The sequence below is a fragment of the Streptomyces griseicoloratus genome (assembly GCF_014534645.1).
Taxonomy (GTDB): domain Bacteria; phylum Actinomycetota; class Actinomycetes; order Streptomycetales; family Streptomycetaceae; genus Streptomyces; species Streptomyces griseicoloratus.
This window is the reverse complement of record NZ_JACVQF010000238.1, coordinates 1-55,354: the sequence shown is the minus strand read 5'-3', so window position 1 is coordinate 55,354 and position 55,354 is coordinate 1. Positions and strand designations below refer to the sequence as shown.

Annotated in this window: 55 protein-coding genes (1 of these 55 cut by a window edge); 31 read left to right on the top strand and 24 right to left on the bottom strand. The window is 72.3% G+C overall.

The genetic code is table 11. The features are described from left to right. Positions 1–1,112, bottom strand: partial view of an ABC transporter substrate-binding protein gene (locus tag H0H10_RS37755; protein WP_188185738.1) — the 5' portion only. 205 nt of this gene lie to the left of the window's left edge; the window shows 1,112 of its 1,317 coding nt (coding positions 1–1,112); the start codon lies at positions 1,110–1,112; its stop codon lies off the left edge, out of view. Between the two features lie 117 nt (positions 1,113–1,229). On the opposite strand from H0H10_RS37755, the gene H0H10_RS37750 reads away from it, so the two are divergent. Beyond that, positions 1,230–1,730 (top strand): SCO4402 family protein, encoded by a 501-nt coding sequence (locus H0H10_RS37750; protein ID WP_188185737.1) that lies wholly within the window; start codon positions 1,230–1,232, stop codon positions 1,728–1,730. 46 nt (positions 1,731–1,776) lie between these two features. After that, a complete protein-coding gene (purU, locus tag H0H10_RS37745; RefSeq protein WP_188185736.1) occupies positions 1,777–2,658 on the top strand; it encodes a formyltetrahydrofolate deformylase in 882 nt (293 codons plus the stop codon). 97 nt (positions 2,659–2,755) lie between these two features. Here the strand turns inward: purU and H0H10_RS37740 are convergent, their stop codons facing one another. Both H0H10_RS37740 and H0H10_RS37735 read right to left on the bottom strand, forming a co-directional pair. Continuing rightward, positions 2,756–4,162: a zf-HC2 domain-containing protein gene (locus H0H10_RS37740; protein WP_223181035.1), complete on the bottom strand. Its 1,407-nt coding sequence runs from the start codon at positions 4,160–4,162 to the stop codon at positions 2,756–2,758. Further along, a complete protein-coding gene (locus H0H10_RS37735; RefSeq protein WP_188185735.1) occupies positions 4,159–4,740 on the bottom strand; it encodes a sigma-70 family RNA polymerase sigma factor in 582 nt (193 codons plus the stop codon). The genes H0H10_RS37740 and H0H10_RS37735 overlap by 4 nt, the downstream gene beginning before the upstream one ends. Positions 4,741–5,109: 369 nt before the next feature. Between H0H10_RS37735 and H0H10_RS37730 the strand changes: the two genes are divergently transcribed. The 3 genes from H0H10_RS37730 to H0H10_RS37720 all read left to right on the top strand — a co-directional run bounded on the left by H0H10_RS37730 (position 5,110) and on the right by H0H10_RS37720 (position 7,315). Further along, a complete protein-coding gene (locus H0H10_RS37730; protein ID WP_188185911.1) occupies positions 5,110–5,490 on the top strand; it encodes an STAS domain-containing protein in 381 nt (126 codons plus the stop codon). Positions 5,491–5,671: 181 nt separating this feature from the next. Continuing rightward, a complete protein-coding gene (locus H0H10_RS37725; protein WP_188185734.1) occupies positions 5,672–6,184 on the top strand; it encodes an EF-hand domain-containing protein in 513 nt (170 codons plus the stop codon). 666 nt (positions 6,185–6,850) lie between these two features. Beyond that, positions 6,851–7,315 carry an ATP-binding protein gene (locus tag H0H10_RS37720; RefSeq protein WP_188185910.1) on the top strand — a complete coding sequence of 155 codons (465 nt, stop codon included), beginning with the start codon at positions 6,851–6,853 and terminating at the stop codon, positions 7,313–7,315. A gap of 405 nt (positions 7,316–7,720) precedes the next feature. Here H0H10_RS37720 and H0H10_RS37715 read toward each other — a convergent pair whose 3' ends face one another. Continuing rightward, the gene (locus tag H0H10_RS37715; protein ID WP_188185909.1) at positions 7,721–8,782 is read right to left on the bottom strand and encodes a GlxA family transcriptional regulator; all 1,062 of its coding nucleotides are present in this window, start codon (positions 8,780–8,782) and stop codon (positions 7,721–7,723) included. A 101-nt stretch (positions 8,783–8,883) separates the two neighbouring features. Here H0H10_RS37715 and H0H10_RS37710 point away from each other — a divergent pair, with 101 nt between their 5' ends. Next, positions 8,884–10,197 carry an MFS transporter gene (locus tag H0H10_RS37710; protein WP_188185733.1) on the top strand — a complete coding sequence of 438 codons (1,314 nt, stop codon included), beginning with the start codon at positions 8,884–8,886 and terminating at the stop codon, positions 10,195–10,197. 29 nt (positions 10,198–10,226) lie between these two features. On the opposite strand, the gene H0H10_RS37705 is transcribed toward H0H10_RS37710, so the two are convergent. Then, entirely contained in the window at positions 10,227–11,420 is a 1,194-nt protein-coding gene (locus H0H10_RS37705) for a flavin-containing monooxygenase (RefSeq protein ID WP_188185732.1), read from the bottom strand. Positions 11,421–11,559: 139 nt separating this feature from the next. On the opposite strand from H0H10_RS37705, the gene H0H10_RS37700 reads away from it, so the two are divergent. Further along, the gene (locus H0H10_RS37700) at positions 11,560–12,171 is read left to right on the top strand and encodes a GNAT family N-acetyltransferase (RefSeq protein ID WP_188185731.1); all 612 of its coding nucleotides are present in this window, start codon (positions 11,560–11,562) and stop codon (positions 12,169–12,171) included. Between the two features lie 7 nt (positions 12,172–12,178). On the opposite strand, the gene H0H10_RS37695 is transcribed toward H0H10_RS37700, so the two are convergent. The 3 genes from H0H10_RS37695 to H0H10_RS37685 all read right to left on the bottom strand — a co-directional run bounded on the left by H0H10_RS37695 (position 12,179) and on the right by H0H10_RS37685 (position 14,090). Further along, positions 12,179–12,844, bottom strand: a complete 666-nt coding sequence (locus H0H10_RS37695) for a pyridoxine/pyridoxamine 5'-phosphate oxidase (protein WP_188185730.1) — start codon at positions 12,842–12,844, stop codon at positions 12,179–12,181. A 58-nt stretch (positions 12,845–12,902) separates the two neighbouring features. Beyond that, on the bottom strand, positions 12,903–13,328 hold the full coding sequence (locus tag H0H10_RS37690) for a pyridoxamine 5'-phosphate oxidase family protein (protein WP_188185729.1): 426 nt from the start codon (positions 13,326–13,328) through the stop codon (positions 12,903–12,905). Between the two features lie 120 nt (positions 13,329–13,448). Next, the gene (locus H0H10_RS37685; RefSeq protein ID WP_188185728.1) at positions 13,449–14,090 is read right to left on the bottom strand and encodes a LysE family translocator; all 642 of its coding nucleotides are present in this window, start codon (positions 14,088–14,090) and stop codon (positions 13,449–13,451) included. An 82-nt stretch (positions 14,091–14,172) separates the two neighbouring features. Between H0H10_RS37685 and H0H10_RS37680 the strand changes: the two genes are divergently transcribed. Further along, positions 14,173–14,625 carry an Lrp/AsnC family transcriptional regulator gene (locus H0H10_RS37680; RefSeq protein WP_188185727.1) on the top strand — a complete coding sequence of 151 codons (453 nt, stop codon included), beginning with the start codon at positions 14,173–14,175 and terminating at the stop codon, positions 14,623–14,625. A gap of 90 nt (positions 14,626–14,715) precedes the next feature. On the opposite strand, the gene H0H10_RS37675 is transcribed toward H0H10_RS37680, so the two are convergent. After that, a complete protein-coding gene (locus tag H0H10_RS37675) occupies positions 14,716–15,351 on the bottom strand; it encodes a TetR family transcriptional regulator (protein ID WP_188185908.1) in 636 nt (211 codons plus the stop codon). Between the two features lie 134 nt (positions 15,352–15,485). Between H0H10_RS37675 and kbpA the strand changes: the two genes are divergently transcribed. From kbpA to H0H10_RS37660, 3 genes are all read left to right on the top strand, one after another. Then, complete coding sequence (kbpA, locus tag H0H10_RS37670) at positions 15,486–16,274, top strand: AfsK-binding protein KbpA (protein ID WP_188185726.1); 789 nt, start codon at positions 15,486–15,488, stop codon at positions 16,272–16,274. A 197-nt stretch (positions 16,275–16,471) separates the two neighbouring features. Continuing rightward, complete coding sequence (afsK, locus tag H0H10_RS37665; protein ID WP_188185725.1) at positions 16,472–18,859, top strand: protein serine/threonine kinase AfsK; 2,388 nt, start codon at positions 16,472–16,474, stop codon at positions 18,857–18,859. 66 nt (positions 18,860–18,925) lie between these two features. Beyond that, on the top strand, positions 18,926–19,462 hold the full coding sequence (locus H0H10_RS37660; protein ID WP_188185724.1) for a hypothetical protein: 537 nt from the start codon (positions 18,926–18,928) through the stop codon (positions 19,460–19,462). 231 nt (positions 19,463–19,693) lie between these two features. On the opposite strand, the gene afsS is transcribed toward H0H10_RS37660, so the two are convergent. From afsS to H0H10_RS37645, 3 genes are all read right to left on the bottom strand, one after another. Continuing rightward, positions 19,694–19,879: a regulatory protein AfsS gene (gene afsS / locus H0H10_RS37655; protein ID WP_188185723.1), complete on the bottom strand. Its 186-nt coding sequence runs from the start codon at positions 19,877–19,879 to the stop codon at positions 19,694–19,696. A 221-nt stretch (positions 19,880–20,100) separates the two neighbouring features. Further along, complete coding sequence (afsR, locus tag H0H10_RS37650) at positions 20,101–23,058, bottom strand: SARP-family global regulator AfsR (protein WP_188185722.1); 2,958 nt, start codon at positions 23,056–23,058, stop codon at positions 20,101–20,103. 102 nt (positions 23,059–23,160) lie between these two features. Then, complete coding sequence (locus H0H10_RS37645) at positions 23,161–23,562, bottom strand: nitroreductase family deazaflavin-dependent oxidoreductase (protein ID WP_188185721.1); 402 nt, start codon at positions 23,560–23,562, stop codon at positions 23,161–23,163. A 102-nt stretch (positions 23,563–23,664) separates the two neighbouring features. Between H0H10_RS37645 and H0H10_RS37640 the strand changes: the two genes are divergently transcribed. After that, a complete protein-coding gene (locus tag H0H10_RS37640; protein WP_188185720.1) occupies positions 23,665–24,498 on the top strand; it encodes an endonuclease/exonuclease/phosphatase family protein in 834 nt (277 codons plus the stop codon). Here H0H10_RS37640 and H0H10_RS37635 read toward each other — a convergent pair. Continuing rightward, on the bottom strand, positions 24,467–25,975 hold the full coding sequence (locus H0H10_RS37635; RefSeq protein WP_188185719.1) for a CehA/McbA family metallohydrolase: 1,509 nt from the start codon (positions 25,973–25,975) through the stop codon (positions 24,467–24,469). The genes H0H10_RS37640 and H0H10_RS37635 overlap by 32 nt on opposite strands. Positions 25,976–26,213: 238 nt before the next feature. Between H0H10_RS37635 and H0H10_RS37630 the strand changes: the two genes are divergently transcribed. Then, complete coding sequence (locus H0H10_RS37630; RefSeq protein ID WP_188185718.1) at positions 26,214–28,799, top strand: bifunctional FO biosynthesis protein CofGH; 2,586 nt, start codon at positions 26,214–26,216, stop codon at positions 28,797–28,799. 100 nt (positions 28,800–28,899) lie between these two features. After that, positions 28,900–29,460, top strand: coding sequence for a hypothetical protein (locus H0H10_RS37625; protein ID WP_188185717.1), 561 nt, complete (start codon positions 28,900–28,902; stop codon positions 29,458–29,460). On the opposite strand, the gene H0H10_RS37620 is transcribed toward H0H10_RS37625, so the two are convergent. From H0H10_RS37620 to H0H10_RS37605, 4 genes are read right to left on the bottom strand one after another with little or no spacing between them, the layout of a single operon-like run. Then, positions 29,453–29,953: a DUF2165 domain-containing protein gene (locus H0H10_RS37620; protein ID WP_188185716.1), complete on the bottom strand. Its 501-nt coding sequence runs from the start codon at positions 29,951–29,953 to the stop codon at positions 29,453–29,455. The genes H0H10_RS37625 and H0H10_RS37620 overlap by 8 nt on opposite strands. A gap of 29 nt (positions 29,954–29,982) precedes the next feature. Continuing rightward, a complete protein-coding gene (locus tag H0H10_RS37615) occupies positions 29,983–31,056 on the bottom strand; it encodes a tyrosine-protein phosphatase (protein WP_188185715.1) in 1,074 nt (357 codons plus the stop codon). A 59-nt stretch (positions 31,057–31,115) separates the two neighbouring features. Beyond that, positions 31,116–31,313: a DUF397 domain-containing protein gene (locus H0H10_RS37610; RefSeq protein WP_188185714.1), complete on the bottom strand. Its 198-nt coding sequence runs from the start codon at positions 31,311–31,313 to the stop codon at positions 31,116–31,118. Next, positions 31,310–32,122: a helix-turn-helix domain-containing protein gene (locus H0H10_RS37605; protein WP_188185713.1), complete on the bottom strand. Its 813-nt coding sequence runs from the start codon at positions 32,120–32,122 to the stop codon at positions 31,310–31,312. Before H0H10_RS37605 ends, H0H10_RS37610 begins: the two co-directional genes overlap by 4 nt. Positions 32,123–32,235: 113 nt before the next feature. On the opposite strand from H0H10_RS37605, the gene H0H10_RS37600 reads away from it, so the two are divergent. From H0H10_RS37600 to H0H10_RS37580, 5 genes are all read left to right on the top strand, one after another. Then, on the top strand, positions 32,236–32,670 hold the full coding sequence (locus H0H10_RS37600; RefSeq protein WP_188185712.1) for an ATP-binding protein: 435 nt from the start codon (positions 32,236–32,238) through the stop codon (positions 32,668–32,670). 226 nt (positions 32,671–32,896) lie between these two features. Then, positions 32,897–33,694, top strand: coding sequence for a helix-turn-helix domain-containing protein (locus tag H0H10_RS37595; protein ID WP_188185711.1), 798 nt, complete (start codon positions 32,897–32,899; stop codon positions 33,692–33,694). Positions 33,695–33,795: 101 nt separating this feature from the next. Further along, the gene (locus H0H10_RS37590) at positions 33,796–34,143 is read left to right on the top strand and encodes a DUF6247 family protein (RefSeq protein WP_188185710.1); all 348 of its coding nucleotides are present in this window, start codon (positions 33,796–33,798) and stop codon (positions 34,141–34,143) included. Then, positions 34,140–34,400 (top strand): hypothetical protein, encoded by a 261-nt coding sequence (locus H0H10_RS37585; protein WP_188185709.1) that lies wholly within the window; start codon positions 34,140–34,142, stop codon positions 34,398–34,400. The genes H0H10_RS37590 and H0H10_RS37585 overlap by 4 nt, the downstream gene beginning before the upstream one ends. 122 nt (positions 34,401–34,522) lie before the next feature. Further along, positions 34,523–35,638, top strand: coding sequence for an ADP-ribosylglycohydrolase family protein (locus tag H0H10_RS37580; RefSeq protein ID WP_188185708.1), 1,116 nt, complete (start codon positions 34,523–34,525; stop codon positions 35,636–35,638). Here the strand turns inward: H0H10_RS37580 and H0H10_RS37575 are convergent, their stop codons facing one another. The 3 genes from H0H10_RS37575 to H0H10_RS37565 form a co-directional block, all read right to left on the bottom strand. After that, complete coding sequence (locus H0H10_RS37575) at positions 35,639–37,216, bottom strand: sodium:solute symporter family protein (protein WP_188185707.1); 1,578 nt, start codon at positions 37,214–37,216, stop codon at positions 35,639–35,641. It lies immediately after the preceding gene. 237 nt (positions 37,217–37,453) lie between these two features. Then, the gene (locus H0H10_RS37570) at positions 37,454–39,334 is read right to left on the bottom strand and encodes a DUF8823 domain-containing protein (protein ID WP_188185706.1); all 1,881 of its coding nucleotides are present in this window, start codon (positions 39,332–39,334) and stop codon (positions 37,454–37,456) included. Positions 39,335–39,520: 186 nt separating this feature from the next. Then, a complete protein-coding gene (locus H0H10_RS37565) occupies positions 39,521–41,989 on the bottom strand; it encodes a D-alanyl-D-alanine carboxypeptidase family protein (RefSeq protein WP_188185705.1) in 2,469 nt (822 codons plus the stop codon). A gap of 189 nt (positions 41,990–42,178) precedes the next feature. Between H0H10_RS37565 and H0H10_RS37560 the strand changes: the two genes are divergently transcribed. The 3 genes from H0H10_RS37560 (at position 42,179) to H0H10_RS37550 (ending at position 44,517) form a co-directional block, all read left to right on the top strand. Continuing rightward, on the top strand, positions 42,179–42,931 hold the full coding sequence (locus H0H10_RS37560) for a GOLPH3/VPS74 family protein (RefSeq protein ID WP_188185704.1): 753 nt from the start codon (positions 42,179–42,181) through the stop codon (positions 42,929–42,931). Between the two features lie 310 nt (positions 42,932–43,241). Continuing rightward, a complete protein-coding gene (locus H0H10_RS37555; RefSeq protein WP_188185703.1) occupies positions 43,242–44,099 on the top strand; it encodes a helix-turn-helix domain-containing protein in 858 nt (285 codons plus the stop codon). A gap of 226 nt (positions 44,100–44,325) precedes the next feature. After that, positions 44,326–44,517, top strand: a complete 192-nt coding sequence (locus H0H10_RS37550; protein WP_188185702.1) for a DUF397 domain-containing protein — start codon at positions 44,326–44,328, stop codon at positions 44,515–44,517. A 139-nt stretch (positions 44,518–44,656) separates the two neighbouring features. On the opposite strand, the gene H0H10_RS37545 is transcribed toward H0H10_RS37550, so the two are convergent. From H0H10_RS37545 to H0H10_RS37535, 3 genes are all read right to left on the bottom strand, one after another. Next, a complete protein-coding gene (locus tag H0H10_RS37545) occupies positions 44,657–45,553 on the bottom strand; it encodes a MerR family transcriptional regulator (protein WP_188185907.1) in 897 nt (298 codons plus the stop codon). Between the two features lie 89 nt (positions 45,554–45,642). After that, complete coding sequence (locus H0H10_RS37540) at positions 45,643–46,164, bottom strand: glutathione peroxidase (RefSeq protein ID WP_223181033.1); 522 nt, start codon at positions 46,162–46,164, stop codon at positions 45,643–45,645. Positions 46,165–46,174: 10 nt separating this feature from the next. Then, positions 46,175–47,173, bottom strand: coding sequence for a helix-turn-helix domain-containing protein (locus H0H10_RS37535; RefSeq protein ID WP_188185701.1), 999 nt, complete (start codon positions 47,171–47,173; stop codon positions 46,175–46,177). Positions 47,174–47,244: 71 nt separating this feature from the next. On the opposite strand from H0H10_RS37535, the gene H0H10_RS37530 reads away from it, so the two are divergent. After that, the gene (locus H0H10_RS37530) at positions 47,245–48,519 is read left to right on the top strand and encodes an MFS transporter (protein WP_223181032.1); all 1,275 of its coding nucleotides are present in this window, start codon (positions 47,245–47,247) and stop codon (positions 48,517–48,519) included. 62 nt (positions 48,520–48,581) lie between these two features. Next, positions 48,582–49,802 carry an FG-GAP-like repeat-containing protein gene (locus H0H10_RS37525; RefSeq protein ID WP_188185700.1) on the top strand — a complete coding sequence of 407 codons (1,221 nt, stop codon included), beginning with the start codon at positions 48,582–48,584 and terminating at the stop codon, positions 49,800–49,802. Positions 49,803–49,893: 91 nt separating this feature from the next. On the opposite strand, the gene sigJ is transcribed toward H0H10_RS37525, so the two are convergent. Beyond that, positions 49,894–50,829: an RNA polymerase sigma factor SigJ gene (gene sigJ, locus H0H10_RS37520; protein ID WP_188185699.1), complete on the bottom strand. Its 936-nt coding sequence runs from the start codon at positions 50,827–50,829 to the stop codon at positions 49,894–49,896. A 170-nt stretch (positions 50,830–50,999) separates the two neighbouring features. On the opposite strand from sigJ, the gene H0H10_RS37515 reads away from it, so the two are divergent. The 7 genes from H0H10_RS37515 to H0H10_RS37485 form a co-directional block, all read left to right on the top strand. Continuing rightward, positions 51,000–51,473 (top strand): carboxymuconolactone decarboxylase family protein, encoded by a 474-nt coding sequence (locus H0H10_RS37515; protein ID WP_188185698.1) that lies wholly within the window; start codon positions 51,000–51,002, stop codon positions 51,471–51,473. After that, positions 51,470–52,009 carry a YceI family protein gene (locus H0H10_RS37510; RefSeq protein ID WP_188185697.1) on the top strand — a complete coding sequence of 180 codons (540 nt, stop codon included), beginning with the start codon at positions 51,470–51,472 and terminating at the stop codon, positions 52,007–52,009. The genes H0H10_RS37515 and H0H10_RS37510 overlap by 4 nt, the downstream gene beginning before the upstream one ends. Before the next feature lie 105 nt (positions 52,010–52,114). Beyond that, complete coding sequence (locus tag H0H10_RS41020) at positions 52,115–52,201, top strand: DUF2089 family protein (protein ID WP_309142007.1); 87 nt, start codon at positions 52,115–52,117, stop codon at positions 52,199–52,201. Positions 52,202–52,222: 21 nt separating this feature from the next. Next, the gene (locus H0H10_RS37500) at positions 52,223–52,588 is read left to right on the top strand and encodes a hypothetical protein (RefSeq protein ID WP_309141995.1); all 366 of its coding nucleotides are present in this window, start codon (positions 52,223–52,225) and stop codon (positions 52,586–52,588) included. 224 nt (positions 52,589–52,812) lie between these two features. Then, a complete protein-coding gene (locus tag H0H10_RS37495; RefSeq protein WP_188185696.1) occupies positions 52,813–53,331 on the top strand; it encodes a toxin-antitoxin system HicB family antitoxin in 519 nt (172 codons plus the stop codon). A gap of 130 nt (positions 53,332–53,461) precedes the next feature. Then, entirely contained in the window at positions 53,462–54,304 is an 843-nt protein-coding gene (locus H0H10_RS37490; RefSeq protein WP_188185695.1) for a DUF4097 family beta strand repeat-containing protein, read from the top strand. Positions 54,305–54,371: 67 nt separating this feature from the next. Beyond that, positions 54,372–55,354 (top strand): ATP-binding cassette domain-containing protein (locus H0H10_RS37485; protein ID WP_188185694.1); only part of this gene is annotated, 983 nt, incomplete at its 3' end.

Below are 55,354 nucleotides of genomic sequence, written 5' to 3'. Positions count from 1 at the left end.
GCGTGGGTGATGGTGTCGGCGGTGATCTCGCCGTCGCCCAGCGACTCGACGATCTCCTTGAACGCGGTGTAGGCGATCCAGGTGGTCTGCACCCCGGCGTCCGCCGGGTCGATGCTGTTGTCGCCGAACGCCTGCTCCTCGATCACCTTCTTCATCCCGTCCCAGCGCCGGTCGCTCGACGCCGGGTACCAGCCGGTGACGTACGCCCCCTCGTACGGGCCGGACGCCCCGCCGGTCGCGTTGATCGTCGTCTGGTCGACGCTGCCGAGCACGGTGCCGGTCCGCACCTCGGGATAGTCCTGGCGGGCCCGCCGGAAGGAGTCCATGAACGTGCCGGTGCGGTCCCCGAGCGCGGGGACCACGCAGCCGGTCTCCGACGGGTCGGTGGTCGCCCGCTGCAGGGCCTGCTCGGACTGGCCGTCGTACTCGGTGGCGTCCTCCTCGGCCCGCTGGTCGTGGGCCGGCGCGTGCCCGCCCGAGGCCAGTCCCGAGTCGAGCAGCGCGGGCAGCTGGTCGCCGGCGATGGTGTCGGGGCGGATGAGCGTGACGGGACCGCAGTTGTCCGCGAGCGCGTCGCCGAGGCCGGCCAGCAGCGCGGGCTGGCCCCCGTTGACGGGGTAGGACAGCGGGCTGGTGAACTCGGTGTTGGTGATGCCGTAGCCGCCGATGTACGGGATTCCCGCGCCCTCCAGCGGGGGGAAGAACGCGTCGGCGTACTGGCTGTAGGAGCCGACGACCGCGACGACGTTCTCCTTGACGGCCTGCCGGGCGCACTTCGCGGCGGCCACGCTGTCGTTGTGGTCGTTGCAGGTCAGGACGTTCAGCTTGCGGCCGTTGATGCCGCCGTGCGCGTTGATCCAGCGTGCGTAGGCGCGGGCGAAGGCGGGCATGCCGGGCTTGTTGGTCGCTGCCGTCTCCTGCGGCGCCCAGGTCATGACGGTGATCGGGTCGTCCCCGGAGCCCCCCGTGGCACCGGGGACGATCCCGCAGCCGACGGCGAGCGACGCACACGCCACCAGCGCACCGGCGCTCAGTGCGCCGGTCCGGGTGGTCCGGGAGCGGCCGGGGAGGCCGCGGAGGGAAGTGCTGCGGTTGCGTCGCCTGCCGGTCATGCATCCGCACGATTCCGTCACACGGATAACCTGGGAGCGATCTCCGGTCAACGCAGGGTGACGCGGAGGTGAATTGCGGGGGCCGGTGAGACACGGGTGGAGGGGAACGTACGATCGATGACCGTGCAAGGTTCGGAGAAAGCTTCCCGTCGCGGCCGTCGCTCCTCCACCATGGGCGGCATGCCACTCAACGACATGCCGTGGTGGCGCTGGCGCAGCCAGGTGCGCTCCGCGCTGCACATGCTCTCCGACCCCGCCTTCCAGCGGGACGTCTGGCTGGCCGGTGTGGACGGCTACGGCGACGTGACCGACGCGGTGTACCGGCTGGTGGAGGACACCTGGCTGGATCACTGGTCCGCCGAGAAGTACGTCGGCACCATCTTCCGCGACTCCCAGGAGGCGGCCCTCGTCGACACCGCCGTCCTGCGCGTGCTGCGGATCATGCACCAGGTGGGACCCGACGCGCCGGTCCACGCCTACCTCGACCATCCGGACTGGCCGCAGGCGGTGCGGGCGGCCCGGGACGCGCACGTGCGGCTGGCCGCCGGTGACGGTGAGGACCCGGAGGCGGAGCCCCGCAGCCTGGAAGTCCTGCGGATCCTGACCCGGTCCGCCTGACGGGACGCACGCCGCCGGGGCGACCGGATATGGGACCCTGTCCTGCATGAACGAGCAGTCCTCCGCGGCCGCCGCCCCGGCCGACCAGTACGTCCTCACCCTGTCCTGCCCCGACAAGCAGGGCATCGTGCACGCCGTGTCCAGCTACCTGTTCATGACCGGCTGCAACATCGAGGACAGCCAGCAGTTCGGTGATCACGACACGGGACTGTTCTTCATGCGCGTCCACTTCTCGGCCGAGGCTCCGGTGACCGTGGACAAGCTGCGGGCCAGCTTCGCCGCGATCGGCGACTCCTTCCACATGGACTGGCAGATCCACCGGGCCGAGGACAAGATGCGCATCGTGCTGATGGTCAGCAAGTTCGGGCACTGCCTGAACGACCTGCTGTTCCGCGCCCGGATCGGTGCGCTGCCGGTGGAGATCGCCGCAGTGGTGTCCAATCACACCGACTTCGCCGAACTGGTGGGGTCCTATGACATCCCCTTCCACCACATCCCCGTGACGAAGGACACCAAGGCGGCGGCCGAGGCGCGGCTGCTGGAGATCGTCCGCGAGGAGAACGTGGAACTGGTCGTGCTGGCCCGCTACATGCAGGTCCTCTCGGACGACCTGTGCAAGCAGCTCAGCGGCCGGATCATCAACATCCACCACTCCTTCCTGCCGAGCTTCAAGGGCGCGAAGCCGTACCACCAGGCGCACGCCCGGGGCGTGAAGCTGATCGGCGCGACCGCGCACTACGTGACGGCCGACCTCGACGAGGGCCCGATCATCGAGCAGGAGGTCGAGCGGGTCGGCCACGACGCCACGCCGGACCAGCTGGTCGCCGTCGGGCGGGACGTGGAGTGCCAGGCGCTGGCGCGGGCCGTGAAGTGGCACGCCGAGCGGCGCATCCTGCTGAACGGGCGGCGGACGGTGGTGTTCGCCTAGGAGCTCGGGGAGTTCTGTTTCGCGGGCGGCTGGGGCAGCAGGTGGCCGAGAGCAACCACAACTCACCCGCAGCCGCCGACGAGCCCGAGACCCACCCCTACATCCGGCTCAAGCTCGCCGCGGCGAACAGCACGTCTCTGATCGCCTCCCGGTCGCCGTCCTGACCCGCTGCCGCTTCCGCAGGAGACACGTGGCCGGCGGCCAGTCGGCAGAACTCGACGCCGTCCAGCGCCACGTGCGCCACCTCGTGCTCGGCGGAGCCCACCGCGGCGGGGGAGTCCAGCGGGATGAACCACTCGCCGCCGCCCGAGCCCTCGATCTCCAGCCGCAGGCTGCGGCCCGGCTCGCCCGCCGCGACCAGGTGCCGGTGCCCGCCGGACGAGGCGAGCCCGGCCTGGCGGCGCGCCGCCAGCACACCGGGCAGCAGCCGGGCCGCGAGGTCGATCATGCCGTTCAGATGCCGCGGCGCCGGCGGCTCGTACGGGTAGTCCACGGCGTCGGCGATGTCCTCGGCGTGGACCCAGCACTCGAAGGCCCGGTCCAGCATCGCGTCGTGCAACGGCAGCTCGAAGTCGCCGTACGGGACGGGCATCCGGCCCGCGCTGCTGCCCGTGAACGACACCGTCCGGACGATGTCGTGGCTCTGCTCGCGCCACGGCCCCCGCACCGCTCGGGTGGGCGGGTAGTGCGAGGCACGCCAGTACGCCTCGGTGCGGCTCGCCGGTGCCGGGGCGGGCGCCACTATGTCGCCCAGGGGGTCGGCGAGGCCCAGCGCGACCGCGACCAGCCCGTCGACCGTCAGCAGGTGCGCGAGGACCCCCGCCACGGTGGTACGGCGGCTCGCGGCGCCGCCGGCCTCGAACCAGCGCAGCCGCACCGGCGCGTGCCACTCGGAGTCCCCGAAGTCCTGGAGCAGGGCGTCCAGCCGGGCCGTCTCGGCGTCGTACGGGGTGGCCCACTCGGGGACCGGGATGCGTGGCGGGCGCCGCTCCAGGCAGCCCTCCAGGACGCGGGTGCGCAGGGCGGGGTCCAGGTCGAGGCTCTCCGGGCGCTGGAGCAGTACGACGGCCTCGCGCAGGCGCAGCGCCTCGTCGGCGCAGGCACCGCACTCGCCGAGGTGCTCCTCGACGGCCGCCGACTCCTCCGGGGAACAGGCGGCCAGCGCCCACGCCCCGAGGAGCGACTTCAGCACCGGGTGCTCCAGCAGGAGCGGCCCGGACCGGCCCGCCGCGGGCAGCGGCAGCCCGCCGTCCTCCACGGACACCCTCGGCAGCGGTATGCGCGGCGGCGGTCCCGGCCCGCCGGCCGGGTCCTCCGCCTCGTCCCGTCCGCCCTTTGGCCCGGGGTTCTCCGCCTCGTCCCGTCCGCCCGCCGCCCCGGCGCTCTCCGTGTCCGGCGGCACGTCACCGTCCCCGGGCTTCCGGTTTCCCCCGGGCCCGGAGGCGTCGTGTCCGGTTGCCTCGGGGCCGTCGTGTCCCTCGTTCTCCTCGTACGCGCCGCTCATGCCGCACCCCCGTAACCGGGCGGGGCCCCGGGGGAGCCGGCGTCGTGGGCCGTGGCGAGCAGCTGAAGGCCCAGGCGGAGGCGGCGGCGGGCCTCGTCCTCGGTGACGCCGAGGTCGGCGGCGGTCTGGCGGTAGTCACGGCGCTGGAAGTAGGCCAGCTCCAGGGCGGCCCGCAGCGGGGCCGGCATGGCCTGGACGATGTAGTCGGCGCGGGCCGCGACCGAGGCGTGGCGCACCTTGCGCTCCAGTTCCTCGGCGCTGCCGGGCCCGCCGCTCGCCAGGGCCGCCGTCTCGGTGTCGCGCAGCCGCCGCACGGCCAGGCGGTGGGTCAGCGTGGCGATCCAGGTGCGCAGCGGGCCCTGCTTGGGGTCGTAGGCGTCGGGATGCTCCCAGACGTGCGCGAAGACGTCGCGCGTGACGCCGTCGGCTGCCTGCTCGTCGTCCAGCACGCGGTGCGCGAGGCCGTGCACGAGCGAGGCGAACCGGTCGTAGAGCTCGCCGAGGGCGGCGGCTTCCCCGCGGGCGAGTCGCTGCTGCATCTTGCGGTCCCAGCGGAGCGGCACGTCCTGCTTCGCCATGCGGTCCCTCACCCCCCTGTCCGTGCCCGCCGGCCGGGCCGGTCCCGTTCCGGCATCCAGCGTGCTGCCACCGTCTCCTCGAATCTAGTCGGCACGTCCGACAACGCACGCCCCTTTGTGTCATTGCGCGCCCGGCACGGGCCGCTGGTGGTAGGGGTCACGCCCGCCTCTCTCCGCCGCGTCTACCCTTCATGCTGCGACCGGATTCGATCGAACAGGATCGAAACCGTCTGAAACAAGCCTTTTCTTGTCGACTCTCGTTTCCGCGGGAGTGTTTGCGGGCACCGCCGGTGGGCAGGCGCGCGCCCAAGAAGCGTAGGCGCGGCTTCCGTTTCAGGTGATTGCAGAACGTACCGGCGAATGAAGGGCATGGTGGTGGCGTTCAACGTGACCGGCGGCGAGCAGGGCCACTGGGCCGTGCTCCACGTGTCGGGCGAACTGGATCTGGTGACGTCACCGGTGCTGCGCCAGCGCGTGCACGACGCGGTGGCCGAGGGACGGCACAGTCTCGTCCTCGATCTGTCCGACGTCCTGTTCTGCGACTCCAGCGGGGTCGGCGTCCTCATAGCCTCCCGGCGGCTGATCCGCTCCTGCCAGGGCCGGCTGCGGCTCATCCTGCCGGCCCGGGGCGCGGCCGACGGATCCCACGTCAACCGGGTGCTCGGCGCGCTGGGGGTGCGCCGGCTCTTCGACGTCCACCCCGACCTCGCCTCGGCGACCGGCGACGAGCCCCGGCCGCTGTCCGCCTAGTCCCGCCCCCTGGTCCCCCCGCCGCCGGGTCGCTCGTGTCCCGTTTCCGCCACACCCTTGTCCCGGAATTCACCCGGTCCTGGCACAGGCGTCGCTTTCCGGCTCCCGGGCCGTCCCCGGCGTCGTACGCTCCGTCCGAGAATCACCCACCGACGTGAGACGTGAGGCGGCCAGAAAAGAGATGGTCAGCAGCGAGAACGAGCGCAGGATCGCAGCCCGGTTCGCCACCTTCGACCAGGACGGCAACGGCTACATCGACCGCGAGGACTTCAGCGGAGCGGCCAAGGCGCTGCTCGCCGAGTTCGGCATCACGGCCCGCTCGGACAGGGGCCAGGCCCTGTACGGGGGCGCCGAGGCCTTCTGGCAGGGCATGGCGGGCATCGCGGACCGGGACGGCGACCAGCGCATCACGCGCGAGGAGTTCGTCACCGGCGCGGTCAAGCGGCTGCGGGACAACCCCGACCGGTTCGCGGAGATCGCCCGCCCGTTCCTGCACGCGGCCCTGGACGTCGCCGACACCGACGGCGACGGGGCCGCCACCGTCGAGGACGCCGCGCGGGTGCTCACCGTCCTCGGCGTGCCCGAGGACGTCGCCCGGTCGGCCGCCGCCGCGCTCGACACCGACGGCGACGGCAGGATCGGGGAGGCGGAGGTCGTCCCGGCCTTCGCCCGCTACTTCACCGTCCCCGAATAGCGTTGGCCCGCGCCACGGCGGAACGGCGCCCCGGCGGCTCGTACTTGAGCGGCCGCCGGGGCGCCGCGCAACACGCCCGGGTGCGTACCCGACGTGCGGACCCCTTCACGAAGAGTGACCAAGCGTCCGCCGCCGGCCGGTTGCCCGGAACGGGCGAACCGCCCCTGGGCTGCGACGTCTTCGGCGACGCCCGCTCGGATGTCGCGGATTGTGGCATGCCGGAATCACGGAGAGTTGATATGGGGTTGTGCCCGGCCGACGACCCGTCACGGCCCGGAGTCGACTCCGGGCTCGGGTACCTTGTGTGAGATGCGAGTGGTCACGAGCGCGAGCCGTGCCGGTGCCGCCCCCGGGGCGGCTCCGGATCCGGCGGTGCGCGCCTGTGTTCGCGGGGCAGAACGGCCTTCGGCCGCTGCCTGTTCGACTCCCCTCGGCGAGCGTCGCACAGTATGCCGCACGGGTACTCCTTCGCGCTGGAATATGCCCGAAGCGCTTGTTGGGGTGACTGTACGTCAACCATGCTGTCTCACAAGGGACTCACGTTCCGTGATCCCCGACTCGGCCGTTGTTCTGGTCATGCAGAAAATGGCTACGATCGTGGCCCTCGTGAGGCGCGAGCCTTTGTGTCCGCCGGTTCGGATGGTGTGAGCGGTGCAGGTGCTTCAAGTGCAGCTGGAGATCCGGCCCGACCCCGCGGAGGTGGGGCGGGCGCGGCGGTGGGCGCGCTCGCGGCTCGCCGGGTCCGGGATACGGGACGACGAGACGCTCGCCGAGACGCTGGTCCTGCTCGTCTCCGAACTCGTCACCAACGCCGTGGTGCACACCGGCTGCCCCGCCGTGCTGCGGCTGTCCCTGCCGGGCGCCGTGACCGAGGAGGCCACGGTGCGCCTGGAGGTGGACGACACCAGCGACCGCGCTCCGGTGCCGCGGTGTGTGGACGGTGACGAGACCGGCGGCCGCGGTCTCGCCCTCGTCGACGGCCTCGCCGACCGCTGGGGCTGGAGCCGCGAGGGCGCCGGCAAGCGGATCTGGTGCGAACTGGACCGCTGTGCCGCCGGCCGCCGGGAACCGGCGCAGGTCTGCGACGGCGGCCAGGTGGCGTACGAGGGACTCGCGTACGAGGCGGTGTAGGGGCACGGGGGCACGGCTGACCGGCCTTCTGGACCCGGGGGCGCCTGAATGCGCCGGTGTGTGCTTCCGTGCGCGTCCGTCCTGAGCAGGATGTATGTGATGAATCCCCTTTCGGGTGTTGACGGCGCGTGACCGTTTGATCACTCTGGTGATCGACGATTCGCCGTGAGGGGACGCCGAGGGCTCGGTGACGGGAGCCCTCGACGAGTGTGAGTCGTGATTCGGCGCCGGTTCCCTCGGGGGGTGCGGGGAACCGGGGCGGGAGCGCCGGAGTCGGTGGCGGCGCGCGGTGCCGTGCTCGGGGCGGACAGCGCCGCGCCGCCGGCCGTCCCGTTCTCCACAGGCTGTGGACAGAGGTTCGGGACCGCGGCCCGCCGCGCCACCGGGGAGGGAACGCCCGGCCGGTCAGCGGACGGCCTCCGCGCCGTGGAAGGTGCCGGAGGCGTCGCGGGCGCGGCCCCCGGCCCGGAAGGTGTTCCGGTACGCGGTGGGGGTGACCCCGAGTGCCGCTTGCAAGTGCTGCCGCATCGACTGGGCCGTGCCGAAGCCCGCGTCGCGCGCCACCCGGTCGACGGACAGATCGGTGGACTCCAGCAGGTGCCGGGCCCGTTCGACGCGCTGCCGGGTCAGCCACTGCCCCGGGCTGATGCCGACCTCCTCGCGGAAGCGTCGCGTGAAGGTGCGCACGGACATGGACTCCTGCTCGGCCATGTCCCGCAGCTGGATCGGCTCCTGGAGCCGGCCCAGCGCCCAGGCGCGGGCGTTGGTCGTGGACGACTGCTGCGGGTCGGGGACCGGCCGCTCGATGTACTGCGCCTGCCCGCCGTCGCGATAGGGCGGTACGACGGTGCGGCGGGCCACCTCGTTGGCGACGGCGGTGCCGTGGTCCCGGCGCACGATGTGCACGCACAGGTCGATCCCGGCCGCCACCCCGGCCGAGGTCAGCACGTCGCCGTCGTCGATGAACAGCACGTCCGCGTCCACCCGGACCTTGGGGAAGAGCCGCTGGAAGTGCTCGGCGGAGGCCCAGTGCGTGGTCGCGGGGCGGCCGTCGAGGTAACCGGCGGCGGCGAGGACGTAGCCACCGGTGCAGATGGCGACGAGCCGGGTGCCGGGGCGGACCAGGGCGAGCGCGGCGGCCAGTTCCGGGGTCAGCACCCCCTCCTCGTGGACCGGGCCGAGCTCGTAGGAGGCCGGGACGACGACGGTGTCGGCGGTGGCCAGGGCCTCGGGGCCGTTCTCGACCAGGATGGCGAAGTCGGCGTCGGTCTCCACCGGCCCCGGCGGGCGGACCGAGCAGGTGACGACCTCGTACAGCCGGCGCTTCCGCCCGTCCCGGGCGCGGCCGAAGATGCGCTGCGGGATGCCCAGTTCGAAGGGGAGCAGCCCGTCGAGGGCGAGGACGACGACGCGGTGCGGCCGGAAGCCCCGGCCGGGACCCGTGTCCCGATCCGTTTCCTTCTCCATGGCCCGGTCCTTCATGGCTCGATCCTCCATGGCCCGATCCTAGCGAACACTGTCTGCCGGGCCACTCGATCGAAAGCGTTCCGCATCGGAAGCTCGATGACGTGACCCAGACAACCGACACCGCAACCGCCGTGGGACAGCCCGAGGACGCCCGACCGCCGCGCCGCATCCGGGTGCACCGCGCCTGGTTCGTCGCCGCCGTCACCTTCGTGACGATCATCGGCGCCGCCGCCTTCCGGTCCGTGCCCGGCCTCCTCATCGATCCGCTGCACCAGGAGTTCGGCTGGTCGCGCGGCACGATCGGCGCCGCCGTCTCCGTCAACCTCGCTCTGTACGGGCTCACGGCCCCCTTCGCCGCGGCGCTGATGGACCGCTTCGGCATCCGGCGCGTGGTCGCGGTCGCCCTCACGGTCATCGCGCTCGGCTCCGGCCTGACCGTGTGGATGAACTCGGCCTGGCAACTGCTGCTGTGCTGGGGCCTGCTGGTCGGCCTCGGCTCCGGCTCGATGGCGCTGGCCTTCGCCGCCACCGTCACCAACCGCTGGTTCACCGAGCGGCGCGGCCTGGTCAGCGGCATCCTCACCGCCGCCTCCGCCTCGGGCCAGCTGATCTTCCTGCCGGTGCTGTCCTGGATGGTCGAGCACCACGACTGGCGCCCGGCGGCCGTCACGGTCGCGCTCGCCGCCCTCGCCGTCGTCCCCTTCGTCTGGCTGCTGCTGCACGACCACCCCGCGGACGTCGGCCAGAAGCCCTACGGCGCCAAGGAGTTCGTACCCAAGCCCGCGCCCGTCCCGGGTGCCGCCCGCCGCGCGCTCACCGTCCTCTTCTCGGCGGTCCGCACGGGCCCGTTCTGGCTGCTGGCCGGCACCTTCGCGATCTGCGGCGCCTCGACCAACGGCCTCATCCAGACCCACTTCGTGCCCGCCGCCCACGACCACGGCATGCCCGTGACGGCCGCCGCCTCGCTGCTCGCGGTCATCGGCGTGTTCGACGTGGTCGGCACGATCGCCTCCGGCTGGTTCACCGACCGCTTCGAACCGCGCCGCCTGCTCGCCGTCTACTACGCCCTGCGCGGCGTCTCCCTCCTCTTCCTCCCCATGCTGCTGGCGCCCAGCGTCCACCCGCCGATGATCTTCTTCATCGTCTTCTACGGCCTCGACTGGGTCGCCACCGTGCCGCCCACCCTCGCGCTGTGCCGCGAGCAGTACGGCGACGACAGCGCGATCGTCTTCGGCTGGGTCCTCGCCTCCCACCAGGTGGGCGCCGCCCTCGTCGCCTTCCTCGGCGGCGTCGCCCGCGACACCTTCGGCTCCTACGACGTCGTCTGGTACGCCTCCGGCGCCCTGTGCGCGGCAGCGGCCCTGATGGCCCTGGTCATCCGCCGCCGCCCGACTCCGACCCCGGCGCTGCCCTGACCGGGCACCGCCGCCGGGGTGGCGGGTGCTCAGCCCGTTAGCCGTGGGACGCGGTCGCCGGCGTTCTTCGTGACGGCTCGGGCGATGCGTCGTGCGTCGATCGAGAGTTCGCGGAGCATGCCGCTGATGGGGTTGGTGAAGCCGGTGAAGTACAGGCCGGGGGCGTCGGGCCGGGTGCGGCCGCCGTGCAGCAGTGGTCTGCCCGCCGCGTCGAGGACGCCGAGGTGGCCGACCAGGTCCTCCAGGCCCCGCCGGTAGCCGGTGGCCGCGATCACCGCGTCGGGGGCGGTGCGGGTGCCGTCGGCGAGGAGCACCTTGCCGGCCTCGAAGCCGTCCACGGCGGCGACGACCTCCACCCGGCCCCGGCGCACGGCGTCGATCAGTCCCGCGTCCTGCACCGGGATGGCCCCCTCGGCCACCCTGCTGTAGAGGCCGGTGTCCGGCCGGGGCAGTCCGTGCGGCGACAGGTCGGGCACGCTCAGCCGGGCCACCGGACGGGCGAGCCGGTCGACCAGGCCGACGGGCAGCCGGCGGACCAGGACGCCCGTGTACTGGGCGGGCCAGCCGGCCGTGGCGCGGCGGACGATGTGCGGGGCCGTGCGCACGGACAGCCGCACCCGCGAGGCGCCGCCCTCCACCAGGTCCACGGCGATCTCGGCGCCGGTGTTGCCCACCCCGACGACCAGGACGTCGCGGCCCGCGTAGGGAACCGGGTTGCGGTAGGCGGAGGCGTGCAGGAACTCCCCGGTGTACGTGTCGCGGCCGGGCCATTGCGGCACGTACGGGGTGTGGTTGTACCCGGTGGCGACCACGACCGCCGTGCCGGTCAGCCGGCGGCCGCCGGTGGCGTGCAGCAGCCAGCCGGTGCCGTCGGGCGTGCGCTCGACGCGGGAGACCTCGACGCCGGTCACCACCTCCAGACGGTGGTGCTCGGCGTACTTCTCCAGGTACCGGACCACGTCGTCGCGGGCCGGCCACCGTCCGAAGCGGCGGGGCATCGGCAGCCCGGGCAGCGAGGACAGGCGGCGGGTGGTGTGCAGACGCAGCCGGTCGTAGTGGCGCCGCCAGGACGCGCCGACGCGGTCGGACCGCTCCAGGACGACGGCCCGTACACCCCGGGCGCGCAGGGCGTACGCGGTGGCGAGGCCGCCGGGCCCACCGCCGATGACGTACACGGGGCGGTCCGCGGGCGGGAGTCCGGCGGACGCGGTGGAGTCGGGCATGCCGCGAGCGTAATCGCGCGCCCGGCTTGATGGGCCTCGGTCAAGACCGAAATGCCGTTGCGGATTGGTCACGTCCCCCGGCCCCGTTTCACGGGAAACCGACGGGCAGTTCCCGGCAGGGGTCGGATTGAATGACCCAATGGCCCACACACGCATGCGCACCCTCGCCCCCTCCCTCACCGAACCACGCGGGTACGGCCTCAGCCTCCGCGCCTGGGACGCCGGCTCCGCCGCCGACGTGGAGACCTGGCTGCGCGGCTACCTGGACCCCGAGTTCCAGCGCTGGAACACCCCGTTCAGACTGGTCACGGACATCGCCGGCGCCCGCGAGTCGCTGCGCGCCCGGGCCCGGGACGCCGCCGAGGGCAGATCCGCCTCCTTCCGGATCACGGACGAGGAGAGCGGCACGGCACTCGGGCACATCGGCGTCAACGAGATCAACCCGCCCCTGAGACTCGCCCGCGTCGGCTACTGGGTGCTGCCCGAGGCCCGTGGCAGGGGCGTCGCCACCCGTGCCCTGCTCCTCGCCTCGCACTGGGCCTTCACGGAACTCGGCCTGTACCGGCTGGAGCTCGGCCACGCGGTCGGGCACGACGTCTCCTGCCGGGTCGCCGAGCGGTGCGGGTACGCCTACGAGGGCACCCTGCGCGGGGCGATGTTCGAGGCCGGCCGGCACGACGTCTTCCGGGACGCGCACCTGCACGCCCGGCTGGCGGTGGACGCGGTGCCCGCCGCGCCCGACGGGCGGTGACCGCCCCTCACGGCCACAGCAGCTCCCTGCTCCAGCCCTCCTCCGCCCGCCGGTAGGCCAGCCGTACATGCCGACGGCGCTCCTCGCCCTGGAAGAACTCCACCTCGTCGGGCTCCAGCCGGTACAGCGTCCAGGACGGAACGGGCGCGTCCGGCTCCCGCCCGGCCCGGTCCCAGGCGGCCTCGGAGGCGCGGGCCAGCTCCTGCAGCGAGCCCAGGGGCTCGCTCTGCCGCCCGGTGAGGGCGGCGGCCAGGGCACCGGCCGAGCGGGCGTGCAGATCGGCCTGCGCCTCCTCCGGCGGGGCGACGGCGACGGGTCCGCGCACGCGCACCTGGCGTCCCAGCACCGGCCAGTAGAAGACGAGCGCGGCGTACGGGCGGGCGGCGAGGTGGCGGCCCTTGCGGCTGTCGGCGTGCGTGGCGAAGGACCAGCCGTCCGCGTCCGCGCCGTGCAGCATCACGATCCGCACGTCGGGCAGGCCGTCCGCGTCCGCCGTGGCCAGCGACACGGTGTGCGGCTCGGTCTGCCCGGCCGCCACCGCCTCGGCGAACCACTGCGCGAACAGGGGCAGGGGTTCGGCGGGAGCACCCGCCGGGTCGAAGGCGGGCAGCTCGGTGACGGCGGGGTCCCACACCCGCAGTGACCTCAGGAGCTCGTGAAGATCGGTTCCCATGCGCCCGATTGTCGCGTGCCGCCCGATCGCCGCGTACTGCTCGCCGCGCGCGTCGGGCTCACAGCGAGCCGAGGTCGGACGACACCCAGTGCTCGGGCCGCATGCGCAGGACGACCTGATCGCCGTGGTTCTTCCAGGCGAAGTCGACATAGCCGTCGACCTTCTCGGCCGGCAGATAGCGGGCGGCGATCTCCCGCAGCCGCTCGACGGTGGCGGGAACCGTCTCGACGACCGGCCCCTCCACCGACACGTACCGGATGGTCGGCTCCAGCCGGTCGACCATCAGCGAGAACCGTCCCGCCGCCTTGATCAGCCGGTGCTTGCGGCTGTCCAGCCCGGTCAGGATCCACACATCGCCGCCGGGTTCGTAGCCGTACCAGATCGGCACGGTGAGCGGGGCGCGTCCCGCCTCCGCGTCGACGGCGATCGCGGCGATGTGGGGCTCGGCCAGGAACGTCTCACGCTCTTCGCGGGTCAGGGCCATGACGGTCTCCTCCAGCGGTTCGGGCCTTCACGAAGACGGGAACACCGGCCCCGCGGGCGGGTGTTCCCCGTCGCTGCCATGAGACCCCGGCGGACCGCCCGCCGCGCGGTGCCACGCCCGTCACAGCGTCGCCAGTCGCTGCACCAGCAGCAGTGCCCCGATGCCCAGCATCGCGGCGCCGGAGGTACGGGTGACCGCGCGGGCCGCGGCCGGCCGGGCGCCCAGCACGGCACGGGCGGCCAGACCGACCGTGAGGTAGACGGCGGCGCAGCACGCCATGTGCAGCAGGCCGAGGACGACGGTCTGCGCAGGGACCGGCAGACCCGCACCGCTCCCGGTGACCAGGAACTGCGGCAGCACGGAGAGGTAGAGCAGCAGGCCCTTGGGATTCAGCCCGCTGATCGTGGCGCCGCGCAGGAAGACACGTCCCCTGGATCCGGTGCGTCCCTCCACGGCGCCGGTCTCCCCGGCGGCCCCCGGAGTGCCGGGGCGGCGCAGCACCCCCCACCCCAGCCACACGAGGTACGCCGCCCCCACCACCGTCAGCGCCGTCAGCAGGGCCGGCGACCCGGCCACGAGGACCGCGAGACCGGCTGCCGCGAGCACGGTGTGCAGCGCGTACCCGGTGACCAGACCGCCCACCGCCCACGTCACCGCCCGGTCGCGCAGACCGGCGGAGATCGCGTACGCCCAGTCCGCGCCCGGCACGCACACCAGCAGGAGGTCCAGGGCGAGGAAAGAAAGGAGGGTTCCCGAGTCCATGCCGGGAAGATTAGGCGGAGATGTACGAAAAGTGTTCCCGAAGTTTGCTGGGCAAAGGCGCAACAGTGGAAGAATCTTCTCCATGGACGACATGGACCGGAAGATTCTTGCCGAGCTGCAGCAGGACGGGCGGCTGACCGTGACCGAGCTGGCCGCGCGGGTCCGGCTGAGCGTCTCGCCGTGTCACCGGCGGCTGCGGGAACTGGAGCGGGCGGGGGCGATCCGCGGCTACCGCGCGGTCGTGGACCCGGCGGCCGTCGGGCTGACCTTCGAGGCGCTGGTCTTCGTGTCGATGCGGCAGGAGGACCGGGACACGGTCGCCGGTTTCGAGCGGGCGGTCGGAGAGGTGCCCGAGGTGGTCGAGGCCCAGCGGCTGTTCGGCGAACCGGACTACCTGCTGCGGGTCGTCGCCGCCGACCTCGCGGCCTACCAGCGGCTCTACGACGAGCGGCTCGCCACCCTTCCCGGTGTGCAGCGGCTGACGTCGACGCTGGTGATGAAGCACGTGGTGAAGGACCGGCCACTGCCGGCCTGACAGCGCAACAGGCGGCGGTCCACTCGGGTGAACCACCGCCTGCCAGACAGGACTTGGTGCGGACGAGGGGCCGTGCGCGCGGCCGCTCCGCTATTTCGTGGGCTTCTTGCCGGTCACCCCCAGGTAGACCAACAGCGCCAGGTTCGGCTTCAGTTCGGCCTGCTTCACTCCCGACTGGGTGAAGCCCTTCTGATGGGAGGCCACGGCCGCGAGCATCGCGACGAGCGCCCCGGCGACCGCCGCCGGGCTCACGTCCTTGTCGACCCTTCCCTTGGACTGGAGTTCGGCAACGGAATTCGATAGGGAGCTGTTCACCGGGCTGAGGATCTTCGTGCGGAGTTTGGCGAACCGCTTGTCGCCCTCCGCCGCGCCGAGGTCGACGACCCGGAGAATGGCGTCGTTGCGCCGCCAGAACTCCAGGAATCCCTCGACCAGTTCCTGCGCCGTCTGCCAGCCCGCCTTGCCGACCCACGAGCGGCCCTGGGTCAGCTCGGTCAACTCGGCAGTCTCGGAGGCCACTTCGTCGGCGATCTCCAGAACGGCGCCTTCGACATCGGGAAAATACTGGTAGAAGGTCGCGGGTGAAGTGCCCGCCTTGCGCGCGACATCGATTACTTTGACGTCCCGGTATGGTGAGGAGCTGAGCATCTCGCTGAGGCAGTCGAGCAGCTTCTGCCGCGTCGCCTGCCCGCGTCGACCGGCCACGCGGCCGTCAACGGTACGCACTTGTCCTGTCATGCCGTCAGCTTACCGACGGGTGATCGGAGCGCGATTCGGCCGACTGCAAATGGGGTGCAGGGGTGCAGAGGGGCTGGTGTGCCTGGTCTGCGCGGTGCGCGGGACGCGGTTACTTTGGCGGCATGGCCGAAAACAGGGCTTCCGGAGCCGCCGGTGGAGGGCCCGCCGGGGGCTTCGCCGAAGGCGTCCCCTGCTGGGTGGACGCGCAGCTTCCCGACGTCGGGGCGGGCAGGCGTTTCTACGGCGGGCTCTTCGGGTGGACCTTCGAGGAGACGGGGCCCGGCGCCTCCGTGTGGGCGCGACTGGGCGGCGAGCCGGTCGCCGCGCTCGTACCCAAGACGGACGGCCGTATGCCCACCGTCTGGACGGTGTACTTCGCCGCCGACGACGCCGGGGCCCTGGCCGCGCGGATCCGGGCGGCCGGCGGGCAGGTCGTCACGCCGCCGCAGCCGGTCGGCGCCCTGGGCACGAGTGCCCTCGTCGCCGACCCCCAGGGCGCCGTCTTCGCCCTGTGGCAGCCGGGCGGCCCCGCCGGAGCCCCGAGCGCCACGGGTGTCACGGGCTTCACGGGCTTCGGCAGGCGGCACGAGCCGGGCACCTTCGGCTGGGCCGAGCTGTACACCCGGGACACCGACGCGGCCAACGCCTTCTACGGGGAGCTGTTCCACGCCGCGCTCTTCGGTCCCGGCGCCGAGCCCGACTTCGGCCGCGCGCCGGTGTCCGACGTCTTCCCCGAGGAGATGCCGCCGCACTTCCTCGTCCACTTCCGGGTCGAGGACTGCGAGGCCGCGCTCGGGGAGGTGGGCCGGCTGGGCGGGCGGGTGCAGGTGCCGCCGTTCGACACCTCGTACGGCAGGGTGGCCGTGGTGACGGACGACCAGGGGGCGTCGTTCGCCCTGCTGCAGTGCTGAACGGGTCCGGCGGCGAAGGAGCGTAACCCTTTGCCGGGAATCGGGTGGGACACCCTGATTGTCCCCGGGTTCGCCACCAGCGCCTCGGACAGGAAGAATCGGGGTGCGTGCCGCCATGGCGGTGCGGTGGTGAGACGCTGCACTTCGGTCGCGTACATAAGTGGGTGGCGCGGCTCGTACGGGGAGGTGGCAGGCAAGTGGTGGATCAGCTGACGCAGCACGATCCGCGGCGGATCGGGCCGTTCGAGGTGCTGGGGCGGCTCGGCGCCGGCGGCATGGGGCTGGTCTATCTCGCGCGCTCGGCGTCCGGCCGGCGCGTGGCGATCAAGACGGTCCGGACGGAACTCGCCGAGGACCAGCTGTTCCGCGTCCGCTTCACGCGCGAGGTCGAGGCGGCCCGCGCGGTGTCCGGCTTCTACACGGCGGCCGTGGTCGACGCCGACCCGCGTGCGGCGGTGCCCTGGCTGGCCACCGCCTACGTTCCCGCTCCCTCCCTGGAGGAGATAGTGAACGAGTGCGGGCCGCTCCCGGCCCAGGCGGTGCGCTGGCTCGCGGCGGGCGTGGCCGAGGCCCTCCAGTCGATCCACGGCGCCGGACTCGTCCACCGCGACCTGAAGCCCTCCAACGTCCTCGTCGTGGAGGACGGGCCCCGGGTGATCGACTTCGGCATCGCGTCCGGCGTCTCGAACACACGTTTGACGATGACGAACGTCGCCGTCGGCACCCCCGCCTACATGTCCCCGGAGCAGGCGAAGGACTCGCGCAGCGTGACGGGCGCGAGCGACGTGTTCTCCCTCGGCTCGATGCTGGTCTTCGCGGCCACGGGCCACCCGCCGTTCCACGGGGCCAACCCCGTCGAGACGGTCTTCATGCTGCTGCGCGAGGGCCCGGACCTCGACGGCCTCCCGGACGAGCTGCGCCCGCTCATCGAGTCCTGCATGCAGATGGAGGCCGCGGCCCGCCCCAACCCCGCCGACCTCCAGGCCCAGCTCGCCCCGCACCTGTTCGGCTCCGGCTCCGACGACAGCGGTACGGCGTCGGCGTGGCTGCCCGAGCGGGCGGTGAGCCTGATCGAGAGCCGGCGCAACGGCCGGCCCGCGGTCAAGCCCGCCACGGCCGGCGGCCGCAGCGGCGGTTCGGGCGGCGCGCCCCGGCCCACCGTGCCGCCGCCCCCCTCGCACGACCCCGTCGTCCCGGCGCCGCCCGTGCACGGGCCGCCGGTGCCCGCGCCCGTCGGCGCCCCCGACACCGGGCCCGTCCGGCTGGCCGGCGCGGCGGTGCCCATCGGGCCCGGCCCGCGGGTCGCCGACACCCGGGCGGCCGCCTTCGCGGCACCCCCGCCGGAGGCCGCCCTCGCCGGCTCCTGGGCCAGGCCGCGCCCCGGCGTCAACGGCGCCGACCCCGTCGTACCCTCCGCGCCGCCCGCTCCCGCCGTGCCGCCGGAGGCGGCGGCGACCGGCTGGCGCCCCTGGCGTTTCCGCATGTCCAACGACGTCTGGGGCACGCCGTCCGTCGCCGGCGACCTCGTCTACGTCACCTCCTTCGAGGTGCACGCCCTCGACGTGGCCACCGGACGCCGGCGCTTCAAGACCCGGGACGTGGCCTGGTCGATGGCGGTCGCGGACGGGCGCATCCACGCCTCCGACGGGCCCACGCTCTTCGCCCTGGACGCCCGCGAGGGCACCGACCTCTGGCGCATCCAGACCGACGCCTGGGTCTACTCGCTCCAGGCCGACCGGGGCACGGTCGTCACCGGCACGCGCGGGGGCGGCGTCCAGGCCTGGGAGGCGGTCAACGGCCAGAAGCTGTGGGAGATCACCGGCGCCCAGACCGACTTCGAGTCGCCCGAGGCGGGCGCCGCCGTCCACGACGGCACGGTGTACGTCTGGCAGGAAGCCCGGCTGCGCGCCCTGGACGCCCGCACCGGTGACGAGCGCTGGTCGTACCCGATCGGCGACGCCGCCTCCTGCGGCGGCGTACCGGTCCGGCTGACCCGTGCGCCCGACGGCTACGTGTACGTCTCCGCCGGCACCCGCGTCCTGGCCCTGGAGGTCACCACCGGCCACGTCCGCTGGCACTTCGAGGCCCCCGCGGTCTTCCTCTCGCCGCCGGCCTTCGTGCCGGGCCCGGCGGTGACCGGCGGCGGGGTGTACCTGGCCGACTACCTCGGCACGGTCTACGCCCTCGACGCCACCGACGGCCGCGACCGCTGGCGCATCGCGACGGAGGCCCGCGCCTCGACGGACCCGGTCCTGGTGGCGGCCGGCCACGTGCACGTGGGCAGCGGCAAGGGCCTGTACACGCTGGACGCGGTCACGGGCACGCCCAAGTGGCGCTTCCAGGCGGGCGGCGACATCGTGGGCGCGCCGGCGGTGGCGGAAGGGCGCATCCACTTCGGCTCGACGGACCACCTGCTCTACACCCTCAAGGCCGACGACGGCCGCCTGCGCTGGAAGCTGGCGACGGGCGGCGAGATCACGGGCTCCCCGGTCGTCCGGGACGGCATCGTGTACGCGTGCAGCAAGGACCGGTGCGTGTACGCGCTGGACGCGGAGAAGGGAACCGGAACGGCCCGTACGACGTGACGCCGGGGTGCGGGGCCGTGGCGGGCCGGTGACATGCTCGTGACACGTGATCGTTAGGTTGGCGGCATGACGACACGGGGGCGAGCACTCAGGTTCACGGCGGTCTCGGCACTGGTGGTCCTGACCTTGACCGGCTTCTCGACGGGACGCGGGCACGGCGGCGGCAGCGGCGACGGCGGGGGCGGCGGCTGCAGCAGCTCCGGCCAGGACCACGACAGTTCCTCGTCATCGTCGTCCGGCGGAGGCGGATACCGCGACCACGACTACGACGACGACACGGACGACGACGAGACCTACGGCAGCGGAGGCGGCGGGAGCGACAGCACCCCGTACCTCCAGGACGCCACGGTCGAGCTGGTGACCTGCGCGACGAAGACGACCCCGTACGCCACGGTCGAGGTCACCAACCCCAACACCACCGAGGGCACCTTCACGGTGACCGTCGACTTCCTCGACGCCGCCGGCGACCCGGTCGACTCGGCGTACACGGACGTCACGGTCCCGGCGGGCACGACGAAGACGGCCGAGGTCCAGCTCGACGAGACCTACCTCCCTCTACTCGACCACTGCGAGCCGGCCCCGGAGGCGTCCCCGGCGGCGTAGGCAGCGGCGACGGCGTTCGGGTCGGTGAGCGGGGGTCGGCGGGTGCCGTCGATCCGGCGGTAGGTGATCGCCGACTCCGTACGGCAGGTGATCCTGATGACGGGCGAGACCATCGTTCGAGTGGTTCGAATGGATCAAGCCGCCGATTGTCCGGAACCGCCAGCTGGACGCACGTCGGCCGCGGCGGCTCCCCCTCCGCGCCGCCGCGGCCGATCCCCGCTGGGATGAGGTCTACTTGCCGTCCAGGTCCAGGGCGGGCGGGGCGGGCATGGCGTTGTCCATCGTCCTGATGCCGTCCTTGGCAGGCGGAGTCGGCATCGCGTTGTCCAGCGTGGTCACGGACTCGTCCGTGGCCGGAGGCGTGGGCATCGCGTTGTCCTGCGGAGTGGCCTCAGCATCCTTGTTCTTGTCGCTCATGATCTTCATTCCTTCGCTGCGGTGGCGATGAGTCAGGAACGCCCGCCCGGAAGCTCCCCCGCGGGCCACCGGACGGGCGTTCGGAGCCGCACGATACTTGTCGGGCCGGACTCCATGTCAGACCGTCTGCCCCCCGACGCGACGGTGTGACAGGAACGAGGGTGCCGGGAGGAGATAAACGAATGCTGAACGCCGTTCTCCGGCTGCGAGCAGCAGGGCGTTCAGGCAGCGGAGGCCGGTGTGAGCAGCGCCTGCACCTCGTCGGCCTCCGGCGCACCGTACTGTCGGAAGAGGTTGAGCGCCTCTCGCCAGCACGCCCTGGCGCGGTCCACTTGTCCCAGCCCGGCGAGCGCGCGTCCCAGGAGTGTCAGGACGCTTGCCCGCATCCGGTCGCCGCCGATACATCCCAAGGACAGGGCCTGTTCGGCGTGCTGAGCCGCCTGTGGCGGACGCTGAGCCGCCAAGTGCACCTCGGCGATGCGGTAGTTGGTGGTTCCCTGCCACAGTCGCTGTCGATGCCCCTCGAAGATACTCAGGGCGTCGGAGAACTGGCTGAGTGCCTCACTGTGGCGATCGGCTTTCGTCAGAGCGATGCCCAGGGTGAAGTGACCGTTGGCGAGGCGCATCGTGCGGCCGATCTCGAGGTGAGCCGTGAGGCCGCGATGCGCGATGGCCACGGCCTTCGCGATGTTGCCCATGCCCAGGTGGGCACGGGAAAGATTGCACAGGCTGAGCGCTTCGCCGGCGCGGTTGTCGGCCGCTCGGTAGCCTTCGATGGCCTGCTCCAGGAAGACCCTTCCTTCCGCGTACCGTCCCTGGTGCAGTGAGATGAGGCCGCGGTCGTTGGCCACCCAGCTCAGGGCAGTCGTGTCCCGCGCCGATTCAGCGAGCGACATGGCCAGCTCCGCTTCTCCGGCGGCCTGCTGGATGCGACCGGAGACCAGGAGGACGTTGGTCAGGGTCGTCCGTGCCCTGCCTTCTGCGCGAGGGTCTCCAGCGGCCTGAGCGGCATCGCAGATCGCCCTGGCTGTCGCTTCGTACTGATGGGAGTTCGCTCCGGACTCGGTCAGGTCCTTGGCCGCCCAGAGCAGGTCGACCGCTCGCCGCAGCCTGTCCGTGCCGGGGGACTGCCGTACGCAAGCCAGCAGGGGCGCTGCCTCGGTGTACAGCCAGTCCAGGGCGGCCGGTCCTTCGGCGAACGCCAGCCCGGGATACGCCGTCGGCTCCAGACCGTCCACCAACCGGTCCCCCGGCCGCTCGATCGCGTAAACGCCCGCCGCCGTAGCCAGATAGAAGTCCAGCAACCGCGACAGCGCCGCGTCCCGTTCGCTCGGTGGGTGTTCGTCGCGTTCCGCGCACGCGCGGGCGTAGAGGCGGACCAGGTCGTGGAAGCGGTAGCGGCCCGGGGCCGCCGATTCCAGCAGTGACGTGTCGACCAGGGACTCCAGCAGGTCCTCGGTCTCCTCCGCCGGCAGGTCCAGGACCGCCGCCGCGGCCGCCAGGGAGATGTCCGGGCCGTCGGCCAGGCCCAGCAGGCGGAAGGCGCGGGCCTGGGCCGGTTCCAGCTGGCCGTAGCCCAGTTCGAAGGTGGCCTTGACCGCCAGGTCGCCGGCCTGCAGTTCGTCCAGCCTGCGTCGCTCGTCCGCCAGTTTGGCGGCGAGGACGGACACCGTCCACGTGCGGCGGGCCGCGAGGCGGGACGCCGCGATGCGGATCGCCAGCGGCAGGAAGCCGCACGCCGCGACCACGTCGAGGGCGGCCTCCCGCTCCGAGGCCACCCGCTCCTCGCCCACGATCTTCGTGAAGAGCGCCAGCGCCTCGTCCGGGGACATCACGTCCAGGTCGACCAGGTGCGCGCCCGCCAGGTCCAGCATCCGCACCCGGGACGTCACCAGCGCCGCGCAGCCCTCCGTGCCCGGGAGCAGCGGACGCACCTGCGCCGCGTCGCGCGCGTTGTCCAGCAGGACCAGGACGCGACGGCCGTCCAGGACCGAGCGGTACAGGGCCGCCCGTTCCTCCAGGGTGTCGGGTATCGCCGAGTCCGCCGTGCCCAGGGCGCGCAGGAAGGAGCCCAGCACCGTCTCCGGTTCCGCCGGCCGCGCGCCCGCGCCCTGGAGGTCGACGTACAGCTGTCCGTCCGGGAACGCGGCCCGCGCTCCGTGGGCCACGTGCACCGCCAGGGTCGTTTTGCCCACGCCGCCGATGCCCGCGAGGGCCGAGACCGCCATCACCCGGCCCCCGGCCCCGGACGCCGAGGCCAGTACGTCGCTCAGCTCGCGCACGAAGGACGCCCGGCCGGTGAAGTCCGGGACCGTGGCGGGAAGCTGGGCCGGGCGTACCTGCACGGCCCCCGGTTCCGCCGTCGGCGCCGACGGCTCCGCCAGGGCCGGGTCCGCGCGCAGCACCCGCTGCTGGAGGTCCTGGAGGTCGGGGCTCGGGTCGACGCCCAGTTCGTCGGCGAGCAGGCGCCGTGTGTCCGCGTACACCGCGAGGGCCTCCGCCTGGCGTCCGCTGCGGTACAACGCCAGCATCAGCAGCTCGCGCAGGCGTTCACGCAGCGGATGCGCCGCCGTCAGCGCCGTCAGTTCCGAGACCGCCTCCGCGTGGCAGCCCTGTTCCAGGTCCATGTCCAGGCGGGACTCCAGCAACTGCAGCCGCCACTCCTCCAGGCGGGCCCGCTGCGCCTGCGCGTACGGCCCCGGCACCCCGGCCAGCACCTCGCCGTCCCACAGCGCGAGCGCCCGGCGCAGCACGTCGCGGGCGTGGCACAGGTCCCCCGCGCCGCGCGCCTTCTCCGCCTCGGCGGCCAGCTCCTGGGCGACCGCCAGGTCCAGCGCCCCGTCCGCCAGTCCCCGTACGGCATATCCGCCGGACTCGCTCACCAGGACGCCGGTCCCCAGCACCTTCCGCAGCCGGGAGGCGTACGTCCGTACCGCCGCCAGCGCCTGCGACGGCGGCTCCTCGCCCCACAGGGCGTCGATCAGCTCCGCCGCCGTGGCCGTACGGCCCTCGCGCAGCAGCAGGGCGGCCAGCAGGGCGCGTTGCTGCGGGGAGCCGGTGGTCAGCCGTTCCTCACCGCGCCAGGCGCGCACCGGTCCGAGGACGCCGAAGCGCAGCGCCTCCGACTCCGCCGGGGTGCCGGGACGCCTCTGCTCCGGCACTCGCGGTACACCGTCCATCGCCGTCCCCCTAGACATACTGAGCAACCCTGTCAGTTTGCCTTGTTCATGCCGACGTCGTCAGCCGTGGGAGACCGCGATCACAGACCCCTCACCGGCCTCTCATGCGTCCAGGTCGACGCGGATCGTCAGCAGGCCCTGCCCGGACCCCAGCGCCCGTACCGCCATGCTGTTCATGCGGGGCAGGACGCGCAGGCGGGCGACCGGGTCGTCGTCGGGGAGGAGGTGGGCGGTGCCCGTGTGCCAGCGGCCCCGCAGGCGCACCCGGACCCGCGGGTCCGCCTTGATGTTGCGGACGTACTGCGAGCGTTCGCCGAACTCCGACACCAGCCAGAAGGAGTCACCCACCCGGCGGCCGCCCACCGGGGTGCGGCGGGGCCGACCGGAGACGCGGCCGGTGGTCTCCAGGAGGGTCTGGAGCGGCAGCCGCCGGGTGACGGGGTTGGCGATCCGGCGCTGGAAGGCCGTCACGGCCCGGTACTTGGACTCGGCGTTGCTCGACATCGTTTCGACGGGCTCCCGTCTCGTATGCGACCGGTGTTCTTCCATCTTCCACGGAAAACCTCACGGGGAAGGGCTGGGGCGAGAGGTGGGACGGTGCGGGCGATGCGCGTGGTGACCTGGAACCTGTGGTGGAGGTTCGGGCCCTGGGAGGAGCGGCAGAAGGCGATCCTCGCCGTGCTGCGGGAACTGCGGCCCGACGTCGTGGGGCTCCAGGAGGTGTGGGCCGCCGACGAGGGCGGGAATCTCGCCGAGTGGCTGGCCGGCGAACTCGGCCTGCACTGGGCCTGGGCCGCCTCCGAGGCCCCCGAGCGGTGGCAGCGGCGCATCGCCGACGGCACGGTCGGCATAGGCAACGCCGTGCTCAGCCGCTGGCCGGTCGTCGAGCGGGCGGCGCTGCGGCTGCCCGTCCCCGGGGAACTCGACGACGGGCGGCTCGCCCTCTACGCCCGTCTGGACGCCCCCGGCCACCGGGTCCCCTTCTTCACCACCCACCTGACGTCGGCCCCGCAGGCCTCGGCGGTGCGCCACCGTCAGGTGGCCGCCCTCGCCGAGTTCGTCGCCGCGCACCGGCGGGGGACGGGCTTCCCTCCCGTCGTCACCGGTGACTTCAACGCCCCGCCCGACTCCGACGAGGTCCGCCTCCTGGGCGCCGGGCGGCTTTCCGACGCCTGGGTCCACGCCGGCCCGGGGGCCCCGTCCGTGACGTGGGACCGGGCCAACCCGTACGTCCCGGACAACGGGGAGCCGAGTCTGCGGATCGACTACGTCCACGTGGGCCCGCCCGGCCCCGGCGGGCTGGGACGGGTCCGGGCGGTCCGGCGGGCGGGCGACGGCCCCGTGGACGGGGTGTGGCCCTCCGACCACGCGGCCGTCGTCGCCGATCTGGACATGGGCCGGGGCGCGGTCAGCGCCGCCCCAGGAAGACCGGGTTCGTGAACGCGGCCAGCGCGCCCGGCAGCGGTCCCGCCGCCGCCTCGTGCCGCAACTCCGCCCGCACGTAGGCGGCGTACGAGGCGGTGGTCCGCCACTCGACGACCCCGGAGCCGGACACCGGCAGCGGGGCGCTGGTGAACAGCACGCCCTGGTCGGTGACGAAGCGGACCGTGCAGCGCGGGGCGCCGGTCACCTCCAGGCGTACGGTGACCGGCGTCTCGGCATCGACGTGCAGCCGCTCGCCGATGCCGGCGTGCTCGCCCCGGCCGCCGGACGCGGTGAGGGCCAGCGACACCCGGGCCGACTCGGCGACGTAGGACCGCCCGGCCCGGATGCCCTCCTGGATCGCCTCCCGGGTCAGGTCGTCGGCGAGGACGACGGTCTGGGGGCTTCCCACGACGTCCGGGTCGCGGTGGGAGTCGCTGCTGCCCATCGCCGGGATCCAGTCCCGGCCGTCGCGCACGGAGGCCACGAGCATCCCGTCCCAGTCGGCGAGCGCCACCTCGTCGTCGGGCGTGTAGGGGCCGTTCCACACCTCGACGGCGTCGGCCTCCCCGAAGCCGAACTTCCAGTTGCAGCCGATGCAGGTGGCGTGCGGGTGGGCCGGGACGACGAGGCCGCCGGCGCGGCGGATCTGGCGGGCGAACCGGCCGAAGCGGTTGTCGCGGGCCCGGTAGCGCCAGTCGACGAAGGTGCCGGGGTCGGTGCCGATCGCCACCACGTGGCCGTTGCGGGTCGTGACCTCCTCGCCCAGCAGGATGAGCAGGTCGTCGCCGGCCGCGTCGGCCCAGTGCGCGTGCGCCGAGTGCGTGTTGTGCTCGGAGGAGTTGATGAAGTCCAGGCCGGCGGCCCGTGCGAGCGCCGCGATCTCGGCCGGGGTGCGGCGGCCGTCGGAGTACCAGGAGTGCAGGTGGCAGTCGCCCCGGTACCAGGCACGGCCCCGGCCCTTGGCGCGCTCCGGCGGGTAGACGGGCCGGACGACGTCGCCCTGCTCGCCGTACGTCAGCGTGATCGTGATCTCGTACGACAGGCCCTGTGGGGCGACGGTGTACGGGCCGAGCGCGATGTGCCAGGTGCCCGGCCGGACCGGGCCCGGGATGTAGCCGGGCGTGGCGTCGTCCGCCCGTACGAAGAACTCGGTGCGCGCGCCGCCCGACCAGCCCCTGAAGCCCCGGCCGCCCAGGTCGGTGCCGCGTTCGTCGAAGATGCCGATGTCGAGGGCGTTGCCCGGCGTGCCGGCGGGGACGGCGGGCCGGTCGTAGGTGTAGGCGACCCTGATCTCCCGCACGCCGTCCGGGACTTCGACCGGGACGTACACGAAGTCGGGCGAGCCGGTGGGCAGGGTGCCGCGTACGGTCCTCGTCTGCCGGTCCCGGCCTGCCGCCGAAGCGAAGCTCACGGTTCCCAACGTAAGCGCGGCGGCGGCGCCCGTCACGAACACCGCGCGTCTGCCGATTCCGGCGTGGTCGTCCTCGCACATGCTGCTGCTCCCAGGGTGTCGATGAGTGCCATGGGTGGTGCAGGGGTGGTGCGTGCAACCCTGGTATTGAGCCGTGAACTCCCGTGCAAGGGAAGGGGATCGGCGGATTTCGGGCGAAGGGCCGCGCAGTGGACCGCGCGACGGCGCGGAGGCGCACCACGCGACGGCGCGGAGGCGCAATGCGCGCGGTGTGGCGTCGGGCGGCGCGCCCTGATCATGGCGCTCGTATGCTCGAAGGATGACGACTTCCGCGACCTCCGGAACCGGCCCCACCGAGAACTCCATGCGTCGCGCCCTCAAACGCGCCCGGGACGGCGTCGCCCTCGACGTCTCCGAGGCGGCGGTGCTGCTCCAGGCCCGCGGTGCGCACCTCGACGACCTCGCCGCCTCCGCCGCCCGGGTGCGGGACGCGGGCCTGGACGCGGCGGGCCGCCCCGGCGTCATCACCTACTCGAAGAGCGTCTTCATCCCCCTGACCCGGCTGTGCCGGGACAAGTGCCACTACTGCACCTTCGTGACCGTCCCCGGCAAGCTGCGCCGCGCCGGGCAGGGGATGTTCATGTCGCCGGACGAGGTCCTCGACATCGCCCGCAAGGGCGCGGCCCTCGGCTGCAAGGAAGCCCTCATCACCCTCGGGGACAAGCCCGAGGACCGCTGGCCGGAGGCGCGCGAGTGGCTGGACGCGCACGGCTACGACGACACGATCGCGTACGTCCGTGCCGTCTCCATCCGCATCCTGGAGGAGACCGGCCTGCTGCCCCACCTGAACCCCGGGGTCATGACCTGGACGGACTTCCAGCGCCTGAAGCCGGTCGCGCCGTCCATGGGCATGATGCTGGAGACCACGGCGACCCGCCTGTGGTCCGAGCCCGGCGGCCCGCACTTCGGCTCCCCGGACAAGGAACCGGCCGTCCGGCTGCGCGTCCTGGAGGACGCCGGCCGCTCCTCCGTGCCCTTCACCAGCGGCCTGCTGATCGGCATCGGCGAGACGTACGAGGAGCGCGCGGAGTCCCTGTTCGCGCTCCGCCGGATCTCCCGGGCCTACCACGGCATCCAGGAACTGATCATCCAGAACTTCCGCGCCAAGCCGGACACCGCGATGCGCGGCATGCCCGACGCGGAACTGGACGAACTGGTCGCCACGATCGCCGTCGCGCGGCACATCATGGGCCCGTCCGCCTGCCTCCAGGCCCCGCCGAACCTGGTGGACGCCGAGTACGAGCGGCTGATCGGCGCGGGCATCGACGACTGGGGCGGGGTCTCCCCGCTCACCATCGACCACGTCAACCCCGAGCGCCCCTGGCCGCAGATCGACGAACTCGCCGAGAGGTCCCGGGCGGCCGGCTTCGAACTGCGCGAACGCCTCTGCGTCTACCCGGAGTTCGTCAAGCGAGGCGAGCCGTGGCTCGACCCGCGCCTGCGCCCGCACGTGGCCGCGCTGGCCGACCCGGAGACGGGGCTGGCCCGCCCGGACGCGACGGTCGAGGGCCGGCCGTGGCAGGAGCCGGACGAGGTGTTCACCGCGAGCGGCCGCACCGACCTGCACCGCACCATCGACACCGACGGCCGCACCTCCGACCGCCGCGACGACTTCGACGAGGTGTACGGCGACTGGGGCGCCCTGCGCGAGGCGGCGGCCCCCGGCATGGCGCCGGAGCGCATCGACACCGACGTGCGCCAGGCGCTGGCGACGGCGGCCGACGACCCGACGAAACTGACGGACGAGGAGGCGCTGGCCCTCCTCCACGCGGACGGCCCGGCGCTGGACGCCCTGTGCCGGATCGCGGACGACGTGCGCAAGTCGGTGGTCGGCGACGACGTCACGTACATCGTCACCCGCAACATCAACTTCACCAACGTCTGCTACACAGGCTGCCGCTTCTGCGCCTTCGCCCAGCGCCGCACGGACGCCGACGCCTACACGCTCTCCCTCTCCCAGGTGGCGGACCGCGCCCAGCAGGCGTGGGAGGTGGGCGCGGTCGAGGTCTGCATGCAGGGCGGCATCCACCCGGACCTGCCGGGCACGGCGTACTTCGACATCGCCAAGGCGGTCAAGGAGCGCGTCCCCGGCATGCACGTGCACGCCTTCTCCCCGATGGAGGTCGTCAACGGCGCCACCCGCACCGGCATGTCCATCCGGGAGTGGCTGACGGCGGCCAAGGAGGCGGGCCTGGACTCGATCCCGGGCACGGCGGCGGAGATCCTGGACGACGAGGTCCGCTGGATCCTCACCAAGGGCAAGCTGCCGACGGCGACGTGGATCGAGGTCGTCGAGACGGCCCACGAGCTGGGCATCCGCTCGTCCTCGACGATGATGTACGGCCACGTCGACCAGCCCCGCCACTGGCTCGGCCACCTGCGCACGCTCGCCGGCATCCAGCAGCGGACGGGAGGCTTCACGGAGTTCGTCACCCTCCCGTTCATCCACACCAATGCCCCCGTGTACCTGGCGGGCATCGCCCGTCCGGGCCCGACCATGCGCGACAACCGGGCGGTGACGGCGATGGCCCGCCTGCTCCTGCACCCGCACATCCCCAACATCCAGACGAGCTGGGTGAAACTGGGCACGGACGGCGCGGCGGAGATGCTCCGCTCGGGGGCGAACGACCTCGGCGGCACGCTCATGGAGGAGACGATCTCGCGGATGGCGGGCTCGTCGTACGGCTCGTACAAGTCGGTCAAGGACCTGGTCGCGGTCGCGCAGGCCGCGGGCCGCCCGGCGAAGCCCCGCACCACGCTGTACGGCGAGGTCCCCGAGGAGCGTCAGCGGGCGGCCCAGGCCTCGGACGGCCACCTGCCGGAGCTGCTGCCGGTGCTGGACTGACGCCGGGCCGGGCCGGGCGGGGCAGGGCACGGGGCGGTCACAGTACGATGATCGGACCCCCGGTGTGTCGGGGTTGTCGTAGCTGAGGAGATGCGTGCCCGTGCCTGCCCGACTCCCCTCGTGGGCCTGGGTCTCCGGTCTGACCCTGGGCGCTGTCGCGGCCGTGGCGGTCCTGGCCGTGCAGGCGGACCAGGGGCCCCATCCCACCGTGGCGGCCACCAAGCCGAGCGCATCGGCGTCGGCGGGCGCGCATCCCGCCCCGGAGGCGTCCAGGCCCGCCGCCGTGCCGGACGGCTCCGGCAACGGGCGGCGCATCGTGTACTCCCTGGGCCAGAAGCGGGTCTGGCTGGTCGACGCCAGCGACGCCGCCCGGCGGACGTTCACCGTGTGGCCGGGGACGGTCAGTCCCGACCCCGGCACCTACACCATCGGGACCCGCAGGGACGCCACGACCGGCTCCGACGGGGTCCAGATCGAGCACATCGTGTACTTCGGCACCCAGGACGGCGTCTGGGTCGCCTTCTCCAACGCCGTCGACGGCTCCTCGCCCCCGCCGCCGGCCTCCGGCGCGAAGACCGGCGGCATACGCCTGCACAAGGCGGACGGCGAGGCGCTGTGGGCGTTCGGGACGACGGGGACGACGGTCGCCGTCGTCAGGTAGCCCTGCCGGTCCGGTCACCGGCCAGCTGCACGACCAGCAGCACCACGCCGCTCATCAGGAACGCCCGCGTCGCCGCGTCCAGCCCGTTCCAGTCCTCCGACTGCCACATCGCGAACCACTCGCCGCCGATGCCGATGAACCCGGCGCCGAAGAGCAGCATCACCATCAGCAGGCCGTAGGTGGAGACGTTCCGGGCGCGGGCGTGACCCCGGAGCCAGTACCAGGTACCGGCGATGAGCACGAGTGCCGTGACCGTCTCCCAGACGATGATCGCCACGTACGCCGCGTTCTGTAAGCCCTCGCTCGTGACCGCCCGCCACATCAGGTCCTCGTCCTTGAACGTGGTGTCCATGGCCAGCACATGCTGGACGAACGCCTGGTTCGTCCCGAAGTCGGTGATGTTCCCGACCGCGACCAGGGTCATGTAGAGGGCGACGGTGCCGGTGAGCAGGCTGGCGGTCAGGGGCAGGGCCCGCGAGGTGGAGGTGGTCATGCCCACCTCATTCCCCGCGGACCCGGCGCTCATCCGACCAGCAGGTCCGCCTTCAGCGCGCGCAGTTCCCGCGCGTCCAGGCCGAGGGCCTTCTGCTCGTACGCGGCGAACGAGCCGAACTCCTCCGCGACCTCCGCGAAGCCGGCGTTCAGGTACTCGGCGCGGACGTCGAGCATCGGCTTGTAGACCGCGGCCTGCTCGGCGGGCATCGCGGCCAGGGCGGCGGCGTTGGCCTCGGCGCGGTAGACGTTGGACGCCAGGTAGTCCTCCATCACCGTCTCCCGCGGCACGCCCAGCGCGGTGAGCAGCGCGGCGCTCGCCCAGCCGGTGCGGTCCTTGCCGGCGGTGCAGTGGTAGAGCGCGCCGTCGGCGTCGCGGGCCAGCCCGGCGAAGACCGTCGAGTACGCGCTCTTCGCGGACTCGCCGCTCACCATCGACTTCTCGCCGTCGATCATCAACTGGGCGGCCTCTTCGGCCGTCTCCGGCATGGAGAACAGGGGCGAATCGTCACCGACGACGTTCGCCACCACGTACCGCACGCCCTCGGGCAGGCGGTCGGGCGCGGCGGCCCGCTCGGACGTGGTCCGCAGGTCGTAGTCGACCGAGATGCCGAGCCGCTTCAGCTTCGCCAGGTCCGCGTCGGTCAGCTTCTCCAGCGAGTCGGTGCGGTAGATCGCGCCCATCCGCACCCACTGGCCGTCCTTGGTGCGGTAGCCGCCCGCGTCCCGGAAGTTGACCGTCCCGTCCAGCTCGATCAGCCGGTCGGCGAGCCGCAGGCTGCCGCCGCGCTCGGGCACGAGCGTGAACCACTGCCGGTCGGCGGCGGGCAGGCCCTTCACCGTGACCGTGCCGGTGGAACCGCCGGTGGCGACGGTGCGGCCGTTCGCGCGGACGGCGACGTGCCGGTTGCCGGGCGCCTTCCAGGTGACCTTGTACGAGCCGTCGTCCTGCGCCGTGACCTCGGCCTCGGTGAACGGTATGTGCTGCGCCGCCCGCGGGGCGTGGGACGCCGGGGCCGCCGTGGCGACGGGGGCCGCGAGTCCGCTGAGCAGCGCGGCGGCCGACAGCACGCCCGCCACGCTGACACGTGTCTTCTGGGTCATGGCCGGAATCGTTCTGCGCCCGGACGGGCGCCGGGCGAACCGGCCGTGAACCCCGGCCGTCAGACGAGCGTCGTGACCGTGCCGACGAACTTCGTCCAGGAGGCGTCGGTGAAGGAGAGGTGGGGGCGGGCGGTGTCCTTGGAGTCGCGGACGTGGACGGTGGCGGCGGCTTCGGCATGGGCTATGGCGACTTCGACGCAGTCAGGGCCGTCGTTGCTGCTGTAGCTGCTCTTGAACCACTCCAGCGCAGGGGTCATGTCTCTTCTCCCATGACTTTCTTGATGAACGCCAGCGACTCACAGGGTGTGAGAGCCTGCGCCCGGATCATTCCATAGCGCATCTCCAGGATCTGGACCTCCCGGGGATCACTGACGAGACGGCTGTGAAGCTGGGCCTCCAGGTGTCCGAGCGTCTTGCCGTCCCGGAGTTTCAACAGTCGGAGCGAGCCGGCCATCCCTGCGTGATCCTCGCGGTTCGTCGGCATCACCTGGATCTCGACGTGCCTCAACCTCCCGATTTCCAATAGGTGTTCGAGCTGTTGTCGCAGCACCATTCTGCCTCCGAGAGGTCGTCGCAGCGTCACCTCTTCCTGAACGAAGGTGAGCAGCGGCCGGGGCACCCGGTCGAAGACGGCCTTCCGGGCCATACGGGCGGAGACGTAGCGGTCGATCTCCTCCTCGGTGAACGCGGGACGGCGCATGGCGTACAACGCCCGTGCGTACTCGGGTGTCTGCAACAGGCCGTGGATGTGGTGGCCCGCGTAAGCGCCGAGGTCGACCGCCTCTTCCTCCAGCTTGGCCAAGTCCCGCACCTTCTTCGGGTAGCGGGCCTTCTCCACGTCCTCCTTCATGCTCGTGAGCTTCCCGCCCGCGCCCAGCACCTCGTCGGCCTTGTCGAGGAAGTCGGGTTTCGGTACCCGTCGGCCCCGTTCCACCGACGAGACCATTTCCTCGCTGTAGCCGATCGCGGTGCCGAGTTCCGCCTGCCTCAGCCCGGCGGACTCGCGCCACAACTTGATCTGCCGCCCAACCGCCTTGAGTACGGCCGCAGCCTCCTCGTCCTCCACGTCTTCCCCTCCCTCTCTACGAACCGGACGACCACGGTACGCGCCCGGACAGTCACGCTCGGTACCGAGGTCGTTGCTGTTCAGAGTAGGGACGGACGGCCACGCTGGGTGACGTGAATCTGAAATTGGGCCTGCAAACCACCGCCGTCGGACAGCACTTCACGGTCCAGTTGTCCGCGACGCGAAGAGGTGCCCGGCTCGCGCGCCTGCTCACGGAACGCCAACTCGACGAGTGGGGCGTGCCGTCCGGGGAGGCCGCGCAGGTCGTGGCCGAGCTGGCGGCGAACGCCGTACTCCACGGACGCGTACCGGGCCGGGACTTCCGGCTGGAGCTCAAGCTGGGCGCCGACGGCACTCTCCGTATCGAGGTGACCGATGCGCGGGGCGACCGGGTCCCGCGCGTCCCCGACCCGGTGGACGAAGACGCGGAATGCGGACGCGGATTGGGCATCGTGGCGGCGTACGCGGACCGCTGGGGCGTGGACCAGGGGCCCGCCCCCGCCAAGACGGTCTGGGCCGAACTGGCACCGGGTCGTGGCCGGGCGTGACCCGGTCGGTCCCGACGCCAAAGACCAAAGAACCGGGGAAAGAACCGAACCCGCCCCTGCCGTCCCCGGCGATCACCCGCCGGAGTGAAAATCGTCAAGTCGGCTGGCGCGGAACGCCAGTTGTGGTGCAGCGTCAGCCGCAACAACCGCAGACATGCATCGGCCCTCGCCGGGACGGCCATCCCAGGGCGAGGGCCTGATCACCGAGGAAGTAAGGAGCTTCCCGATGACTGAGCAGCACCCTAGCGCGCACGCGCACCCCGCGTCTGGCGGTTCTGCCGGGGGAGTCGAGCACTGCAACGTGCCCCACACCGAGAACTTCACGGTGGTCGGCAACCACCTCCTCCAGCACCCGGACCTGTCGCTGACGGCGATCGGCCTGGCGGTCCACATCCAGTCGCTGCCCGCCAGGACCCCGATCGGGATCAAGTCGCTGGCGGCGAAGTTCCCCGAGGGCGAGATCCGGATCGCGGCGGCGCTGCGGGAGCTTGAGGAGCACGGGTACCTCGCACGCACCAAGGAGCGTCTTCAATCGGGTCGAGTCGTGACCCGGACGGTCTCCTTCAACAGGCCCGGTGCTGTGGTCGCAGCGGCGGCGGCCCCCGCTCCGTCTCCCGCTCAGGCCGAACCGGAGACCGAGAAGCCGCAGCTCCACCCCAAGGCGGCCCGCCTGCTCGCCCGCATCGGCGTCGATGAACCCCGCCTGACGCTGACGGCCCGGGACGTGAGCCGCCTTGCCCCGGCCGTGTCCGCCTGGCTGGATCGCGGCGTGCCGGCGACCACCGTGGAGCGCGTCCTGACGACGGGCCTGCCCCAGGACCCGATCCGGCACCCGGCGGCCTTCCTGGCACACCGCCTCACCACGGACCTCCCACCGAGCCTCCCCGCGCCCGGCCCCACGACGTCCCCCGTCGCCCACCACCCCGACCCCCTCCAGACCTGCGACGGCTGCGACCGCGCCTTCCGCGCCCCACAACCGGGCCACTGCCGCGACTGCCGGACGACGGGACGGAAGGCGGCTTAGGCATGCCGGAAACGAGTCGTGCGGCCTGTGCCGCCCCAGCCGCGTACCGCAGCCTCCGCCGGTACCGTACGTGGAGCGAACCAGCAGCACCGGAGGTCACCATGAGCGCTCAGAGCGACGGCCCGTACGGACCGCTGATCCCCATGCCTGAGCTGACTCCGGACGCCCTGCGCAACGCGGTCGCGCGGATCGCGCCGAGTCGGCTTCCGGCGCTCACGCAGCACCTCTTCGAGGCCACGACCAACGCCCAGCAGACCCAGAGCCTGGCGCCGCTGCGCGCCTTCGTGCACTCCTGGGCCGTATTCGTCGCGATCGAACGCCATCCGGCTCGGGCTGAGCGGCTGCGAGAGCTGGAACGGATCGTGGACACCGGGGAGCAGGAGCCGTCCGATGCGATCGCAGAGATTCGGGCGATCCGCGAGGCGGCGGAGGCAGAGGCAGGGCTGTGACCGACTGGTCCTGGGACTACAACCCGAGCGCCGAGTACGTGGCAGGTGGCCTGCCGCCCGGAGTAGTGGCCGAGGTGGAGCGGCTGGCCGGCGAATTGGCGGTTCTGGGCCACGATTCCGTGCGGGTGGGCAGACCTTTGGACCGTGAAGGTGGGCTGCGCGAGTTCGACCTGCTCGGCGGTCGCGGATTCATCAGCTTCCTGCCGGTGCCACGCCATGAGTGCGTCTACGTTTGCCACGTGACCTGGTACGGCTGACAAGCGACCACTCCCCGTCACTCGGCCCACACATCCCACACCTTTCCACCCCTGAACCGGCCGTCCCCGTTCGATTACAGTGCTCCCGTCGTACGTACGGACGGTTCCGTGGGGAGGGCCAAGTGGGCGCGACAGCCGGTGCCGTCTGGGGCCGTGCCGAGCAGCAGGACTTCCGGAGCCGGGTGCGCGGGACGCTGCTCGGGGCGGCCGTCGGGGACGCGCTGGGCGCGCCCGTCGACGGGCTCGGGATCGAGGAGATCCGGGAGAAGTACGGCGCGGAAGGGCTCGTCGATCTGGCGTCCGCCTACGGGCGGCGCGGTGCCGTCACCCATCTCACGCAGCTCAGCCTGTTCTCCGTCGACGGGCTGATACGCGCCCAGGTGCGGCGGGACACCGGCGCCTGGCATCCGCCGACCGATCTGCACCGGGCGTACCGGCGGTGGGCCGCGACCCAGCGCGACTGGGGTCCGGACGAGCGGCGCAAGGACGACGGGTGGCTGGCCCGCGAGGAGTGGCTGTACGCCCGGCGGGACGCGACGCGGGCGCTGCTGCTGGGGCTGGGCGACGAGACCATGGGCACCCCGGAGGCGCCCAAGAACCCCGGTGAGCGCGGGCCCGAGGCGGTCGGCCGGTCCGCCCCGTTCGGGCTGCTGGTGGGGTGGGAGCCGCAGCTCGTGGCCCAGCTCGCCGTGGAGTGCGCGGCGCAGACCCACGGCCACCCCACCGCCTGCCTGGCGGCGGGCGCGTACGCCGTGGTCGTGCACGGGCTGGCGCGCGGCGAGAGCGTGGACGCGGCCGTGCAGCGGGCGCTCGCCCTGCTCGCCGCGCGGCCCGGCCACCAGCCGGTGTCGGACGCGCTCCAGCACGCGCTGGGCGCGGTGCGGCAGGGGCTGCCCACCCCGGCGCGGGTGACCGAGCTGATCGGGGAGGGCGCGGCGGAGGGCGTCACGGCGGCCGCCGTGTACTGCGCGCTCGTCGGCGAGGACGTCCGGCACGGGCTGCGGCTCGCCGTCAACCACGGCGGGCCGTCCGCCGCGACGGGCGCCCTGACCGGCGGGCTGCTCGGTGCCCTGCACGGCGAGACGGCCCTCCCGCCGGCCTGGCTGGCCGAGCTGGAGGGCCGCCCCACGATCCTGGAGCTGGCCGACGACTTCGCCATGGAGATGACCCAGGGCCCGGCGCTGCACGGACCGGCCGGGTCGTCGCCGGGTTGGCTGGCCCGCTACCCGAGGGCCTGACTAGTCCTTCACCCGCGTGCGGGACACGGCCTCGTCCGCCCCGCCCGCCGGTGCCGGGACCGCCGCCGCGGCCCCGGAGGAGTCGTCGTCCGTGTTGACCCGCTCGATGATCGCGAGCCGTTCCGGCGTGTCCTCCGGCTTGAGGTAGCCGATCAGGACGTACAGGACCAGCGACACCGCCAGCGGGATCGAGACCTGGTACTGCAGCGGCACCCCGCCCTCCACGTTCCAGTGGATCGGGTAGTTGACCAGCCAGAAGGCGAGTAGGCCGACCGCCCAGCTGGTGAGCGCGGCCGTCGGGCCCGAGCGGCGGAAGGGCCGGAGCAGGCCGAGCATCATCGGGATCGCGATCGGGCCCATCAGACCGGCGACCCACTTGATGACGACGGTGATGATGTCCTTGAACGTGGGCGAGTTGACCTGCGTTGCCACCGCCATCGACAGGGCGAGGAAGACGACCGTGGTCAGCCGGGCCGCCAGCAGCCCGGACCGCTCGCCCCAGGCCCGCGCCCTCGCCGACAGCACCGGCGCCACGTCACGGGTGAACACGGCGGCGATGGCGTTGGCGTCGGAGGAGCACATGGCCATGGTGTGCGAGAAGAAGCCGACGATGACCAGGCCGAGCAGGCCGTGCGGAAGGAGCTGCTCGGTCATCAGGGCGTAGGAGTCGGAGCCGTCCGGCTTCTGCGACTCGACCAGCAGCGGCGACATCCACATCGGGAAGAACAGCACCAGCGGCCAGACCAGCCACAGCACCGCCGACAGCCGCGCCGACCGCTCGGCCTCGCGCGCGTTGGGCGTGGCCATGTAGCGCTGGGCCTGGTTGAGCATGCCGCCGTTGTACTCGAAGAGCTTGATGAAGAGGAACGCCAGCAGGAACACCGTGCCGTACGGGCCGACCAGCGGTTTCTCGTGACCCTGGAGCGCCGGCTCGTCCCAGACGCCGAAGAAGCCGCCGTGGTCGCCGAGCTCGACGACGACCGCGACGAACATCGCGATGCCGGCCAGCAGCTGGATGACGAACTGCCCGAGCTCGGTCAGCGCGTCCGCCCACAGGCCGCCGATCGTGCAGTAGATGCCGGTGACGACGCCGGTGATGAGGATGCCCTGGTTCAGCGAGATGCCGGTGAACACGGACAGCAGCGTGGCGATGGCCGCCCACTTCGCGCCCACGTCCACGATCTTCAGCAGCATGCCGGACCAGGCCAGGGCCTGCTGGGTGGGCAGGTTGTACCGGTTCTTCAGGTACTCCAGCGGGGAGGCCACGTGCAGGCGTGAGCGCAGCCGGTTGATGCGCGGTGCGAACAGCTTCGACCCGACGGCGATGCCGAGGGCGATGGGGAACGACCAGGTCACGAAGGACGTGACGCCGTAGGTGTAGGCGATGCCGGCGTATCCGGTGAACATCACCGCGCTGTAGCCCGACATGTGGTGGGAGATGCCGGAGAGCCACCAGGGCATCCTGCCGCCGGCCGTGAAGAAGTCGCTGACGTTGTCCACGCGCTTGTGCGACCAGACGCCGATCGCCACCATCACGGCGAAGTAGCCGATGAGCACGGCCCAGTCGAGACCGTTCATGTGCCCCCTTCCAGGGTCCGCCTTGTGAACTCCGCTCAGCAGGCTGGCACTTCGCATGAGCGGGGTGAGGGCGTGGCAGGCCGCGAAGTGCCCGCTCATCGTGGGATCGACGACGTAGGCACGACAAGGAAGCGGAAGGTCAAGAGCGAGTAAAAAGGTTCGGCTCACTGACCTTGGTTCATGTCTGTGAACCGGAAGCGGGTGTCTCGATATCGTCGTCCGGCGCGGTGGTTCGGGCTACTTCAGCTCGTCCGGGCACGGCGTGCCCCGGGGCAGCGTGTACGGGGCCGCCAGCCGGTAGGTGCCCGGCTCGGGGGCGACCAGCAGCGTCCACTTGTCGCCCTCGGCGCTCTCCTCCGTCTCCGTCAGGCAGCCGTTGACGTTCTCGTACGTCTTCGGCGAGTCCTCGTCGGGACGGTTCTTGGAGGCCTCGGTCTCCTGGGGCGCCTGGAGCTTCTTGCCGTCGGCGTCCACCAGGGACAGCCACGGCGAGTACGGGATGCGGACGAGGACGCGGCCGGCCTGCCTGACGTCGATCGTCCACTCGCCCTGCTCGGCCCGCTGGACGACCGCGTTCGGCTCGGCCAGCGGCGTCGGGTCGGTCACCCGGAACAGCTGCCAGTTGGCGTCGCCCCAGATCTGCTTCAGATACGGCAGACCCCGCTGGACCAGCTCACGCTCCCGCTCGCCGCCGTCGCCGTCCGGCTCGTCCTTCGGCAGGACGACGAAGTGCACGGCCCAGCGCTCCAGCCACTCGTGGTAGTTCGCCGAGTTCAGGGTGTCGTCGTAGAAGAGGGGGTTGCGTTCCATGTCGGCCTGGCGGTTCCAGCCGCGGGCCAGGTTCACGTACGGGGCGAGCGCGGACGCCTCGCGGTGCGAGCGGGCCGGGACCACCTCGACACGGCCCTTCTCCGCGCCGACCTCCTGCAGCTCGTTGACGAGCGGGGCCAGCTCACGCGCCCAGGAGGCGCGCGGGGTGGTGTGGATGATGTCGTCGACCGACTTGTAGCCGATCCAGCCGACGAAACCGACGAAGGCGATCACGATCGCGTACCACTTGCGCGACCGCGGCACCGCGAACGGCAGCGCGGCCACCAGCGCGGCCCCGGCGAACAGCATCGCCAGCCGCGTGACGTTCGAGCCGATCTGGGAGCTGATCAGCCAGACCAGCAGCACGGCCAGCCCGTACACCGCGGCCGTGATCCGCACGGTCGTCCACGTGCGCGGCACGACCAGGAACACGATGGCCGAGTAGAGCACCGGCAGGGACGCCGAGCCGAAGGACATCGGCTGCGTGCCGGAGAAGGGGAACAGCCAGGCCGACAGCGCCACGACCGCGCTCGGCGCCAGCCCCAGCGCCCAGGCGCCCGGCCGGCGCTTCTGCAGGAACAGCGCGACCGCCACCAGGCCCACGAACAGGCCCGCGACCGGTGAGGCCATCGTCGCCAGCGCGGCCAGCGGCGCCGCGCACAGGGCCTTGGCCCAGCGCTTGTAGCGCCACCGGTAGGGCCAGCAGAACACGACCGCGACCGCACCCAGTGCGAACATCGTGCCCAGCCCGAACGTCACCCGGCCCGAGACCGCGTTGCACAGCAGCCCGAACAGACCGGCCAGCGACGCCCACAGCGGGTTCCGCACCGCACGGCTGCGCAGCAGGATCAAGGTGAGCAGGCCGGCCGAGAGGGTCCCGGCGATCATCAGCGTCGTACGGACGCCGAGGACGGACATCAGGTACGGCGAGACCACGCTGTACGACACCGGGTGCATGCCGCCGTACCAGGCGAGGTTGTACGCCGAGTCCGGATGGCGGCCGACGAACTCCGCCCACGCGTCCTGCGCCGCGAGATCGCCGCCACTGTTCGCGAACGTGAAGAACCAGACGACGTGGAGCAGTCCGGCGAGGGCGGTGACGGACAGGGCCGGATGGCGCAGCACCCGCTCGCGCAGGCGCCGGGCCGCGGACCTCGCGGCGGACTCGGGAGCCGCCGTCCGCGCGCGGTCGCCGTCGCGGCCCCCGTCGCCGCCGCTCCCACCGCTCGGCGAGGGTGCGGATATTCGCGGGCCGGCTCCCGGGCCCTGATCGGCGTCGTCGGCGCGTGTCGGCTCCGCAGTGGCCACCTGAAGGCACTCCCCGTGTCCCGTGTTCTGCTCTCGGCCGCGTCCCGTTTCCGTACCGTTCACGGCCGCGTTCCCACGACCGGCGACCTTGCCCCGATTCGTGACGCTAGCACGCACCCCCGCGGCCTGGCTCGCCCGTATGCGGCGGGCGCCCCGCGGCACGCTCGCCGCGGGGCTCGGCCGGGCTCAGCCCAGGCGGGTCAGCTTGCTCGTGAAGCCGGGCTCGGCGAGGTCCTTCTGCAGGGCGACGGGCACCTTGACCGCACTGCTGGTGCCGTCACCCACGGTGAGGGTGCCCACCTTCGTGCCGGCCTTCGCGGTGTGCGGCACGGAGCCGGGGGCGAGGGACAGCTTCACCTTCAGACCGGCCCAGCCGACGGCGGAGACGTCCTTGGTGACGACGACCGGCGTACGGCCGCCGAGCTGGTCGTCCACGTAGCCGACCACGTCGCCCTTCTTCAGGATCGTCGACGAGGTCAGCGCCTCCTCGGCGGCGAGCAGCGCGGTCTTGCTGACCGCGTTGGCCGTCTCCAGGATCTTCGGCTTGTGCTGGCCGAGGATCGCGCCGACGACGGTCACCGTCTGCCCGTCGACCTCCTTGCGGGAGGCGAAGAGCAGGTTGCCCCCGGCCGCGGTGGTGCTGCCGGTCTTGATGCCGATCGCGCCGATGCGGTACGGCAGCTCGTTGTAGTTGGTCCAGTACTTGCCGGAGGGGTCGGTCCAGCTCGCCGCGCTGGTGATGGCGACCATGGCCGGGATCTTGACGGCCGCACGGCCGAGCTTCACCTGGTCCTCGGCCGTGGAGACGGTGGTCTCCTTCAGGCCCGAGGGGTCGGTGTAGTTCGTGTCGGTCATCCCCAGTTCCTTCGCGGTGGCGTTCATCTTCTCGACGAACGCCGCCTCCGAGCCCGCGTCCCAGCGCGCGAGCAGCCGCGCGATGTTGTTGGCGGAGGGGATCATGACGGCCGACAGGGCCTGCTTCTCGGTGAGGGTGTCGCCCGCCTTGACCGTGTCCAGCGTGGACTCGCCGTCCTTGTTGTAGCCGCCCTCCTTCTCCGCCGTCGCGTCGATCTCGATCTTCGGGCCTTCCTCGCCCGGCTTCAGCGGGTGGTCCCGGAGGATGATGTACGCGGTCATGGTCTTGGCGACCGAGCCGATGGCCACGGGCTTCTGCTCGCCGAAGTTGCCCATCGTGCCGACGCCGTCGGCGTCGATCCAGCCCTGGCCCTCGCCCGGCCACGGCAACTGGAGCTGGTCGCCGTCGAACGTGTAGCTGGCCTTGCCGGTGAGGGTGAGCGTGGGGGACGGCAGCGGGCGGACCGCCTGTACGACCGCAAAGATGATCGCCAGCAGGATGACCAGCGGGGTCCAGATCTTGACCCGGCGGACCGTCGTGCGCAGCGGCGTCTCCGGGGGCGGCGGGGTGTTGGTCAGCTCCGCCAGCAGGTCCAGCGGCGGCTTCGGCGGCAGCGGCTGCTGCGTGGTGCGCTCGGGGCCGGCCTGCGCGTAGTTCTCGGTGACGCCGGTGCGGATCCGGGGGAGCGCGGTGGTGGCTCCGGAGGCGGGCGCGGCGGGCGTGGCGGGCTTGTCGGCGTCGGGGCGCTGGGGCTTGCGGCTCGCCGGGTCGTCGAAGTCCTTGAGCGCGACGAACTTGCTGGTGCGCTCGGAGTCCGCCTCGGGCCGGTCGGCCTTGTCGGTTTTGTCAGCCTTGTTGCTCTTGTCGGCCTGCTCGGTCTTCTTGGCCTGCTCGGCGTTCTTGGCCTGCTCGGCCTTCTTGGCCGCTTCCGCGACGGCGCCGCCCAGCTTGAGCATGGTCGTCGGCTGGTCGACGGCGGGCGCGGAGGGGCGTACGGCCTTGAAGACGGTGGTGGGCTGGTCGACGCCGGTGCGGTCGGCTGCGGCGTCGGAGGCGTCGGCGGCGTCCGGCTCGGCCTTCGGACCGGCGCCGGGCTTGTCGCCGGGCTCGTCGTCCTCGGTGGGCGCGTCGTCGGCGTCGTCGGCCGAGTCCGTGGCGGTACCGGCTGCCTCGGGGGCCTCCGCGGCCTCGGGCTCGCCGGCGTCCCCAGGGGCGTCGGCGTCGGCGTCCGCGGGCTCCTGTGCGGCGTCGGTGTGCCCGGGCGCGCCGGACGACGTCTCCGTCTCCTGCGCGGCCCGCTGACCGGCCTCGGGCTCGTCCTCGTCCCCGGCGTCGTCCGTCGCCTGTTCGGCCTCCTCGGCCTTCGTCGCGGCCGCCTGGCCCGCGGCCCGGGAGGCCGCACGCTCCTCCGCGGACGTCACCCACGCCGCCACGACGTCCCGCAGCCGGCCGTCGGCCGGCGTGCCGGCGTCGGAGCCGTCGGTGCCCTCCGCATCGGCGTCCCCGGCGTCGGGCCGGGCCTCGGACTCCGGCGCGGAGCCGGTGCCGGTGCCGGGCGCGGCGTCGCGGACGGACAGCACGCGCGTCGCCGTGTCGACGCCCCCGCGGGACTCGGCGGCCGCGGCGGACGCCGGCGACTTGGCGGCCTCCCGTGTCACCGCGAGCCGCGGATCGCGCGTCTCACTCGCCTCTGTCCTGGCCTCGGGAACCGGACCCGCGCTCCCCGACGTCGGTTCTTCCGACGACTCGCGCTGCTTCGACCTGTCGGGGGACTCGCCCGCCACCGATGCCTCCTCCATGCGCGCACGTCCTGTGCGCGCGTACCGAACCGCGAACCGAACCATGTACCAGTGTCCTGTGTACGGGTAGAACCCATGCGGTAGACGAGAACGACATACCTACCGGTTCCCTTACGAACCGGTCACGCACCCTCGACAGACCAATGTGAGAGGGGTCACCCTGTCATTCATCCACGCGGGGAGGCATGGATGGGCAGGAGCCGCAGAACACTTCCGGAGGAGCTTCTGCTGCTGGCACTGGACCCGACCACGGGTACCACTGCACAGCCGCAGTCGCTCGACCTGGGTCTGGCCGGAGCACAGCTGGTGGAGCTGGCGCTGGCCGGACGGATAGCCCCAGACGGGGATCGTATCGCCGTGGTGGTGCCACGGCCGACTGGAGATCCGACACTGGACTGCGCGTTGGAGTTGCTGCGAAGGCGTGGCGCTCCCGTACGGGCGGTCAACTGGATCGGCGGACCCCGCCTGGGGCTCCGTCAGACCTACCTCTCACATCTGGAACGGTGCGGCATGGTGCACGCCGTGGAAGGCCAGATGTGCGGGGTGCTGCCGACGACTCGCTACCAGGCGACGGACACGGCGATCAGCCGGGAGATCAGGGCCCGGCTGGACTCGGCGATCCGCACCGGCGTACCGCCGGACCCGCGGACCGCGGCGCTCGCCGCACTGGCCCACGCGGTCGGTCTCGGCAAGCACCTCTACCCGGGCAACGAGGGCCGTTCGTCCCGTTCCCGGCTGCGTGACCTGATCAGGCACGACCCGATGGGCGGCCTCGTGGCGCACGCCGTGATGGACGTCCAGAACGGTGCGGCCGCTCAGCCGCGCCGCAGCCCGGCACCGGCCGGCCGTCAGGCCGCGGCCGCCAGGCCGGCTCCGGAACCCGCCCGCGGTGTTCCGGCGCAACCGCGCCGCGGTTCCATGGCGCGTGCCGTGGCCCACTGAGGCCGCGGCGACCACGGAAAGCACCACGCCGCACCCGACAGTCCCCGAGACCCGGTCACGGGAGCCGCAGGCCGCGCGGGGCGACAGGACCGCTCGTACGTCCGGACCAGTCCGGACGTGGCGAAACGGTTCCGCCGCCCCGCGCGGTCGTCTGTGCGGTCCTGTTCGGTCCCTGTGCGGCTCCGAACTGGCGTGTACGCGGCGCATATCGACCGTTTGCCAGCGGTAGAAAGCCCCTTGGTGGCAGTCTGCTCAGCAGCAGATACGCAAAGTGGCAAGTACGAGGCACGCAGCCGGAGGTGCACGTCCCGTGGCGTCCAATGTCAATCCCACCGTCAGGCGGCGCCGGCTGGGCCAGGAGCTGCGCCGGCTCCGCGAGCTCAAGGGCATGACGGCCGAGGAGGTGGCGGAGCGGCTGCTGGTCTCCCAGTCGAAGATCAGCCGGCTGGAGAACGGCCGGCGCAGCATCAGCCAGCGCGACGTCCGCGACCTGTGCGGGGTGTACGAGGTCGAGGACCAGCGCATCGTCGACTCGCTGATGCAGATGGCGAAGGACTCGCGCCAGCAGGGCTGGTGGCACGCCTTCGGGGACATCCCGTACAGCGTCTACATCGGTCTGGAGACGGACGCGGAGTCGCTGCGGACGTACGAACCCCAGATCATCACCGGACTGCTCCAGACCCGGCCGTACGCCGAGGCGCTGATCCAGGGCGCTCTGCCCGAGACCTCGGTGGCCGACATCGAAAAGCGGGTCCAGGTGCGGATACGGCGGCAGGAGCGCATCTCCTCCGACAGCAACCCGCTCCGGCTGTGGGTGGTCCTCGACGAGGCCGCCCTGCGCCGGGTGGTGGGCGGCCGTCAGGTGATGCGCGAGCAGCTGGAGCACGTCGCCGAGCTGTCGCAGCTGCCGCACATCACCGTGCAGGTGCTGCCCTTCGACGTGGGCGCGCACCCGGGCATCAACGGGCAGTACTCGATCCTGGAGTTCGCCGACGCGGCCGACTCGAGCGTGGTCTACATCGAGGGCGTGACCAGCGACCTGTACCTGGAGAAGGCGCACGACGTGCAGAAGTACACGGTGATGTACGAGCATCTGCGGGCCCAGGCGCTGAACGTGGAGCAGTCGCGTCAGCTCATCGAGGACGTGGCGAAGGACTACGCCCGGTGAGGCCGCCGGCCGGGTGGCGCCGGATGCTACACCTCTGACCGGCCGGGCTGGAAGTCTCACCTGGAATATGCCATCCGGTCGAGTGAATGGCTGCTCCGAACGCGGAGGGCAGCGAGTAGCGTCGATCACGCCAACGATCACACGACATTGGCGTGAACCGCGCTGCGGATCCCCAGCGGGACTGCGGCGCGGCGACACAACTCAGCAACTCGCCATCGGAGCAGACATGGCAATTCTTCAGGGCGCCACGGAGTCATGGACCAAGTCCTCCTACTCCGGAGGAAACGGCGCGTGCGTCGAGGTCAAGTCCCCGGTCGTGACGGCACTGGCCGTCCGTGACTCCAAGGTCCCCGAGGGTCCCGTCCTGGCGTTCCCCGCCGACGCGTGGAACGCCTTCGTGGCCTCGGTCAAGGGGTAACGACCCCGCGGCCCCCCGGCCACGAACCCACCACAACCACCAACCCGCCGCCGGCAGAGCCCTCTCGACCAGATCGCCGTCCTAGCCGAGAGGGCTCTGTTCACTTCGCGGCTCCCCTCACCTCACGGCTTCCCTCGCCTCACCTCACCGGAAAGGCCACGTCGCACACCGGATCCTCCGCGCCGGCCGCCTCCCAGTCGGCGAAGTACACCTCCCGGCACGGTCCGTCCGGCGTCAGGCCCTCGGCGGCGATCCACTCCTCCACCGCCTCGAAGGCGGCCATGATCTGCGGATGGGCGACCTGCGCCTTGGTGATCCGGGTGCGGGCCAGCCGCCGGGCCGGCTCCACCCGCACCCGCACGGCCCAGGCCCGGCCGTGCTCCTCGGCCCACGCCCGCGCCGCCGCCTCGTCGGCGACCGGCACGCACGCCTCCGCGGGGCCGTCGCTCTCCATCGACACCTCGGCGTGGTAGACGACGAACGGCGCCGCCGTCACGCCCCCGCACACCCGGGCGGCCTCCTCCAGCCGCCCCAGCGAGGCACCGATCCACGCCGGCAACTCCTCCACCAGCGTGTGCCGCGTCTCGGTGATCACCACCTGCTCGGGCACGTCCACCGTCTCGACCACGAACTTCCCGTACATCTCGGAGCTCCTCCCCGACAGTCGTCCACGGAGGTACTCGGCGAGCGTGCGCTGCCCGGCCACCCGCTCCTCGACGCCCGCCCAGTACGCGGTGAGTACACCGACCGCCTCCGGTCCCTCGGCCGCCACGACCTCGGCGACCGTGGCGAGCGGCATGTCCAGCTGGCGCAGCAGGGCGACGAGCCGGGCGCGTTCGATCTGGTCGCAGCGGTAGTACCGGTAGCCGGTCGCCTCGTCCACGGACGCGGGCACCAGCAGGCCCAGGCGGTCGTACAGCCGCAGGGCCTTGGCCGACAGCCGGGCCCGCGCGGCGAACGCCCCGATGGTGAGCAAGCCGTCGTTCACGCCGTCGTTCGCGCCGTCGTTCACGTCGCTGTCCACGCCGTCGTTCACGTCGCTGTCCACGCCGTCGTCGTCCTCCGTCACCGGGCGGTCCTTCCCGCCCGGCGACCAGGACACTGAGCCCTGCCCCTGGGGGAAGGTCAACCGGCCAGCCGCTCCTCGACGGCCGCCACGACCTCGGCGGCCTCCGGCTCGGTCTGGGGCGAGAACCGGGCGGCGACCTTGCCGTCCCGTCCGATCAGGAACTTCTCGAAGTTCCAGCGGATGTCCCCGCTGTGTCCGCCGGCGTCGGCGAAGCCGGTCAGCCGGTCGTACAGCGGGTGCCGGCCCTCCCCGTTGACGTCGACCTTCTCGGTCATCGGGAAGGTCACGCCGTACGTCGCCGAGCAGAACTCGGCGATCTCGTCGGCGCTGCCCGGCTCCTGGCCCATGAACTGGTTGCACGGCACGCCGAGCACGGTGAAGCCCTGCTCCGCGTACCGCTCGTGCAGCCGCTCCAGGCCGGAGTACTGCGGGGTCAGCCCGCACTTGGAGGCCACGTTGACCACCAGTACGACCCGGCCCGCGTACTGCCGGAGGTCCGCCGGGCCGCCCAGGAGGGAGCCGATCTCGACGTCGAGGGGAGAGATGCCGTCGTGCGCTGCGTTCGGTGAGGTCGTCATGGGGCGGATGCTAGGCCCTGTCGTCCCGCGGTGTGACAGCGCCGGCCCGGCCCGCCTCGACGAGCACCTCCCCGGCCGCGGTGCGCGAGTACAGCACCGAGTGGCCCGCCCGGCGCCGCTCCACCAGCCCCGCCTCCCGGAGCACCTTCAGATGCCGCCCCACCGAGCCGAGGCCCTGCCCGGTCACGGCGACCAGCTGGCTGGTGCTCATGGGGGAGCCGAGCAGCATCAGCACGGCCGCGCGGGCCGGTCCCAGCAGTGCGCCCAGGGCCGCGGGTGCGGCCTGTGCGCCGCCGTCGGCGAGGACACCGGCGCACGGGTAGACGACGGCGTACCGCTCGGTCTCCTCCCAGGACACCCAGCCGTGCCGCTGCGGGGTGATCGGTACGAGGACCAGTTCGGCACCGGAGATCTCGCGCGGCGGGTACTCGTGGAGGTTGACCTGGAGCCGGTTGTCGCCGAGCCACCGCGTGCCCGGCCGCAGCGCGTCCAGGACGGCCACCCAGCCACCCCGGCTCACCTGGGCCGTACGGGCGACGACATCGGCCTCCAGGACGCGGCGGCGCCGGTCCCAGTACGGAAGTACGGCCTCGGACCAGACGTACTCCAGCAGCGTGGCGGCGCGCTCGGGCAGGTCGTCCCGGCCGTCGAGGGCGGCCGGGAGCGGGCCGGCGAGTGAGACGGCGAGATGGGCGCGGGCCTCGGCGGGGCGGGCCGCCCGGACCCGTGCGACGCCGGCCTCGAAGGACTCGCCCTCGCGCGGGGTGGGGGTGAGGAAGTCGGCGATCCACTCCCTGCCGAGTCCGGAGCGGACGAGGAGCGCGGTCACCGGGTCCGCCGCCAGCCACCGCCGGTAGCCGGGCAGGTGGGCGTCGAGCCAGGTGCGCTCACCGGGGTGCGCGGCCACGCCGGCGTGCAGCAGCTTCAGACAGGCGAAGGTCTCGGCGAGCGGTGAGAGCACGAACCGGCTGCGGGCGAGCGTGTCGGCGTTGACCTGCCACCAGCCCATGCCCGACCTCCGTGTTTCGCGTACCCGCGAAACAGTAACGCCCGCTTCTGCGGCCGCCGGAGACTCCCCGCATGCCCGACAAGACCGACGACACGCGCAGTCCCGCGAGCGACGACACGAGCGACGTAGCGAGCGACGCCCCGAGCCGCAAAGGCTACGGAGACCTCTTCCGCACCCCGGAATTCACGCCCCTCTTCCTGTCCTCCTCGGCCGGCATCGCCGCCCAGACGGTGAGCGGCCTGGCCCTCGGCACACTGGTGTACCGGGCGACGGACTCGCCGCTGCTGTCCGCGGTGAGCATGTTCGGGCCGTCGCTCGCGCAGGTGCTGGGGGCGACGTTCTTCCTCTCCGGCGCCGACCGGCTGCCGCCGCGGGCCACGCTGACCGGCATGTCGCTAGCCTTCGCCGCCGCCACCGCCGCCCTCGCGCTGCCCGGGCTGCCGGTCTGGGCGATGTTCGCCGTCGTCCTCGCCCAGGGCCTGATCGCCTCCCTCGGCGGCGGCGTCCGCTGGGGCCTGCTGAACGAGATCCTCTCCAAGGACGGCTACCTGCTCGGGCGTTCGGTCTTCAACATGATGAACGGCGTCATGCAGATCGCCGGGTACGCGATCGGCGGCGTCCTGGTGACCCTGCTCTCGCCGCGCACGTGCCTGCTGCTGGCGGCCGGCCTGTACGTGGTGTCGGCCGGCTTCACCCGCCTGCTGACCCGTCGCGCGCCGCGCACCGCCGGCCGCCCGTCCGTGGCGGCCACCTGGCGCGCCAACGCCCTGCTGTGGTCCTCCCGGCCGCGCCGCCACGTCTACCTGGCGCTGTGGGTCCCCAACGGCCTGGTCGTCGGCTGCGAGTCGCTGTACGTCTCCTACGACCCCCGTGCCGCGGGCACCCTCTTCGCCTGCGCCGCGCTCGGCATGCTGGCCGGCGACGTGACCATCGGCCGCCTGCTGCCGGCCCGGTACCGCCCCCGCCTCGGCATCCCGCTCCTGCTGCTCCTGGCCACCCCGTACCTGGCCTTCTTCCTGCACCCGCCGCTGCCCCTCGCGGCCGTCCTGGTCGCCCTGGCCTCGGTCGGCTTCGGCGCGAGCCTCGTACAACAGGAACGCCTGGTGGCCCTGACCCCCGACGAACTCTCCGGCCACGCCCTCGGACTGCACTCCGCCGGCATGCTCACCCTGCAGGGCGTCTCGGCGGCCCTGGCAGGCACGACGGCCCAACTCACGTCCCCCGCCACAGCGATGACGGCGATGTCCGTCGCCTCTCTCGCGACGACCCTCACGCTCACGGCCCTGAGCCGCCGCCACACCCCGGACGACAGCCTCTTCCCGCCCCGCACGGCGGGAGCGGTCTGACCATCCTGTCCGCAGGGCGGGTTAAGGTGCCGTCGCACATCTAGGGAGGGGAAGCACACCACATGGGGAACCGTTTCACGCGGAGCGTGGCGACACTCGCCGGCCTCGTGCTCGCCGGCACCGGCCTGGCCACCGTGACCGCCGCTCCGGCGGCCGCGGACGTGTACGACTGCCCGGCCGGCTACTTCTGCGGCTGGTCCGGGGAGAGCGCGACCGGGCAGATGTACAAGACCAACAAGAGCGTCGCGGACCTGGGCAGCTGGGACAACAAGATCCGCTCGCACACCAACCGTTCACAGTCCATCGCCTGCGTCTACGAGGACAAGAACTACGTCCCGTGGGGCGGCTACTTCGCCGAGGACCCCGCGGGCCCCGGCGAGTACTCCTCGTACCCGACCGCGACGACCAGCTCGATCAAGTTCGTCCGCACCGAGCGCGAGTGCAGCCAGACCGCCTACCCGCGCTGGTACTCCGAGACCTCGCCCAAGGCCCTGGGCTTCGGCGACATGAACGGCGACCGCAAGGCCGACGTCATCGCCCGCGACGAGGCCGGGCGGCTGTGGTTCGCCCCCGGCGACGGCAGCGGCCGGCTCATCGGCTCGGGCGGCTGGAACGCCATGAACGCCCTGACCCGGCACGGCGACTTCAGCCGGGACGGCCGCGAGGACGTCATCGCCCGCGAGGCGTCCACCGGCAAGCTCTGGCTCTACCCCGGCACCGGCACCGGCGCGCTCGGCAGCCGCAAGCTGATCGGCACCGGCGGCTGGAACGCCATGAGCAAGATCACCGCCGTGGGCGACCTCACCGGAGACAGCCGCTCCGACCTGGTCGCGGTCGAGAAGTCCACCGGCAGGCTCTACCTCTACCCCGGCACCTCCACCGGCACCCTCGGCGCCCGCAAGCTGATCGGCACCGGCGGCTGGAACGCCATGAACGCGCTCGCCGGCGTCGGCGACATGAACGGCGACGGCCGCCCCGACCTCTACGGCCGTGAGGCGTCCACCGGCAAGCTCTGGCTCTACCCGGGCCGCTCCGCCGCCCTCGGCGGACGCGTCCTCGTCGGCAACGGCGGCTGGAACGCCATGGACAACCTCATCGCGGTCGGCGACTTCTCCGGCGACGGGCGCCCCGACCTCGCCGCCGTGACCAACGAGAAGTACGAGATCGACGGCTACCCCGGTCACCTCGGCTGGCTGGTCACCTACCGGGGCCTGGGCAACGGCCTCCTGGCGTCCGGCGAGCGGACCGACGGCGAGTGGTGGGGCCTGGCCGGCATCTGGTAGGCCGGCCACCGCTCGGCTGCGGCGACGGGCCACCTGCGGATCTCCGCAGGTGGCCCGTCGCCGTGAGGCCCCGGCCGGTGACCGGCCGGCCTCAGCGGCTCGTCCAGAGCCGGAGCTTCTCGGGGTTGCGCACCGCCCAGATGTTCGTGATCCGGTCGCCGCTGACGCCGAAGGACATCACCGCCGCGGTGACACCGCCCAGTTGCAGCACCAGACCGGGCTGACCGTTGACCGTGCGCTCCACGACCGCCAGGCCCGGTGCCCGGTCGGTCAGACCGACCAGGTAGCGCGCGACCTCCTCGCTGCCCTCGACCGGGTGGAGGGCGGCGCTGACGAGGCCACCGCCGTCGGCGATCGCCGTCACGCCGGGGTCGAGGAGGCCGATGAGGGCCTCGATGTCCTTGGCGTCCCACGCCTGCTTGAAGTCCCGTACGACGTCGGCGCTCCGGGCGGCCGGAGTCGCGGGAGCCCGTGACGCGCGGACCCGGCGCCGGGCCGAGGAGGCCAGCTGGCGGCATGCCGCCGGGGTGCGGCCGACGATCTCGGCCACTTCGGCGAAGGAGTAACGGAAGACGTCGTGAAGGACGAACGCGACCCGTTCGGCCGGTGTCATCGAGTCGAGCACGATGAGGAAGGCCATGGTGACCGACTCGTCGAGGGTGACGCGGTCGGCCGGGTCGGCCGTCCTCGCCTCCGGCCGCCCGCCGGTCCACTCCGGCGAACCGGGCAGCGGCTCCGGGATCCACTCACCCACGTAACGCTCCCGCCTGGCCCGCGCCGAGCCGAGCTGGTCGAGGCAGATGCGGCTCGCGACCCTCGTCAGCCAGCCGCCGGGCGCCTCGATGGCCCTCTGCTGCTGCGGGGACATCGCGTACCAGCGGGTGTACGTCTCCTGCACCACGTCCTCGGCGTCGGCCAGCGAGCCGAGCAGCCGGTACGCGAGATTGATCAGCTGACGCCGCTCGCTCATGATCGCGCTCAGGCCCGGATCCGGCGTTCCGTCTTCCGCCTCGTACTGGGTCTTCATGGTGTCGCCGCTCCTTTGGCCGCCTCTGCCGTCCCCAGTACGACGAGACAGCCCTCCGGAATGTGACCCGGGCGCGTCGCCTCACATGTCGCCTCACATTCCGTACGGCTGCTTCGTCGTACTGCCGGGACGCGACCGCTCCCGCTCCGAGCAGGAAAAAGGAGATCACTGTGGACTTCCGTCTCGACTTCTTCGCCAACCCGGTATCGGGCACAGCCCTGAAGCACATCGTCTCGGCGGGCAAGGCGCTCGCGGACTCCACGCTGCCGGCCACGACGCGGGAACTGGTGCTGCTCCGCGCCAGTCAGATCAACGGCTGCGGCTTCTGCGTCGATATGCACACCAAGGACGCCCTGCACGCCGGGGAGACCCCGCAGCGCCTCCACCTGGTCGCCGTCTGGCGCGAGGCCACGGTGTTCACCGACGCCGAGCGCGCCGCCCTGGAGCTGGCCGAGCAGGGCACGCGCATCGCCGACGCCGCCGGCGGTGTCCCCGACGAGGTCTGGGCGAACGCGGCCAAGCACTACGACGAGGACGAGCTCGCCGCCCTGGTGACGATCATCGCGCTCATCAACGCCCTCAACCGCCTGAACGTCATCACCCAGCGCCCCGCGGGCGACTACCAGCCCGGCCAGTTCGGATGACCGGGCTCAGCGATCTGACCGGCGACTACGTCCTCGACACCGCCCGCACCCGCATCGGGTTCGTCGCCCGGCACGCGATGGCCACCAGGGTGCGCGGGCACTTCGACGACTTCGAGGGCGACGCCCACCTGGACGGCGACCACCCGTCGAAGTCCAGCGCACGGCTCGTGATCAGGGCACACAGCATCCAGACCCGCAACCCGCGACGCGACGACCTGCTGCGCGGCATGTTCCTGGGCCTGGACGACCATCCGGTCATCACCTTCACCTCGGCCGAGGTGAAGCAGGTCGACCAGACCGACTACAAGGTCACCGGTGACCTGACCGTCCGCGGTGCGACCAGACCGGTCACCCTCGACGTCGAGCTGACCGGCGGCGGGACCGACCCGCAGGGAGACCTCCGGGTCGGCTTCAAGGGCGGCGTCGTGATCGACCGCAACGACTGGGGCGTGAACTGGAACGCCGCGACCGCCGTCCTGATCAGCCCCAAGGTGCTGCTGGAGTTCGACGTCACCGCGATCCGCCACCGGTCCTGACGGCCGGCATCACGCAAGAGGCCCCCCGTTCGGACGACGGGGGGCCTCGACGCGTCTCTGACCTGCTGCCTCAGCGTCGACGACCAGGTCTTCGCCGCCGCGTTCGTGCGGTCGCACGGTTCGTTCAAGGAGATGGAGCGGATCTTCGGGGTGAGCTACCCGACGATCAAGGCCCGCCTGAGGCGGATCTGACGGTTCGCTGTCGCGGACCCAGTGGACGCCGGCTGCGGCTGTACGTCCCTGTCGTGCCGGTGGCGCTCGTGCTGTCACCGCTGCTGCTCCTCGCCGTGTCGGCCCGACTCGAACAGCGCCGCCAGGTCGGACGACTCGGGCGGCGACGGGTCGAGCCGGGTCAACATCCGGATCCCGCTCCAGCTGCTGCGCGCCGGGGTCCGGCTCACCAGCCTCATCCCTCCGCAGGCGCTCACCAAGGTCAACGCGGAGCTGCGCAAGTCAGGGGTGCCGGTCGACCTCAGCGAGCTCAAGCAGCAGCACCTCGAAGAGCTCGTCGAGCAGCTCGACGATGTCGTCGTCGACGTCGACGATCCCGAGGGCAAGGTGCGGGTGTTCTGCGAGTGACGCCGTGCGTGGCGCCAGATGGCATCGAGTGGTGCCAGATGGCGCCAAGTGGCGCCGAGTGGTGCCACTCGATGCAGCTAGGGGCGCGTTGAGGTGCTGGTGCCGCCGCCATCCGGGCCGCCAATTTCGAGTCTCCGCAGGTCAGAGCGTTCCCCGGTGGACGGCTCACCGTGGGGTGCCATCAGGGCTTGCGCATGGCACCATTATGGTGCCATGATGGCGTCATGGACCTCACGCCGTATGTCGACACCCTCCGCCGCGAACTCGCGGTGGCCGCCGAAGCCGGAGGCGACGAAGCCCGCGCACTGGCCGAGAGGCTCACCGCTCCTCTGGAGTCGGCGACCCGCCTGACCATGCTCGGCGTGCTCTCCGCCGCCATGGACGAGGTCACCCGCGAGCTCGCCCCCGGCTCGGTCGATGTACGGCTGCGCGGGCTCGACCCCGACTTCGTGGTGACGCCGCCGCCCGCCGGCGGCGCCGCGCCCGCGGAGCCGGCCACGGCCGCCGAACCGCTGAAGACCCCGGCCCCGGCCGAGGGTGACGAGGGTGGCACCGCCCGCGTCAATCTGCGCCTGCCGGCCCACCTCAAGGCGCGCGCCGAGGAGGCGGCGAGCCGCGAGGGGCTGTCGGTCAACGCGTGGCTGGTACGGGCCGTGGCGGCCGCGCTCGACGGCGGCACACGGCCGCGTACGACGGAGAAGACCCAGACCGTCGGCCAGAGTTTCACGGGCTGGGTGCGCTAGCCCCGCCGCTCGCCGGCGCCACCGGCACCACCGGGCACGACCCACACCACCGGGCACCACCCGCACCACTCCACTCACACCGCGTCCCACCAGGGGGGACGTCCCGAAGACCCAGGAGGACGGGACAGCCATGCCTTCTTTCGACACTCCCGAACCGATCGCTGTCACCGCACACGTGGACGCCGGTTCCATCCAGTTCACCGCGGGCGACCGACTCGACACCGTCGTCGAGGTGCGGCCCCGCGACCCGAAGAAGGACCTGGACGTGCGGGCGGCCGACCAGACCGAGGTCACCTGCGCGAACGGCGCACTGACCGTCAGGACGCCCAAGCCCGGCCTGTTCGGCCGCACCGGCACCGTCGACGTGACGGTCGAACTGCCCACCGGCTCGCGGATCGACATGACGGGCGCCTGGACCCAGGTCCTCGGCGAGGGCCGGCTCGGCGAGGTCCGGGTGAAGACCTCCGCCGGAGACGTCCGGCTCGATGCGACCGGCCCGCTGAAGCTGACCGCGTCGCACGGCTCGATCACCGTGGACCGCGTCGAGGGCCCGGCCGAGATCACCACCAGCTCCGGCAGCATGCGCGTCGGCCTCGTCGACGGCACGGCCGTGCTGAAGAACTCGCACGGCACCACCACCGTCGGCGCCGCGACCGGCGAGCTGCGGGTGAGCGGCGCCAACGGCGACATCGACATCGCGCGCGCCGAGGGCTCGGTCACCGCGACCACCGCCCACGGCGCCCTGCGGGTGGGCGAAGTGGCCCGTGGCACCGTGCAGTTGGAGACCTCCTACGGCGCCATCGAGGTCGGCGTCCGCGAGGGCACGGCCGCCTGGCTCGACGTCCATTCGGGCGCCGGTCAGGTGCGCAACGGGCTCACCGCCTCCGACACCCCGGAGCAGACCGAGGACACCGTCCAGATCCGCGCCCGCACCCGGTACGGCAACATCGACGTCCGCCGCGCCCGCGTCTGAGTACGCACCCCGCGACCTCGCTCGCCCGCCCACACCCAGCCAACACACCCTCGAACGGGAGGGCTCCATGCCTTCATCTGTCATGCCCACGTCCAGGCGAGGGGACGGTCACCCGTCACCGGTCGCCGTCTCCGCCGTCGGTCTGCGCAAGTCGTACGGTGACAAGGCCGTCCTCGACGGCATCGACCTGCGCATCCCGGCGGGGTCCGTGTTCGCGCTGCTGGGGCCGAACGGGGCCGGCAAGACCACCGCCGTGAAGATCCTGTCCACGCTCATCTCCGCCGACGGCGGACAGGCCCAGGTGGCGGGTCACGACCTGGCCGCCGACCCGCAGGCCGTACGCGCCGCGATCGGTGTCACCGGCCAGTTCTCCGCGGTGGACGGCCTGATCACCGGCGAGGAGAACATGCTCCTCATGGCCGACCTGCACCACCTCTCCCGCAGCGAGGGCCGCCGGGTCACCGCCGAACTCCTGGAACGCTTCGACCTGACCGAGGCCGCGAAGAAGCCCGCCTCCACCTACTCCGGCGGCATGAAGCGCCGCCTGGACATCGCCATGACCCTGGTCGGCGACCCGCGGATCATCTTCCTCGACGAGCCGACCACCGGCCTCGACCCCCGCTCCCGGCACAACATGTGGCAGATCATCCGCGAACTCGTCACCGGCGGCACCACCGTCTTCCTCACCACCCAGTACCTGGAGGAGGCCGACGAACTCGCCGACCGCATCGCCGTCCTCAACGACGGCAAGATCGCCGCCGAGGGCACCGCCGAGGAACTCAAGCGCCTCATCCCCGGCGGACACGTCCGGCTCCGCTTCACCGACCCGACCGCCTACCAGGCCGCCGCCACCGCCCTGCGCGAGGTCACCCGGGACGACGAGGCCCTGGCCCTGCAGATCCCCAGCGACGGCAGCCAGCGCGAACTGCGCTCCCTCCTGGACTGGCTGGACACGGCCGGCATCGAGGCCGACGAGCTGACCGTGCACACCCCCGACCTCGACGACGTCTTCTTCGCCCTCACCGGCGGCACCAACGTGCCCAACCAGCC

Coding starts and splice junctions, on each gene's coding strand:
- H0H10_RS37525 (WP_188185700.1), top strand. CDS start 48,582: ATGGGGAACCGTTTCACGCGGAGCGTGGCGACACTCGCCGGCCTCGTG.
- kbpA (WP_188185726.1), top strand. CDS start 15,486: ATGGCCGAAAACAGGGCTTCCGGAGCCGCCGGTGGAGGGCCCGCCGGG.
- H0H10_RS37715 (WP_188185909.1), bottom strand. CDS start 8,782: ATGGAGAAGGAAACGGATCGGGACACGGGTCCCGGCCGGGGCTTCCGG.
- H0H10_RS37535 (WP_188185701.1), bottom strand. CDS start 47,173: ATGGGCTGGTGGCAGGTCAACGCCGACACGCTCGCCCGCAGCCGGTTC.
- H0H10_RS37615 (WP_188185715.1), bottom strand. CDS start 31,056: ATGACCCAGAAGACACGTGTCAGCGTGGCGGGCGTGCTGTCGGCCGCC.
- H0H10_RS37640 (WP_188185720.1), top strand. CDS start 23,665: ATGCGCGTGGTGACCTGGAACCTGTGGTGGAGGTTCGGGCCCTGGGAG.
- H0H10_RS37490 (WP_188185695.1), top strand. CDS start 53,462: ATGCCTTCTTTCGACACTCCCGAACCGATCGCTGTCACCGCACACGTG.
- H0H10_RS37560 (WP_188185704.1), top strand. CDS start 42,179: ATGGGCAGGAGCCGCAGAACACTTCCGGAGGAGCTTCTGCTGCTGGCA.
- H0H10_RS37510 (WP_188185697.1), top strand. CDS start 51,470: ATGACCGGGCTCAGCGATCTGACCGGCGACTACGTCCTCGACACCGCC.
- afsR (WP_188185722.1), bottom strand. CDS start 23,058: ATGGACGGTGTACCGCGAGTGCCGGAGCAGAGGCGTCCCGGCACCCCG.
- H0H10_RS37695 (WP_188185730.1), bottom strand. CDS start 12,844: ATGGGAACCGATCTTCACGAGCTCCTGAGGTCACTGCGGGTGTGGGAC.
- H0H10_RS37645 (WP_188185721.1), bottom strand. CDS start 23,562: ATGTCGAGCAACGCCGAGTCCAAGTACCGGGCCGTGACGGCCTTCCAG.
- H0H10_RS37685 (WP_188185728.1), bottom strand. CDS start 14,090: ATGGACTCGGGAACCCTCCTTTCTTTCCTCGCCCTGGACCTCCTGCTG.
- H0H10_RS37610 (WP_188185714.1), bottom strand. CDS start 31,313: ATGACCCCTGCGCTGGAGTGGTTCAAGAGCAGCTACAGCAGCAACGAC.
- H0H10_RS37660 (WP_188185724.1), top strand. CDS start 18,926: ATGACGACACGGGGGCGAGCACTCAGGTTCACGGCGGTCTCGGCACTG.
- H0H10_RS37740 (WP_223181035.1), bottom strand. CDS start 4,162: ATGAGCGGCGCGTACGAGGAGAACGAGGGACACGACGGCCCCGAGGCA.
- H0H10_RS37590 (WP_188185710.1), top strand. CDS start 33,796: ATGAGCGCTCAGAGCGACGGCCCGTACGGACCGCTGATCCCCATGCCT.
- H0H10_RS37630 (WP_188185718.1), top strand. CDS start 26,214: ATGACGACTTCCGCGACCTCCGGAACCGGCCCCACCGAGAACTCCATG.
- H0H10_RS37540 (WP_223181033.1), bottom strand. CDS start 46,164: ATGACGACCTCACCGAACGCAGCGCACGACGGCATCTCTCCCCTCGAC.
- H0H10_RS37730 (WP_188185911.1), top strand. CDS start 5,110: ATGGTGGTGGCGTTCAACGTGACCGGCGGCGAGCAGGGCCACTGGGCC.
- H0H10_RS37595 (WP_188185711.1), top strand. CDS start 32,897: ATGACTGAGCAGCACCCTAGCGCGCACGCGCACCCCGCGTCTGGCGGT.
- H0H10_RS37750 (WP_188185737.1), top strand. CDS start 1,230: ATGACCGTGCAAGGTTCGGAGAAAGCTTCCCGTCGCGGCCGTCGCTCC.
- H0H10_RS37620 (WP_188185716.1), bottom strand. CDS start 29,953: ATGACCACCTCCACCTCGCGGGCCCTGCCCCTGACCGCCAGCCTGCTC.
- afsS (WP_188185723.1), bottom strand. CDS start 19,879: ATGAGCGACAAGAACAAGGATGCTGAGGCCACTCCGCAGGACAACGCG.
- H0H10_RS37680 (WP_188185727.1), top strand. CDS start 14,173: ATGGACGACATGGACCGGAAGATTCTTGCCGAGCTGCAGCAGGACGGG.
- H0H10_RS37565 (WP_188185705.1), bottom strand. CDS start 41,989: ATGGAGGAGGCATCGGTGGCGGGCGAGTCCCCCGACAGGTCGAAGCAG.
- H0H10_RS37495 (WP_188185696.1), top strand. CDS start 52,813: ATGGACCTCACGCCGTATGTCGACACCCTCCGCCGCGAACTCGCGGTG.
- H0H10_RS37550 (WP_188185702.1), top strand. CDS start 44,326: ATGGCAATTCTTCAGGGCGCCACGGAGTCATGGACCAAGTCCTCCTAC.
- H0H10_RS37575 (WP_188185707.1), bottom strand. CDS start 37,216: ATGAACGGTCTCGACTGGGCCGTGCTCATCGGCTACTTCGCCGTGATG.
- H0H10_RS37635 (WP_188185719.1), bottom strand. CDS start 25,975: ATGTGCGAGGACGACCACGCCGGAATCGGCAGACGCGCGGTGTTCGTG.
- H0H10_RS37725 (WP_188185734.1), top strand. CDS start 5,672: ATGGTCAGCAGCGAGAACGAGCGCAGGATCGCAGCCCGGTTCGCCACC.
- sigJ (WP_188185699.1), bottom strand. CDS start 50,829: ATGAAGACCCAGTACGAGGCGGAAGACGGAACGCCGGATCCGGGCCTG.
- H0H10_RS37530 (WP_223181032.1), top strand. CDS start 47,245: ATGCCCGACAAGACCGACGACACGCGCAGTCCCGCGAGCGACGACACG.
- H0H10_RS37690 (WP_188185729.1), bottom strand. CDS start 13,328: ATGGCCCTGACCCGCGAAGAGCGTGAGACGTTCCTGGCCGAGCCCCAC.
- H0H10_RS37700 (WP_188185731.1), top strand. CDS start 11,560: ATGGCCCACACACGCATGCGCACCCTCGCCCCCTCCCTCACCGAACCA.
- H0H10_RS37735 (WP_188185735.1), bottom strand. CDS start 4,740: ATGGCGAAGCAGGACGTGCCGCTCCGCTGGGACCGCAAGATGCAGCAG.
- H0H10_RS37705 (WP_188185732.1), bottom strand. CDS start 11,420: ATGCCCGACTCCACCGCGTCCGCCGGACTCCCGCCCGCGGACCGCCCC.
- purU (WP_188185736.1), top strand. CDS start 1,777: ATGAACGAGCAGTCCTCCGCGGCCGCCGCCCCGGCCGACCAGTACGTC.